This is a genomic window from Variovorax sp. GW531-E2, assembly GCF_059423125.1.
The window spans coordinates 171,767-220,498 of record NZ_JBWKXQ010000001.1 but is presented as its reverse complement, the minus strand read 5'-3'; the positions used below and the strand labels follow the sequence as shown (position 1 = coordinate 220,498).

Annotated in this window: 51 protein-coding genes and 1 pseudogene (1 of these 52 running past the window's edge); 14 read left to right on the top strand and 38 right to left on the bottom strand. The window is 67.3% G+C overall.

Annotated elements, in window-relative coordinates; genetic code table 11:
- Both AC07XP_RS00910 and AC07XP_RS00905 read right to left on the bottom strand, forming a co-directional pair.
- Positions 1-1,008 (bottom strand): annotated as a pseudogene (locus tag AC07XP_RS00910) (hypothetical protein); the annotation flags it as partial.
- Positions 1,009-1,039: 31 nt separating this feature from the next.
- Positions 1,040-1,744, bottom strand: coding sequence for a DUF3348 domain-containing protein (locus AC07XP_RS00905; protein ID WP_495263506.1), 705 nt, complete (start codon positions 1,742-1,744; stop codon positions 1,040-1,042).
- A gap of 596 nt (positions 1,745-2,340) precedes the next feature.
- Here AC07XP_RS00905 and AC07XP_RS00900 point away from each other — a divergent pair.
- The 5 genes from AC07XP_RS00900 (at position 2,341) to AC07XP_RS00880 (ending at position 6,641) form a co-directional block, all read left to right on the top strand.
- Positions 2,341-2,538, top strand: coding sequence for a hypothetical protein (locus AC07XP_RS00900; RefSeq protein ID WP_495263505.1), 198 nt, complete (start codon positions 2,341-2,343; stop codon positions 2,536-2,538).
- The gene (locus AC07XP_RS00895; protein WP_095745833.1) at positions 2,535-2,717 is read left to right on the top strand and encodes a hypothetical protein; all 183 of its coding nucleotides are present in this window, start codon (positions 2,535-2,537) and stop codon (positions 2,715-2,717) included. The genes AC07XP_RS00900 and AC07XP_RS00895 overlap by 4 nt, the downstream gene beginning before the upstream one ends.
- An 8-nt stretch (positions 2,718-2,725) precedes the next feature.
- Complete coding sequence (locus tag AC07XP_RS00890) at positions 2,726-3,877, top strand: calcium:cation antiporter (protein WP_495263504.1); 1,152 nt, start codon at positions 2,726-2,728, stop codon at positions 3,875-3,877.
- A gap of 347 nt (positions 3,878-4,224) precedes the next feature.
- On the top strand, positions 4,225-5,913 hold the full coding sequence (locus tag AC07XP_RS00885) for a sensor histidine kinase (protein WP_495263503.1): 1,689 nt from the start codon (positions 4,225-4,227) through the stop codon (positions 5,911-5,913).
- Positions 5,914-5,945: 32 nt separating this feature from the next.
- Complete coding sequence (locus AC07XP_RS00880) at positions 5,946-6,641, top strand: response regulator (protein WP_095745836.1); 696 nt, start codon at positions 5,946-5,948, stop codon at positions 6,639-6,641.
- Between the two features lie 42 nt (positions 6,642-6,683).
- Here AC07XP_RS00880 and AC07XP_RS00875 read toward each other — a convergent pair whose 3' ends face one another.
- From AC07XP_RS00875 to AC07XP_RS00790, 18 genes are all read right to left on the bottom strand, one after another.
- Positions 6,684-7,601, bottom strand: a complete 918-nt coding sequence (locus AC07XP_RS00875) for a type II secretion system F family protein (RefSeq protein WP_495263502.1) — start codon at positions 7,599-7,601, stop codon at positions 6,684-6,686.
- A gap of 12 nt (positions 7,602-7,613) precedes the next feature.
- Positions 7,614-8,603: a type II secretion system F family protein gene (locus tag AC07XP_RS00870; protein ID WP_095947067.1), complete on the bottom strand. Its 990-nt coding sequence runs from the start codon at positions 8,601-8,603 to the stop codon at positions 7,614-7,616.
- Positions 8,604-8,612: 9 nt separating this feature from the next.
- On the bottom strand, positions 8,613-9,992 hold the full coding sequence (locus tag AC07XP_RS00865; RefSeq protein ID WP_495263501.1) for a TadA family conjugal transfer-associated ATPase: 1,380 nt from the start codon (positions 9,990-9,992) through the stop codon (positions 8,613-8,615).
- Positions 9,993-10,034: 42 nt separating this feature from the next.
- The gene (locus AC07XP_RS00860) at positions 10,035-11,186 is read right to left on the bottom strand and encodes a CpaE/TadZ family protein (RefSeq protein ID WP_495263500.1); all 1,152 of its coding nucleotides are present in this window, start codon (positions 11,184-11,186) and stop codon (positions 10,035-10,037) included.
- A gap of 19 nt (positions 11,187-11,205) precedes the next feature.
- On the bottom strand, positions 11,206-11,634 hold the full coding sequence (locus tag AC07XP_RS00855) for a TadE/TadG family type IV pilus assembly protein (protein ID WP_095947064.1): 429 nt from the start codon (positions 11,632-11,634) through the stop codon (positions 11,206-11,208).
- Entirely contained in the window at positions 11,631-12,089 is a 459-nt protein-coding gene (locus AC07XP_RS00850) for a TadE/TadG family type IV pilus assembly protein (protein ID WP_495263499.1), read from the bottom strand. The genes AC07XP_RS00855 and AC07XP_RS00850 overlap by 4 nt, the downstream gene beginning before the upstream one ends.
- A 5-nt stretch (positions 12,090-12,094) precedes the next feature.
- Complete coding sequence (locus tag AC07XP_RS00845; protein ID WP_495263498.1) at positions 12,095-13,366, bottom strand: pilus assembly protein TadG-related protein; 1,272 nt, start codon at positions 13,364-13,366, stop codon at positions 12,095-12,097.
- A gap of 41 nt (positions 13,367-13,407) precedes the next feature.
- Complete coding sequence (locus tag AC07XP_RS00840; RefSeq protein WP_495263497.1) at positions 13,408-13,584, bottom strand: Flp family type IVb pilin; 177 nt, start codon at positions 13,582-13,584, stop codon at positions 13,408-13,410.
- Between the two features lie 106 nt (positions 13,585-13,690).
- Entirely contained in the window at positions 13,691-13,900 is a 210-nt protein-coding gene (locus AC07XP_RS00835) for a Flp family type IVb pilin (protein WP_095947061.1), read from the bottom strand.
- Positions 13,901-14,038: 138 nt separating this feature from the next.
- Positions 14,039-14,332, bottom strand: coding sequence for a hypothetical protein (locus tag AC07XP_RS00830; RefSeq protein ID WP_095947060.1), 294 nt, complete (start codon positions 14,330-14,332; stop codon positions 14,039-14,041).
- Positions 14,333-14,343: 11 nt separating this feature from the next.
- A complete protein-coding gene (locus AC07XP_RS00825; protein WP_095947059.1) occupies positions 14,344-15,804 on the bottom strand; it encodes a type II and III secretion system protein family protein in 1,461 nt (486 codons plus the stop codon).
- Positions 15,805-15,893: 89 nt separating this feature from the next.
- On the bottom strand, positions 15,894-16,733 hold the full coding sequence (cpaB, locus tag AC07XP_RS00820) for a Flp pilus assembly protein CpaB (RefSeq protein WP_492696767.1): 840 nt from the start codon (positions 16,731-16,733) through the stop codon (positions 15,894-15,896).
- Between the two features lie 33 nt (positions 16,734-16,766).
- Entirely contained in the window at positions 16,767-17,351 is a 585-nt protein-coding gene (locus tag AC07XP_RS00815) for an A24 family peptidase (protein WP_492696766.1), read from the bottom strand.
- Positions 17,352-17,367: 16 nt separating this feature from the next.
- On the bottom strand, positions 17,368-17,514 hold the full coding sequence (locus AC07XP_RS00810) for a hypothetical protein (RefSeq protein ID WP_167395048.1): 147 nt from the start codon (positions 17,512-17,514) through the stop codon (positions 17,368-17,370).
- Positions 17,515-17,724: 210 nt separating this feature from the next.
- Positions 17,725-18,942 carry a CaiB/BaiF CoA transferase family protein gene (locus tag AC07XP_RS00805; protein WP_495263496.1) on the bottom strand — a complete coding sequence of 406 codons (1,218 nt, stop codon included), beginning with the start codon at positions 18,940-18,942 and terminating at the stop codon, positions 17,725-17,727.
- Entirely contained in the window at positions 18,942-19,910 is a 969-nt protein-coding gene (locus AC07XP_RS00800) for a Bug family tripartite tricarboxylate transporter substrate binding protein (RefSeq protein WP_495263495.1), read from the bottom strand. Before AC07XP_RS00800 ends, AC07XP_RS00805 begins: the two co-directional genes overlap by 1 nt.
- A gap of 34 nt (positions 19,911-19,944) precedes the next feature.
- Positions 19,945-21,084 (bottom strand): acyl-CoA dehydrogenase family protein, encoded by a 1,140-nt coding sequence (locus AC07XP_RS00795; RefSeq protein ID WP_495263494.1) that lies wholly within the window; start codon positions 21,082-21,084, stop codon positions 19,945-19,947.
- On the bottom strand, positions 21,081-22,238 hold the full coding sequence (locus AC07XP_RS00790) for an acyl-CoA dehydrogenase family protein (RefSeq protein ID WP_495263493.1): 1,158 nt from the start codon (positions 22,236-22,238) through the stop codon (positions 21,081-21,083). Before AC07XP_RS00790 ends, AC07XP_RS00795 begins: the two co-directional genes overlap by 4 nt.
- A gap of 109 nt (positions 22,239-22,347) precedes the next feature.
- Between AC07XP_RS00790 and AC07XP_RS00785 the strand changes: the two genes are divergently transcribed.
- The 4 genes from AC07XP_RS00785 to AC07XP_RS00770 all read left to right on the top strand — a co-directional run bounded on the left by AC07XP_RS00785 (position 22,348) and on the right by AC07XP_RS00770 (position 27,386).
- Entirely contained in the window at positions 22,348-23,145 is a 798-nt protein-coding gene (locus tag AC07XP_RS00785; protein ID WP_240531139.1) for an IclR family transcriptional regulator, read from the top strand.
- Positions 23,146-23,289: 144 nt separating this feature from the next.
- Positions 23,290-23,790 carry a sigma-70 family RNA polymerase sigma factor gene (locus AC07XP_RS00780; RefSeq protein ID WP_307693269.1) on the top strand — a complete coding sequence of 167 codons (501 nt, stop codon included), beginning with the start codon at positions 23,290-23,292 and terminating at the stop codon, positions 23,788-23,790.
- Complete coding sequence (locus tag AC07XP_RS00775; RefSeq protein WP_495263492.1) at positions 23,787-24,767, top strand: FecR domain-containing protein; 981 nt, start codon at positions 23,787-23,789, stop codon at positions 24,765-24,767. The genes AC07XP_RS00780 and AC07XP_RS00775 overlap by 4 nt, the downstream gene beginning before the upstream one ends.
- A gap of 183 nt (positions 24,768-24,950) precedes the next feature.
- Positions 24,951-27,386, top strand: coding sequence for a TonB-dependent siderophore receptor (locus AC07XP_RS00770; RefSeq protein ID WP_495263491.1), 2,436 nt, complete (start codon positions 24,951-24,953; stop codon positions 27,384-27,386).
- Between the two features lie 45 nt (positions 27,387-27,431).
- Here AC07XP_RS00770 and AC07XP_RS00765 read toward each other — a convergent pair whose 3' ends face one another.
- Entirely contained in the window at positions 27,432-28,319 is an 888-nt protein-coding gene (locus AC07XP_RS00765; RefSeq protein ID WP_447745344.1) for a hypothetical protein, read from the bottom strand.
- Positions 28,320-28,623: 304 nt separating this feature from the next.
- Between AC07XP_RS00765 and AC07XP_RS00760 the strand changes: the two genes are divergently transcribed.
- On the top strand, positions 28,624-28,923 hold the full coding sequence (locus tag AC07XP_RS00760) for a hypothetical protein (protein ID WP_495263490.1): 300 nt from the start codon (positions 28,624-28,626) through the stop codon (positions 28,921-28,923).
- 89 nt (positions 28,924-29,012) lie between these two features.
- On the opposite strand, the gene AC07XP_RS00755 is transcribed toward AC07XP_RS00760, so the two are convergent.
- The 8 genes from AC07XP_RS00755 to AC07XP_RS00720 all read right to left on the bottom strand — a co-directional run bounded on the left by AC07XP_RS00755 (position 29,013) and on the right by AC07XP_RS00720 (position 36,633).
- On the bottom strand, positions 29,013-30,884 hold the full coding sequence (locus AC07XP_RS00755; protein WP_495263489.1) for an ATP-binding response regulator: 1,872 nt from the start codon (positions 30,882-30,884) through the stop codon (positions 29,013-29,015).
- Between the two features lie 56 nt (positions 30,885-30,940).
- Positions 30,941-31,618 (bottom strand): response regulator transcription factor, encoded by a 678-nt coding sequence (locus AC07XP_RS00750; protein ID WP_495263488.1) that lies wholly within the window; start codon positions 31,616-31,618, stop codon positions 30,941-30,943.
- 65 nt (positions 31,619-31,683) lie between these two features.
- Positions 31,684-32,670, bottom strand: coding sequence for a Bug family tripartite tricarboxylate transporter substrate binding protein (locus tag AC07XP_RS00745; RefSeq protein WP_495263487.1), 987 nt, complete (start codon positions 32,668-32,670; stop codon positions 31,684-31,686).
- On the bottom strand, positions 32,667-33,116 hold the full coding sequence (locus AC07XP_RS00740; RefSeq protein ID WP_495263486.1) for a GAF domain-containing protein: 450 nt from the start codon (positions 33,114-33,116) through the stop codon (positions 32,667-32,669). The genes AC07XP_RS00745 and AC07XP_RS00740 overlap by 4 nt, the downstream gene beginning before the upstream one ends.
- 5 nt (positions 33,117-33,121) lie before the next feature.
- A complete protein-coding gene (locus AC07XP_RS00735; protein WP_495263485.1) occupies positions 33,122-33,328 on the bottom strand; it encodes a hypothetical protein in 207 nt (68 codons plus the stop codon).
- Between the two features lie 6 nt (positions 33,329-33,334).
- A complete protein-coding gene (locus AC07XP_RS00730; RefSeq protein WP_495263484.1) occupies positions 33,335-34,096 on the bottom strand; it encodes a Bug family tripartite tricarboxylate transporter substrate binding protein in 762 nt (253 codons plus the stop codon).
- 41 nt (positions 34,097-34,137) lie between these two features.
- Positions 34,138-35,328: a M24 family metallopeptidase gene (locus tag AC07XP_RS00725; RefSeq protein WP_495263483.1), complete on the bottom strand. Its 1,191-nt coding sequence runs from the start codon at positions 35,326-35,328 to the stop codon at positions 34,138-34,140.
- Between the two features lie 63 nt (positions 35,329-35,391).
- A complete protein-coding gene (locus AC07XP_RS00720) occupies positions 35,392-36,633 on the bottom strand; it encodes a metal-dependent hydrolase family protein (RefSeq protein WP_495263482.1) in 1,242 nt (413 codons plus the stop codon).
- Positions 36,634-36,767: 134 nt separating this feature from the next.
- On the opposite strand from AC07XP_RS00720, the gene AC07XP_RS00715 reads away from it, so the two are divergent.
- Positions 36,768-37,724 (top strand): LysR family transcriptional regulator, encoded by a 957-nt coding sequence (locus tag AC07XP_RS00715; protein WP_495263481.1) that lies wholly within the window; start codon positions 36,768-36,770, stop codon positions 37,722-37,724.
- On the opposite strand, the gene AC07XP_RS00710 is transcribed toward AC07XP_RS00715, so the two are convergent.
- Positions 37,702-38,058: a hypothetical protein gene (locus AC07XP_RS00710; protein WP_495263480.1), complete on the bottom strand. Its 357-nt coding sequence runs from the start codon at positions 38,056-38,058 to the stop codon at positions 37,702-37,704. The two genes, AC07XP_RS00715 and AC07XP_RS00710, sit on opposite strands and share 23 nt — an antisense overlap.
- 86 nt (positions 38,059-38,144) lie before the next feature.
- On the bottom strand, positions 38,145-41,753 hold the full coding sequence (locus AC07XP_RS00705) for an indolepyruvate ferredoxin oxidoreductase family protein (protein WP_495263479.1): 3,609 nt from the start codon (positions 41,751-41,753) through the stop codon (positions 38,145-38,147).
- Between the two features lie 92 nt (positions 41,754-41,845).
- Between AC07XP_RS00705 and AC07XP_RS00700 the strand changes: the two genes are divergently transcribed.
- Positions 41,846-42,370, top strand: coding sequence for an Lrp/AsnC family transcriptional regulator (locus AC07XP_RS00700; protein ID WP_062474115.1), 525 nt, complete (start codon positions 41,846-41,848; stop codon positions 42,368-42,370).
- A gap of 19 nt (positions 42,371-42,389) precedes the next feature.
- Here AC07XP_RS00700 and AC07XP_RS00695 read toward each other — a convergent pair whose 3' ends face one another.
- A complete protein-coding gene (locus AC07XP_RS00695) occupies positions 42,390-42,797 on the bottom strand; it encodes a GNAT family N-acetyltransferase (RefSeq protein ID WP_492740922.1) in 408 nt (135 codons plus the stop codon).
- A 29-nt stretch (positions 42,798-42,826) separates the two neighbouring features.
- Entirely contained in the window at positions 42,827-44,236 is a 1,410-nt protein-coding gene (locus AC07XP_RS00690) for a DUF2130 domain-containing protein (RefSeq protein WP_495263478.1), read from the bottom strand.
- 410 nt (positions 44,237-44,646) lie between these two features.
- On the opposite strand from AC07XP_RS00690, the gene AC07XP_RS00685 reads away from it, so the two are divergent.
- Positions 44,647-45,846, top strand: a complete 1,200-nt coding sequence (locus tag AC07XP_RS00685) for an MFS transporter (RefSeq protein WP_495263477.1) — start codon at positions 44,647-44,649, stop codon at positions 45,844-45,846.
- A gap of 51 nt (positions 45,847-45,897) precedes the next feature.
- On the opposite strand, the gene AC07XP_RS00680 is transcribed toward AC07XP_RS00685, so the two are convergent.
- From AC07XP_RS00680 to AC07XP_RS00665, 4 genes are all read right to left on the bottom strand, one after another.
- Positions 45,898-46,434 (bottom strand): shikimate kinase, encoded by a 537-nt coding sequence (locus tag AC07XP_RS00680; RefSeq protein WP_495263476.1) that lies wholly within the window; start codon positions 46,432-46,434, stop codon positions 45,898-45,900.
- A gap of 19 nt (positions 46,435-46,453) precedes the next feature.
- The gene (locus AC07XP_RS00675) at positions 46,454-46,909 is read right to left on the bottom strand and encodes a GNAT family N-acetyltransferase (RefSeq protein WP_495263475.1); all 456 of its coding nucleotides are present in this window, start codon (positions 46,907-46,909) and stop codon (positions 46,454-46,456) included.
- Positions 46,910-46,969: 60 nt separating this feature from the next.
- Positions 46,970-47,215, bottom strand: a complete 246-nt coding sequence (locus tag AC07XP_RS00670; protein ID WP_369646550.1) for a cytoplasmic protein — start codon at positions 47,213-47,215, stop codon at positions 46,970-46,972.
- Between the two features lie 401 nt (positions 47,216-47,616).
- Positions 47,617-47,919 (bottom strand): DUF3658 domain-containing protein, encoded by a 303-nt coding sequence (locus tag AC07XP_RS00665; protein WP_185993528.1) that lies wholly within the window; start codon positions 47,917-47,919, stop codon positions 47,617-47,619.
- A gap of 108 nt (positions 47,920-48,027) precedes the next feature.
- On the opposite strand from AC07XP_RS00665, the gene AC07XP_RS00660 reads away from it, so the two are divergent.
- The gene (locus tag AC07XP_RS00660; RefSeq protein WP_495263474.1) at positions 48,028-48,711 is read left to right on the top strand and encodes a class I SAM-dependent methyltransferase; all 684 of its coding nucleotides are present in this window, start codon (positions 48,028-48,030) and stop codon (positions 48,709-48,711) included.
- Positions 48,712-48,723: 12 nt separating this feature from the next.
- Here the strand turns inward: AC07XP_RS00660 and AC07XP_RS00655 are convergent, their stop codons facing one another.
- A protein-coding gene (locus AC07XP_RS00655; protein WP_493191929.1) for a DUF4124 domain-containing protein crosses the window boundary here: on the bottom strand, positions 48,724-48,732 show its 3' portion. It continues 450 nt past the right edge of the window; 9 of the gene's 459 nt are visible here — the last part of the coding sequence; its start codon lies off the right edge, out of view; its stop codon occupies positions 48,724-48,726.

Sequence of the window (48,732 nt, the reverse complement as noted above, 5' to 3'; positions counted from 1 at the left end):
CCCGGTGTAGGCGGCTTCGGTCTTCTGGTGGAAGGTGTCCTGGCTGGCGACGAGGCGTTCGTTGATCGACTGGCTCTGGCGCTCCATCGCGGCCATCATGGTCTGCAGCTGGCCGACCAGTTCGGGCATCACCTTCGCCACCGGCTGGATGGTTTCGCCGGCGATGCGCGCGCTGTCGGCCAGGCTGTCCTTGAGCGAGCGGTCGACCGAGGCGGCGAGCCCCGTGTAGGCGGCTTCGGTCTTCTGGTGGAAGGTGTCCTGGCTGGCGACGAGGCGTTCGTTGATCGACTGGCTCTGGCGGTCCATCGCGGCCACCATGGCCTGCAGCTGGTCGACCAGCGCGGGCATCGCGTGGGCCTGTTGCTGCATCAGCTTGAACGACTCTTCGCGGCGGTGCGCCAGCGAATGGCCGCGCAGCGACGTGGCGATGAGCGTGTCGAGCGACTGCCCGGCCAGCAGGCGTTCGCGCCGGCACAGTGCCGAGGCCAGGCCCAGCATGGCCGATGCGGCCACGCCCGCCACCGAGGTGCCGAAGGCCAGGCCCAGGCCGCGCACGGGCGCCGACAGCGAGTTGCGGATGGCCTGCACGTCGGTCGCGCTTTCGAGCGCCAGCCCCGTGCCGTTGAGCGTGACCACCATGCCCAGGAAGGTGCCCAGCATGCCCAGCAGCACCAGCAGGCCCGCGAGGTACGGCGTGAGCGCCGGGCCCGGCAGGCCGACGCGCTCGCCCTCGATGCGCAGGCGCACCGCGTTTCGCAGCGAGGGATGCAGGCCGGCGAGCCAGTCGCCGAGGCTCGTCGGCGGCGCCGACAGGTCGTTCACCGCATGCGACAGCGTGCCGGTGGCCTGGTGGAAGCGGTGCAGCTCCAGCGCACCCATCAGGTAGAACGCGCCGATCAGCGCCGTGATCACCAGGGCCAGCGGGTTGTGGCCGACATAGCTGGCACCGACCCAGCACACGACGGCCAGGCCCACGAGGAAGACGGCGTAATGGAAAAATCTGTTCATGGAAGCTTGTTGTCTCTTGTAGGGCGGCACGCTAGCGGTCGCGAAGGGCCTCGAGCAGGCCTTCGACCGGTTGCATGCGAATGTCCAGCTCGGCCCGCAGCACGCTTTGCATGTCACGGCCGAACACGTCCAGCCAGCCGGCGGCGGCGGTCGCTGGCGGCTGGGGGTTGTCGGGATTGGCGTCCTGCGCGGCCTGATGGGCCTCACGCAAACGCTTGAAATGTTTCTCCAGCAGCGTGGGCACGCTCGCCAGCAGGCTGCGTTCGCGCGCGCCCACCACCTGTTCCAGGATGGCGTCCACCGCGGCCAGCCGGGCCAACTCGGGCGAGCGGGTGGCGAGCCGGGCCCGCAGGCGCGCGCGCAGCGGTTCGATGGCTGTTTCCATGGCCTGTTGCCGCGCGAAGTAGCGGCGGCGGTACGGCGGAAAGTCGTCGTTCGCGCCCGGCAGCACCGAGGCCACGCCGCCGTCTGCATTGCCCTTGGCCAGCGCGGCCTTCAGGCGCGCGCACTCCTGCGCCTCCTCGGCGCCCTCGGACGCCCGGGCGCCGGACACGGCGACGCCCAGATCGGAATCCAAAGCTGCAGACAAGGAGATGGCGTCGGTCCAACTGAACCACTGACTCAAACGATCCGCGAGGGCTTGCCTGGATTCGGGAACGTCGATGTCGCTCAATTGAGCGAGCAAGCGAGTGAGCGCCGAGCCGGTGAAGCCTGTGCGCCGTGACACTTGCACCATACCGCGAGAGAGGGAGAAAACCGGGCAGTTTACACCGGTCAACTGGCGGCTTTCCCTCTGTGAACTGGTGCACAGGAAGCGCGGGAGAAGTGAAACGGGGTGTGACCGAAACCGAGAAAAACGGGGCGCGAATACCTAAATCAGGTGAGTGTGCTTGTTTACATTTGTCGTAAGAATGAATACTTTCAATTCCCAGTAGCCGAAGAGCCGCAGAGCTTGGTCAGGGTGGGATCTGGACAGCATGGTCACTCTGACAAATGTCGTCGACTCATTCGGTTTCCGCCTGCCCCTGCCATCTTCAGGACATGGACCGCCAGCCGCGCAGAGGGTGGATGCGCCTGCTGCCCTGGCTGCGCCTGTACCGCTGCTCGAGTTGCAGCAAGATGCGGCTCCTGTCCAAGCAGAAGGTAGACAGCGCCCGCCTCCTGCATGCGGCCCAGGTGCGCGCACGCGGGGGCTGAGGGCGTCGGTTCCGATTTCCCTGCTATCATTTTTTCGTTCGCGCGCCCTGCGCGAACCGGGCCGAGGACGACCTCGGTCTTGCACCTCCACCTTGCAAGGGACGGCCCTTTCCTGACTTCTCGCGAAGTTTCGACATGGCCGCACTGCTCCCTTCCTGGCGCTTCGCTGCGCAACGCTTCTTCTCCCGTTTCCGTCTTCCTCACGCTCCCGGACCGGAGGCCTTCCGGTTGACGATCGGCGCCGTGCGCCTGCACGTGCGCACGGGCGCGACCCGGCTGTCCTACCGCGCCGAATGCCCGCGCGCGCCCACCGCATCGGGGGCCGCGCGATGAACGGTCTTGATCTGCACTGGCCCGCGCTGACCATGGCGGTGGCGCTGGCCTACGCTGCCTGGCATGCGCGCCGCGAAGGCTGCGAACCGCGCGACGTGAAGGCCCTGTGGGCCGCCAGCGGGCTGAGCCTGGCCGGCAGCGGCCTCTTGGCCCTGGCTTCCCTCTTGATGTCGGAGTGACAACGCCCATGACAACAACACCCTCCCCCGCCCGCCTCGTGCCGCCCGCCACCTGGGCCCTGATCGCCGCCGCCTGGCTCGTGGTCGGGCTCTTCGTGGCCTTCGGCGACCGCTGGCTGGCCGCGCCGATCAGCCCCGTGGTGGCCGGCTGCGTCTTCCTGGCGCTGTTCGTCACCATCCTGGCCGCCTCGTTCGGCGTGGTGCGCGAGGCAGACCACCTGGCGCACCAGCTGGGCGAGCCGTACGGCACGCTGATCCTGACGCTCTCGATCGTGTCGATCGAGGTGATCCTCATCGCCTCGGTGCTGCTCGGCCCCGGCGAGTTTCCGACCATCGGGCGCGACTCGATCTTCGCCGTGATGATGATCATCCTGAACCTCGTCATCGGCATCTGCCTGATCGCGGGCGCGGCACGCCACGGCGACCAGGAATACAACGCGCAGGGCGCCGGTGCCTACCTGTCGATGATCGTGCTGCTGACCGGCACGGCGCTGGTGCTGCCCAACCACACCTCGGGCGCGGGCGAGTTCACGCCGGTGCAGGCGATCGGCATGTCGGTGCTCACAGCCGTGCTGTACGGCGCCTTTCTCTGGATGCAGATGCGCAGCCACCAGCGCTTCTTCATCCAGCCGGCGCCGGGGCAGATGTCGGTGCGGACGATCGCGCCCTCGCCTGCGGTACAGGCCAGTCACGGCGCCCTGGACAAGCGCGCCGTGGTCGTTCGCTCGCTGCTGTTGCTCGCGATGATCCTGCCCATCGTGCTGCTCGCGCACTACCTCGCCGTGGTCACCGACTACGGCATTGCCGCGGCCGGCGTGCCCGCGGCCGTGGGCGGCGTGCTCATCGCCATCATCGTGTTCACGCCCGAGTCGATCACCGCCGTGCGCGCCGCGATGAACAACGAGATGCAGCGCGCCATCAACCTGTGCCTGGGCGCCTTCGTCTCCACCGTGGGGCTCACGGTGCCTGCCGTGCTGGTCATCGGACTGGTCACGGGCAAGCAGGTGCTCATGGGCATCTCGGGCGCGGAAACCCTGCTGTTCGCGGTGACGGCGGTGCTGAGCCTGCTGAGCTTCAACGGGCAGCGCACCTCGCCGATCCAGGGGCTCATGCACCTGATGCTGTTTGCGGTGTACGGGATGCTGCTTTTCCTGCCCTGAGGCCGCGCAACGGGGTTACCCCGCGGCCTGCGCCTTCGCAAAGGCAGGCGGACGCCCCGTTGAGGTACCTCGCCCTCTCCGAGGCCTCCCCAACCGGCACCACGCCCTCTCGCCGCCCTGTGCAGCGGCCTCATTTATCCGCATGCAATCCAATGCAAATATAGTTACCAAACGTTAATGGAACGAGATTTCAATTGCATCTGAACACCAAAGTAGTAATGTGAACTCGTCACACGTTGTGGTCTCTGGCAAGAAAAATGTATTCCAAACTGTCACTGCCGAGCGCTCCCGTCCGTACCGCGATCTCCCGCGGTGCCTGACATGGTCCATGCACCGGATGCATCCCCATGCGAGCGCACGGCTCCGCCCCCAGCCTCGACGCCAGCCTGGCGGCGGATGCGCTCATGGTGGGACGCATGCGGCTCGTGCTGTCGATCTCGGCCCTGCTGGCGATCACGGTCGACGCCGCCGATAGCCGGCAGCAGGTCCCCCCGGCGGTCTGGCTGGCCTTCTTTGGTTACATCCTTCACAGCCTGCTGATCCACGTCTGCACGGCGGTGGGGCGGCCCTACTTCCAGGGCCGAACCATCCACTGGTCCGACGTGCTGTGGTTCACGCTGATCATGGCAGTGACCGACGGCACCCACAGCCTGTTCTTCCTTTTCTACTTCTTCGCCATCCTCACCTCGTCGTTCCGCTGGGGCTTCGAGGAAGGCGCCCGCGTGACGATCGCCTCGGTCGCCTCGTTCGCCGCCTGCGGACTGGCCACGGGCACGGACGACACGCCGCAGCTGCTGATGCGCACCGCCTTCCTGCTGGCGCTCGGGCACATGATCGTGTACTGGGGCGGCTCCAAGCTGGCGCTGCAACGGCGCCTTGCGCTGCTGGGCGAGGTGAGCCAGCTGTCGAACCCGCGCTTCGGCGCCGGACGCACCATCGCCCGCACGATGGAGCGCACGCTGGCCTTCTTCAGGGCCAGCCACTGCATCCTGCTGACGCGCGACCGCGCCACCGGCACCTGGCTGCTGCGCACGCTGCGCGAGGACGACACCTGCGAGCAGGTGAGCATCGAGACCATCGGCCGCCTCGCGGAATCGCCGCTCATGGCCCTGACGCCCGACAGCGTCGTGCTCAGCAACCGCCTGCCCTGGCCGCTGAACCACCTGCGCGCGCAGCACCGTGTCTTCGAAGCGGGCACCACCGCCTGGCGCAGCGCCGACGAAGCCGGTGCGCAGCACTGCACCACCATCGCCGCCCTGCTGGAGGCGCGGGCCTTCATCAGCGCGCCGCTGCCGATGCGCCTGGGCGAAGGCCGGGTGTTCATCTCGTCGCGCGACGGGCGGCTGGGCAAGTCCGACGCGCTGTTCCTCGCCCACCTCATGGAACAGATCTTCCCGGTCATCGAGACCATCGAGGTGCTCGACCGCATGGCCTCCGAAGCCGCATCGACGGAGCGCCTGAAGATCGCGCTCGACCTGCACGACACGGCCATCCAGCCCTACATCGGCTTGCGCATGGGCCTGTGCGCGCTGCGCAAGCGGGCCGCCGCCGACAACCCGCTGCGCGAAGACCTGGACAAGCTCGCGGACGTGGCCGACGGCGTGATCGCCGACCTGCGCCGCTACGCGGGCGAAGTCAGGCACGGTGCGAACGACGACCCCGGTGGGCTCGTGCGGCCCCACCTGGAACGCCAGGCCGCGCGGATCAAGGGCCTGTACGGCATCGACATCGACATCGTGATGGCCGTCGACGGCCCGCTGCACCTGGACGACCGCGTGACCGCGGAGCTGCTGCAGATGGTGAGCGAAGGGCTGAACAACATCTGCAAGCACACCCATGCGCGCCACGGCAGCGTGCGCATCGACTGCAAGAACGGCCAGCTGGCGTTGTGCATCGAGAACGACGCCTGCCAGGAAAGCTTCACCGCCTTCCACCCCCGCTCTCTCACCGAGCGCGCCGCGGCCCTGGGCGGCCAGGCGCATGTCGACCGATGCGCGAATGGCGGCACGGCGGTACGGATCGAAATCCCGATCTGACCGCCCGCCGCAGACACAGGAAGGAGTCCGTCATGCAAACCCTCGACCATCCCGACCATCCCATTGCCGTGCTGCTCGTGGACGACCACAAGACCATGCTGTGGGGCCTGTCGAAGCTGATCGACGGCGAACAGCCGCGCATGAAGGTGGTCGGCACGGCCAGCTGTTGCGACGAAGCGGTGGCCACGGCGCAAAGCCTCGCGCCCGATGTCATCGTGCTCGACCTCGACCTGGACGGCCACAGCGCGCTGGACATCCTGCCCCGGCTGCTGACCAACGAGGTGTCGCGCGTGATGGTGCTGACGGCCGAGAAAGAGCAGCGCACGCTCGACCTGGCCATACTGCGCGGCGCGCGCGGCGTGGTGGGCAAGGACGCCTCGGCGCAGCAGCTGCTCGACGCCATCGAGCGCGTGTTCCGCGGCGAGCTGTGCGTCGACGCGCAGACCATGGGCCGCGTCTTCTCCGAACTCACGTCGGCCAGGAAGCCGCCGAAGGCCGACCCCGACACGGCGCGCCAGGCCACGCTGACGCACAAGGAGCGCGAGATCATCCGGATCGTCGCGACGGGCTGCGGCGCCTCCAACAAGGCGCTCGCCGAGCGCGCCTTCGTCACCGAGCACACGCTGCGCAATCACCTGTGCGCGATCTACCAGAAGCTGGGCGTCACGAACCGGCTCGAGCTGTACATCTACGCGATCAAGCACCAGCTCGACACGCTGGCGGCCTGATCCGCTGCAGCGGCGCACGCGGTGCGCCGCGTGCGCGCCCTCTCAAAGCTGCCCGCCGCTCAGCATCGGCCCGATCATCCGGACCACGCGGATCACCGCCGGCGTGAGGATCACGAGCGAGATGCACGGGAAGATGCACAGCACCAGCGGCAGCAGCATCTTGGTCGGCACCTTCGCCGCCAGCTCCTCGGCGCGCACCTGGCGCTTGTGGCGCAGGTCGTCCGAAAACACGCGCAGCGACTCTCCGATGCTGGTGCCGAAGCGGTCCGCCTGGGTCAGCATGGTGGCGAAGGTGCCTATTTCTTCCACGCCGGTGCGCAGCGCCAGGTTGCGCAGCGACTTCTCGCGCGTGCCGCCGGCGCGCATTTCCAGGTTGGTCCAGTGCAGTTCCTGCGCGAGCGCCTGGCTCTTGATCTTGATTTCCTCGGTGACCTTGGCCAGCCCGGCGTCCAGCCCGAGCCCCGCCTCCACACACACCAGCATGAGGTCGGCGGCGTCGGGAAAGTTCTCGAAGATCTCGCGGCGCCGAGCGCGGATGCGCAGGCGCAGCACCAGGTTGGGCAGGTAGCAGCCGGCCAGCGCGGCCAGCGCAAGCCACAGCAGCATCGTCATGCCGCCCTCCGACCCCGTCGCTTGCAACATGAGGAACGCGACGGCCGCAAAGCCCAGCGGCAGCAGCGTCTTCAGGCCGAAGTACATGAGGTACGCATCCGGATGGCGGATGCCGGCGTTCAGGAAGCGCACGCGCAGCGGCGACAGGTCGGCGTCGCCGGTCGGGGACGACAACTGCGCGAACGGGCCTACGAGCTTGACGGCCGTCTCGGTCCAGGCCGACTTGCCGGACGACGGCGCCACCGCCTGCAGCCGCTGCGCGGTGCGCGTCGGGGACAGCCACGCCGCCAGGCCGATGACCGCCAGCGACACGGACAGAAAAACCAGGATGGGAAACAGCATGGCCATGGCGCTTCTCCTTCAGACGTGGATCTTCACGATCTTGCGCAGGAGCACGATGCCCACCAGCATCAGCACCAGCATGTAGCGCAGCACCGTCTGGCCGATCGGGTCGGTCCACAGCGGCGCCATGAATTCGGGATTGAAGATGTTCATGAGCCCCGCCAGGGCGAACGGCATGAGGCCCAGGATCCAGGCCGACAGCCGCCCTTCGGACGACAGCACCCGCACCCGCGCGAGCAGCTTGAAGCGCGCGCGGATGAGCCGGCTCAGGTTGCCCAGCACCTCCGTCAGGTTGCCGCCCGAATCGCGCTGGATCAGCACCGACACCACGAAGTAGCGCAGGTCGGTGAGCGGCACGCGCTCGCTGAGGTTGGTCAGCGCCTGCTGCAGCGAGACGCCGAAATTCACCTCGTCGGCCACCAGGCGGAACTCGCTGGCGATCGGCTCGGGCATTTCCTCGCCGATCATCTGCACGCCGCTGGCAAAGGAATGGCCCGCGCGCAGCGCGCGCGTCACGAGATCCAGCGCGTCCGGCAGCTGCTTCTCGAGGCGCTCCAGCCGGCGGCTGCGCTGATGCTGCAGGTACAGCACGGGAAGCACCGCCGCCACGGCCCCGGCCAGCAGCGCCAGCCACACGGGCTGGTGTGCGAGCCACACGGCGAAGAACGCGAACACGCCGAGCGCACCGCAGGCCAGCAAAAAGCTGGACACCGTCCAGTCCAGCCCTGCCTGCAGGATGAAGCGGTCCAGCCGGTGCGCCCGCGGCAGCGCCAGCAACTGGCGCTGCATCCAGGGCACGTCGCTGAGCATGCGTTCCTTGGCGAGATGGGCCTGCGGCGTGCGGTCGACCGCGGCGGACATCGCCTGCAGCCGCTTCTCGATCTTGCGCGCGTCGGGCCCCTTGTAGGACCGCCACAGCAGGTAGAGCCCCTCGATCATGAGCAGCGCGGTCACGAAGACCAGCACCGTGACCGTGATCAGCGTGTCACCACCCAGGTTGTCGAACATGGCGAGCTCCTATTCGTAGTGCTTTTCAGGATCGAAGATGCTGTCGGGCAGCTCCACGCCGTACGCGTGCAGCCGCTCCATGAACTTCGGCCGGACACCGGTCGCCTGGAAATGGCCGCGCACCTGGCCGTCGGGACCCATGCCCGTCTGGTGGAAGGTGAAGATCTCCTGCATGGTGACGATCTCGCCCTCCATGCCGGTAATCTCCTGGATGCTGGTGACCTTGCGCCGCCCGTCGACCAGCCGCAACACCTGGACCACCACCGTGATCGCCGAGGCGATCTGCTGGCGCACGGTGCGGTGCGGCAGGTTCAGGTTCGCCATGCCGATCATGTTTTCCAACCGCGCCAGCGCATCGCGCGGCGAATTGGCGTGGATGGTGGTCAGCGAGCCTTCGTGGCCCGTGTTCATGGCCTGCAGCATGTCGACCGCCTCGGCGCCGCGCACCTCGCCGATCACGATGCGGTCGGGCCGCATGCGCAGCGCGTTGCGCACCAGCGCGCGCTGCGTGATCTCTCCCTTGCCTTCGATGTTCATCGGCCGCGTCTCCATGCGCGCGACGTGCGGCTGCTGCAGCTGGAGTTCGGCCGCATCTTCGATGGTGATGATGCGTTCGGTCTCCGGAATGAAGCCCGAGAGAATGTTCAGCAGCGTGGTCTTCCCTGCCCCGGTGCCGCCCGAAATCAGCATGTTGACCTTGGCCTGGGCCAGGCCCTCGAGCATCTGCGCCATCGGCGGCGTGAGCGACTTGAGATCGCCCACTAGGTTGGCCATGCGCAGCGGGATCTTTGCGAAGCGACGGATCGACATCATCGGCCCGTCGAGCGCTACCGGCGCGATGACGGCGTTGACCCGCGAGCCGTCGGGAAGCCGCGCATCGACCATCGGGCTGGACTCGTCGATGCGCCGCCCCACCAGCGAGACGATCTTGTCGATGATGCGCAGCAGGTGCTTCTCGTCGGTGAAGCTCACGTTGGTCAGCTCCAGCCGGCCCCGGCGCTCCACGTAGATCTGGTCCGGCGAGTTGACCAGGATGTCCGAGACGGTCGGGTCGGCCATCAGCAGCTCGATCGGTCCGAAGCCCAGCATCTCGTGCTGGATGTCGCGGATCAGCGTGCGCCGCTCGATGTCGTTGAGCGCCTCGGGCTCTTCCTGCAGCAGCCGCCCGACCATGGTCGAGATTTCCTGGCGCAGGGCGTCGGGCTGGAGGGTTTCGAGCGCCGCCAGGTCGAAGCGGTCCAGCAGCTTCAGGTGCATGCGCTCCTTCAGCAGCTTGTAGGTGTCCGAGGCGAAAGGCGACGTGGTCAGCTCGAGGACCGGCCCTGCTGGCCCCGCCGGCCGCGCGCCCGCATCGCTGTCGATCGCATTGAGTTGGTCCCTGAATGACATGTTGGCACCTCCGCCTGGGTATTGATGGGAATCCGCCCTGTCTCAGGCACGGCGGAACAGCCGCCCCATGAAGCCGGGCGTCGCCTCCGGCCGCGGGCTGAGCGTGTGGGCGATCTCGTCCAGGCGCTTGGCGAGTGCGCTGCCGCGCGACATCTCCGCCAGCGGCACGCCGCGGTTGATGGAGGCGTCGACGTCCTTGCCGCCGTCCGGCACCGTTGTGAACGTCGCGCCGGGCAACGACCGGCGCATGTCCGACAGCCCGATCTCGCCGCCGCCGGTGCTGCGGTTCACCAGCAGCTCGACCTTGCCGGTGGCGTAGCCGAGCGACTTGAACACCTGCATCAGGCGCGTCACGTTGCGGATGTGGGGCAGGCTGGTCTGCATCACGGGAAAGATGCGCTCCGCGCGGTCGAGCACGCGCAGCGTGAGCGTGTCGATGCGCGTGCCGAGGTCGAAGATCACGAAGTCGTACTGCGCGAGCGCCACCTGCAGGATGGCGTCGATGTGTTCGGCCTTGACGTCCATCGCGCGCGCCAGGTCCTCGGGCGCGGGCAGGATGCTGTAGCTCGGCGACACGCGCACCACGCTCGCCGCCAGCAGCGAGGCGTCGAGGCGCCCGATGTCTCGCGCCACGTCAGCCATCGTCGCGGTCGGGCGCAGGTCGCTCACATACGACAGCGCATCGCCGAATTGCAGGTTCAGGTCGATCAGCAGCACCGAGCGCTCGCGCGACAGCTGGTGCGCGATGTTGGTCGCGAGAAAGGTCGCGCCGCTGCCGCCCTTGCAGGGCATGAACGCAACCACCCGCCCGGGGCTGCGCGCCTGCGAACCGGCCATCTTGAGCGCGATGCGATCGACGGTGGCCTCGAGCGCGGTGGTGTCGGCGGGCGATGGCAGCACCTCGCGCACGCCCGCGCGCATCGCGTGAATCAGGAACTCGGGCGTCTGCATCGCGCACAGCAGCACCACCGCCACCGCCGGATGCCGAAGCGTCAGGGCCTCCACCAGCGAGAGCTCCTGCGGGTCGCAGCACATGCCGTCGACCAGCAGCAGGTCGGGTGCGACCTTGTCGACGACCGCCTGCATCCGGCTCTTGCCGCCTTCGAAGAGCGACACGGCATGGCCGCGCGGCTCCAGCACCTTGCGCATGTCCTGCAGGTGGTTCGGATTGGGGGAAACGATGGCGATCTTCATGGTCGTGTCCGGTGTGCTGTTAGGAACAGATGGCCGCGCTGTTCGGATCCCTGCGCATGACCTCGCGCGGCAGATACGTGGAGAACCCAGGCATGGGGATCAGCGGCGCCGCGGCGCCCACGATGGGAGAAATCCACTGGTAGTTCAGGCCGGTGATGCCGACCGTGACACCCTGGCACGTGGCCGCCGTGCAGCCCGAAGGCTCCCACGTCACCGACACCGTGTTGATCTGTGGCAGCAGCGCCTGCATCCGAGCGAGCACCTGGGCCTGGTAGGCGGTGTCGTCGCACACCACCGCATACCGGGCTCCCGCGCGCGTTGCCTCCTGGGCTGCGCTCCACATGAACAGCATGCGCGAGAAGTCGACGATACCGAGCACGAGCATCAGGAAGATGAGCAGACCCAAGGCGAATTCGACGGTGGTCGCGCCCTTGACGTGGTGTCTCATGACGGAGCCCTCATGGTGGCGGTGATGTCGCTGAAGACGATGTTGCCGTTCGCTCCGGTGAGAACGACGCCCATCACCGAAGGGAACAGCGAATGAAAGGCGTAGCTGCTGACGCGCACCGTGACCGTGGTGATGATCGGGTTGGCTCCTGCTGCCTGCCAGGTGCAGCAGCTTCCGGCGGGCACGTTCGAAAGGCTCAGCCCGCGTGCCAGCGGTGTTCCGGTGCCGGCGATGTTGCCGTACACGATCAGGTTGCGCGCCTCGGCGATGTGCGTGCCGGGCGTCTGCACCGACAGGTAGCGCACCGCATCGCGGGTCGACTTGACGACCGTGTTGTACTCGTACACCGCACGGCCGAACTCTGTGGTGATAAAGGTCAGCAGCAGCAGCAGCGGCGTGATGAGCGCCAGCTCGATCAGCGCGGCGCCATGCTGGGTGCGATGGGAATTTCTCATGATGGTCACCTCACCAGGACCGGAACCAGCGGGCCTGCCGATCCACCGGCCAGCCCGCTGGTGGTGCAGGGGCTTGCGGCGGCTCCCGCGTTGCCGAGGAATTCCAGTTGCGTGTCGGTCATCGGAATGCTCAGCGGCTGCAGCATCAGCATGCAGAGGTAGTCGATCACGTGGTTGCCGCCGTCGATGACCGGCACCGTGACGAAGCGGCGGTCCATGCCGTACTGCATGTGGCCTCCGGCCACGTTGCCGGGCGTGGCCAGCTTCTGGAAGCTGTTGAGCGACAACCCGGTGATCGACTCGCAGCTGTTCGCACCCTTCACCTTGGTGCCGGTGTCCGCGCAGGACGCGAAAGCGGCTCGCTTGGTCACGAAGTTCTGGGCGGTGGGGTCTGCGCCACCGCCTGGCGCGCCGGTATAGGCATTGAACTGCGCGGGCCAGTTGAGCGAGGTGTAGGCATAGCCGGTGTAGTCGGGCCGATCCACGCTCGGATCGCCGCTGTTCTTGTAGATGCCGAAGCGCTGGTTCCAGGTGTCGGCCACCGAGGTCTGCACGCCAGGGGTGCCGATCGTGTCGCCCACCCTGGCGCCACAACGGCCGTTGAGCTCGGCTTCGGTTTCCGAGGCGCTGTTGCTGCCGTCGAGGTTGGCCCAGCCGATCTGGCCGCCCGTGGCCGCGTTCTGCGCCATGATGAGCGTCACCCATTCGCCGACGGCAAAGCCGTAGTTCGGCGCCGTGCCGCCCGGCTTCGGCTTCGCCGCGACCGGAATGGGGCATGCGGTCTGTGCGCTCGCGCGGGTGGCGACGGCGCTCGCCGCCACGCTGCGTGTCGCGGGGTTGCCGGCGGTGTCGCCCGAGAAGGCGCCGATGGCCTGCATCAGCCACATTCTGATGTTGGGCTGGCTGTGCGCGCACTGTGCGTAGACGGCCGCGGTGGGAACGCTCGTGGGCACATAGGAAGCGTCGCGGAACGTGACTTCGGTGGCCAGAATCTGGCCCTGCCCGCCCCAGGTGGCCGACTGCATGTTCACCCGGTTCGCGTTGCCGGCCGTCTGGCCGGCGCTCTTGCCCCGCGTGATCGCCGAGCTCGTCTTGTCGAGCTCGCGCGCCGCGGCCAGCGCGCAGCTGTCCACCGCTGTCTGCAGCTCGGTCCTGACGACGAACAAATGGCCGAAATCGAGCGCAATGCCCATGAAGCCGAGCAGGAACAACAGGAACAGCGCGGCCGTGACGATCATCGCGCCGCGCTGGCGGCGAGGGGTGCGGCGGGCTTTCATGATCGGACCTCTTGTTGGACGATGGAGAAGACGTTTCTGCCCTACACGCAGCCGGAGCCGCTCAGGCAGACGACGATCCGGGCGACGAGGGTTCCCAAATCCGCTGCGGTCACCAACGGCTGCAGCGCGAGCACCAATGCAATGGAGACGATGGCGATGATCAGCGCGTACTCCACGACCTGAGCACCGCTTTCGTCTTTCAGGAATCTTTTGAACATGGTGATGACCTCGGCTCTTGTGAAGAAACAGTCGCGTGGAAACGGGTGAGAAGGTGGAGCGAAGCGAGCCGGAGGGGCCCTCCCCGCTCCCCTCCCTGAACGCCACTTAGACGCAGGGGCCCGGCCCGTTCAGGCACGTGTTGACGCGACCGATGAAGTTCGTGAAGGTGGCCCCTGTGGTGAGCAACCTCAACGCGATGACCAGCGCGATCGAGACGACCGCGATGATCAGCGCGTACTCGACGACCTGTGCGCCTTCTTCCTCGAGCATGAAGCCGCGTGTCGATTGGCCGATGGCCTTAAGAAAGTTTTTCATGGTTCTTTCCTTTCAAGGTTTGAACAGTTGGAAATCGGGTTTGAAAAAGAGTGGTGGTGGAAAAATGTCATTGCAATTCGTCGCGTTCTCCTTTCCATGTGAAGACTCGAGTGGAATGAACCCGCCTCACGCGGCCTGTCACTTTCCCGAGCCGCCGCTCTGGCTGCCGATGCCGCCGCCGATGTTGATGACGTTGGTCACCGGCGGTGGCGTCTTGTAGGACTCCTGGTACTGCACCATCGCCTCGCGCGACGCGCGGCCGTCCATGCCCGTGACGGGGTCGCCGTTCTTGCCGGCGTTCGGGTTCAGCGTCATCTTCTTTCTGGCGTCGCGCACGGCTTCGCCGAAGCGCGCGTCGTAGTGGGGCGTGACGCTCGAGCAGCCTGCAGCCAGGAGGCATGCGAGCACGAGGGGGGTCGATCGGATGAACATGGCGGGGCTCCTCACGGGGTTTCGCTGGCCGGGGCGGCCGGGGCCGGGGTGCTGCTTTCGAGGGCGCCGTTGAGGTAGATCTCGGCGCGGCTGGGAAGCACGTGGTTATCGGTCGGCACACGCGGCGACTCGGCCAGCGGGCGCACCAGGCGCGGCGTGATGACGAACATCAGCTCGGTCTGCTCGTTCTGGAACTCGGTGCTGCGGAACAGCGCGCCCATCACCGGCACTTCGCCCAGGCCCGGATAGCGCTTGATCGCCTCCGTCGCGTTGCTCTTGATGAGCCCGGCAATGACGAAGCTCTGTCCGTCGTTGAGCTGCACCGTGGTGTCGGCGCGCCGCACCGTGAGCGACGGCACGACGGACGTCACGCCCCCGACCGTGGTGAAGGGCGAGCCGGTCTGCGACAGGTCCGACACCTCCGACACCATCTTGAGATTGATGCGGTCGCCGTTGAGCACCGTCGGCATGAACTTGACGCCGATGCCGAACTCTTTTTCTTCCAGCGTGATGGTGCTCCCGATGCCGCTGCCACCGCTTTGCGCCACGGGGATGAAGATCTTTCCGCCCGACAGGAAGCTGGCCTGCTGGCCGCTGATGGCCATGATGTTGGGCTCGGCCAGGATGCGCACCAGGCCGTCGTCCTTCTGGCCGTCGATGGTCACCACGCCGCGGCCGATGCGCAGCGCCTCAACCAGGCCGCCTCCCGTGCTCAGGAAATTGGAGATCAGCGAGTAGTTGTGCAGGCCGCCGCCGCTCGTGCGCGAGTAGCCCACGCGCGAACCCAGCCGGTCGAGCAGCGTCTTGCTGACCTCGGCGATCTTCACCTCGAGCATCACCTGCTGAGGTGTCCCCACGCGCAGCAGGTTCACCACCTTCTTGCCGTCGGCACCATAGGCCGCGGCCAGGCTCATCACGTCGTCCAGCTTCAGCGCGTCGCTGATCTCGCCGGTGAGCACGATGGAGCGCTCGGCGCTGCGCACGCGGATGCGGCGCTCTTCGGGCATCAGCTCGGCCAGCTTGGCCTGCAGCGCCCCGGGATCGATGGTGACGATCACGTCCTTGATGTAGCAGGTGCCGTCGGCGCTTTGCAGCACTACGTTCATCGAGCCGGCCTGGCGGCCGCGGAAGAACAGGTCGGTCGGGCTCAGCAGCGTGACCTCGATGTCACCGACGCCATCGCTGCGGGGCTGGGGGGGCGCCGCCATGGCTGGGGCACCCTGCGCCGCCGCCGGCGCGGCCGCCTGGTTTTGGGGCTGGCCGCTGACCACGATGCGCACCACGCGCGCCTTCAACGGAATGACCACCGACTTACCGAGCACGGCATAGGTCGGGTCGGAGTCCGGAATGATGGCGGTGCAGCGCCGGCTGGCCGGGGCCGCGGGTGCTGCCGCAACCGTTGCAGCTGCCGCAGCAGGCGCAGGCATGGCGGCGGCCGTGGTGGGGGCGGCTGCCACGACCTCCGCGGCCATGGCGGGGGTCGCCACTGTCGCGAGGGTCGCCAGCAGACGGGCGATGGTTGTTGTGAGTGGGCGCACTTGGTGTTCCTCCTGATGGACGATCAGAAACAGGTGAGCGAGCGGCCTGTGTGCTGGATCACTTCCACGCACTCGGAGGCTCGCGGCGTGGCGGGACCTGCCAGCCGCACCCGCGGGCGGGCCGGAGCCGCCGCGGTGGAGACCGGCACGATGTCCTTCTTCTCGCCGAACAGCTGCCCCTTGGTGATGCCCAGGGTGGCGACCGTGGTCTTGTCCATCTGGTTGCGCAGCACGAGCGACAGGGTGCCCACGCTGCGTGCCAGGTCGAGCTTCTCGGAGTCTTCGAGCGAAAGCTCGAGCGTCACCGCGCTCACGACCTTCGGCTTGGTGTCGTCGCGGTTGGCCTCCTGGGCCACCGCCAGCACCAGCACCTTCTCGAGCACGGTCTTGCTGATCTGCAGCGCGTCTTCGCCGCGCCCTTTGTCCTGCTGGGCGTTGACCATCACGTCGACGTAGTTGCCCGGCAGCGCGAAGCCCGCCACGCCGACGACGTCATTGACGCGCACCGTCATGGCCCGCTTGCCGCTGGCGATCACTGCCGACAGCCCGCCCTGCGTGCCCACCGGCGCCAGCTTGCCCTCGATGAGCGCTTCGCCGCGCAGCACGCCGACCTTCACCACGCGGTCGTTCAGCGCCTTGATGTCGCTGAAAGAGCCGTTCGGCACCGAGCCGCTGGGCCAGTCGACCGTGGACAGCATCTGCGCGTTGACGCGGCTGCCCAGGTCGATGTCGACGGCGGCCACCACGACCTTGTTGGACGCGATGCCGCCTTGTCGCGAGATCCAGCCGGTCGCGTAGACCGCGGCCGCCAGCCCGAACAGCAGGGCCAGAAAGATCAGCCCGATCGCCTTGATGTTCTTCATACGAACCTCCGCCAGGGGTGAAACATGTAGGAGCTAGACAAAGCCCAGCTGGTGCGCCAGCACTTGGACCACCGTGCCCGCCGCAATGCAGACGCCGTAGGGCAACTTGCCCACAGACTGGCCCGCCTGCAGGCGCCCGTCGGGCCGCATGCCCGCGATGCTGGAAATGACCATGCCCTGCGCCGTGGCCTTGACGTTGCCAAGCATGTGGACCAGGCGGCGGCGATGGATCGCGAAGGCCAGCGCCGCGACGCCGCCCGCGATGAAAGTGAAGAGCAAGGCCATCAGCGTCTGCTGGGGCCCCAGGAAGGCCCCGGTCATCGCCATCAGCTTGACGTCGCCGGCGCCCATGATCCCGAGCGCATAGAACGGCAGCATCGCGGCGAAGCCCACGGCCAGGCCACCGAATGCACTCGCCGCGCCCGACGCCGGCGTGCGTGCCGCCATCGTTCCGTAGATGAGGGCGAAGCACGCGCCGCCGAAGGTCAGCCAGTTGGGAATGCGATAAGAGCGCCAGTCGCTGACAGCCGCCACGCCGAGCAGCGCGAAGAGCGCCAGCATGCGGATGTCGGTGGCCAGCATCGCGAGCAGTTCGAGAACAGCGTTGAATTCCTGCATGGCGGGCTCCCCGTGTTCAGGCACTGCGCCGCAGGGCGAGCACCAGCAAAATGGCCACGACCATCACCAGCGCACCGATCAGCGCAACCTCCATGAACGACATGCCGGCGTCTTCGCGCAGCAGGCTCAGGGCGGTTCTCGGCAGAACTTCGAGCGGTTCCATGCGGTGTCCCCGGTGATCGTGGCCGGCCGAAGCCGCTGGCCTTCCCGGCGTGGGAAGAAGCGTTCGGCATGGGGATGACTGTAGGAATCGCACCGCTTTCGCACATGAGCGGAGCGCCCTTTTCTGGGGGAGTCAGGTGTCCCGCGACGGCACGGGGGCAGGCATGACAAAACGCCTACCCGGCAGGGCAGGCGAAAGCGCAGGCGCGCTTCAGATCACCTGCGCGTCGCGCAGCGCTGCGAGCTGTGCCTCGCCCAGGCCCAGTGCGCGATACACCTCGGCGTTGTGCTGCCCCGTGCGCGGCCCCGTGGCGGCCGGGCGAACGCCGTCGCGCCCCACGAAGCGCGGCACGGCCGCCGGTGCCGGCACGGTGCCGAACTGCTCGTCGGGCACGTCGATGAAGGCGCCGCGTGCCTGCATGTGCGGGTCGGCCCGCAGGTCGGCGATCGAATACACCTTGCTGTAGGGCACGTCTTCGCGGTCCAGCCGCGCGGCCAGCTCCGCGAACGGCAGGCTGGCGCACCAGTCAGCCAGGATGCGGTCCAGCGCCTCGAGGTGGCGGATGCGCGCGGCGTTGTCGGCAAAGCGTGCGTCGGTGAGCAGGTCGTCGCGACCGATGGCGCGGCAGATGCGCGCGAAGATCGGCCCGCCCGTGCCCACCAGCGTGAACCACACGCCGTCGAACGCGCGGAACACGTTGGATGGCGCGGTGTAGGTGGCGCGCGAGCCCGTGCGCTCGCGCACGACCCCGCCGATGCGGTGCTCGGCCGCCAGCGGATCGAGCAGGCGCGACATCGCCTCGGTGGCCGACAGGTCGATCTCGGCGCCCCGCTGCTGCGCGCGCGGCAGCGCGTTGCGCTCTGCCAATGCAGTGCTGATGGCAAAGGCGCCGAAGAGGCCCGCCACCACGTCGCCCAGCGGATAGTTCATGTGCTGCGGCGGACCATCGGGCTCGCCGGTCAGGTGCGTGAAGCCGCTCATCGCTTCGAAGATGCGGGCAAAGCCCGGCCGGCGCGCATACGGGCCGGTCTGGCCGAAGCCCGTGAGGCGCAGCACGATGAGGCGCGGGTTGGCCGCGTGCAGCGTGGCGATGTCCAGGCCCCACGCATCGAGCGTGCCGGTGCGGAAGTTTTCCACCAGCACGTCGAAGCCGGCGATGAGCCGCAGGAACAGCGCGCGGCCCTCGGGCTTGCGCACGTCCAGCGAGATGCCCTTCTTGCCGCGGTTCGCGGTCTTCCAGAACAGCGGATGGCCCTCGTGCACCGGCGTGAGCCCGCGCAGCGGATCGCCGCCGCCCGGCAGTTCGAGCTTGACGACGTCGGCGCCCATGTCGCCGCACAGCGTGGCCGAGAACGGCGCGGCGAGCACGGTCGCCATGTCGAGGATGCGCACCCCGTGCAGGGGCGCGTGGTCAGACGGCTGGCCCATCAGTTGCCCTTCAGGTCGACGCGCTTGAGCACCGGGTCCCACAGCTTGCGGTCGGCGGCGATGCGCTGGCCGTAGGCGGGCAGCGACGGATCGAGCGCGGCCGCGCCCAGCTTGGCCAGCTTGTCCTTCACCGCGGGCAAGGCCTTGGCCAATGCCGCGCGCAGCGGACGCATCACGGCATCGGGCGTGCCCTTGGGCGCGACGATGCCGACCCACAGGCCGCTGTCGAAGCCCTGCAGGCCCAGCTCGGCGAAGGTGGGCACGTCGGGCGCCGAGGGCGAGCGCGTGCGGCCGGTCTGCGCCAGGATGCGGATCTGCCCGCTGCTCATGTAGGGCAGCGTGCCGCCGAGGTTGTTGCACATCACCGGGATGTGGCCGGCGATCAGGTCGTTCACCGCCGGCGCGTTCCCCTTGTAGGGCACGTGCTGCATCTTGATGCCGGCCTGGTGGTTGATCATTTCGCACACCAGGTGCGAGGGCGTGCTCGGGCCCGCGGAGCCAAAGGCGAGTTGGCCGGGCTTGGCCTTGTCGGCGGCAATGAGCTCGGGCAGCTTCTGGTACGGCGTCTTCGCGTTGACCGCGATCACGTTGGGCAAGTCGGCCACCAGGCCCACGGGCACGAAGTCGTCCACCGGGTTCCAGGTGAGGCCCTTGTGCACGTAGGGCAGGAAGATGTTGGTCAGGCCCGCCATGAGCAGCGTGTAGCCGTCGGGCGCGGACTTCGCCACGAGCTCCGAGCCGATGAGGCTGCCGGCGCCGGGCTTGTTCTCCACGATGACCGGCTGGCCCAGCGCATGGCCCAGCTCCAGCGCCACCTCGCGCGCCACCAGGTCGGTGCTGCCGCCGGCGGGGAAAGGCACGACCAGTTTCACGGGGCGGTCGGGGAAGGCAGCCAGCGCCAGCGAACCGGCCAGGCTGAGTACGAAGCCTGCGGTCAGGTGCGAAAGTTTCTTGATCAAGGACGTCATCGTCAGTCTCCAGTTTCTCTGTGTGTTCAGCGTGTCAGTGCGTGAGGAAGCGGCGCCCGAGCGTGGCGCGGTGCAGCTCGGAGGCGCCGTCGTAGATACGGAAAGGCCGCAGCTCGCGCACGATGAGGGCGATGGGTGCGTCTTCCGACATGCCCAGCGCACCGCACATCTGCGCCGCGCGGTCGGCCACGCGGTTCAGGGCTTCGGACACGAAGACCTTCGTCATCGCCGACTCGGTCTTCACCGACAGGCCCTCGTCCATGCGGCGCGCGCAATCCAGGCTCATGAGCCGGCTGGCATGCAGGTCGATGTGGCAGTCGGCCACCATCGCCTGGACCTGCTGCAGGTCGGCCAGCCGATCGCCGAAGGACGTGCGCTCGCACACGTAGGCCTGCGCGATCTCGAGCGCGCGCCGCGCACGGCCCATGAGCCGCAGGCAGTGCGACAGGCGCGCGGGCTCCAGCCGCTGCTGCGCCGCCACGAAGCCCGAGCCCACCTCGCCCAACACCGCGTCGGCGCCCACGCGGCAGGCAGTGAAGCGCAGCTCGCCATGGCCGCCCACGGCGAAGGGGTCGATGGCGCGGATGGCGCGCACCAGCGAAAGGCCCGGGTGGTCCATGTCCACGATGAACTGGGTGGGCCCTTCGTCCGTCTGCGCCAGCACGATGCAGAAGGCCGCGCCCACCGCACCGGTGATGAACCACTTGTGGCCGTCGATGACCCAGCCGTCACCCTCGCGCCGCGCGGTGGTGCGCAGCATCGACGGGTCGGAGCCTGCGCCGGGCGCCGGCTCGGTCATCGCGAAGCACGAGCGGATGCGGCCCTCGGCCAAGGGCCGCAGGTAGCGCTGCTGTTGCGCGGGCGTGCCCTGGCGCAGCAGGCTGATCATGTTGGGCTGATCGGGCGCGGCGCAGTTCAGCGCGGCCGGGCCCAGGTAGCTGCGACCGGCCTCCTCGAACACCGCCGCGCGCTCGACCCACGACAGGCCCAGCCCGCCCTCCTCCACCGGCATCTGCGGCAGGTACAGGCCCAGCTCGCGCGCGACCGGACGCAACTGCGACAGCGCCGCATCCATCGCCCGCGGGTCGTGCACATGGGCATTCGATTCGAGCGGGATGCAATGCCGCTCGACGAAGTCGCGCACCCGTGCCGCGAGGTCGGTGCGCAGGTTCATCGCGCGCCCGCCTCGCGCAGCGCCAGCTTGGCGATGTTGAGCTGGTGGATCTGGCTCGTGCCCTCGTACAGGCGGAACAGGCGCACGTCGCGGTAGTAGCGCTCGATGGGGCTGAAGTCGGCCACGTAGCCCGAGCCACCGAACATCTGCACCGCGCGGTCGGCCACGCGGCCGCACATCTCCGACGCGAAGTACTTGCACATCGAGGCCGACAGGGCCACGTCCTCGCCGCGATCGCGTGCACGCGCCGCCTCGAGGATCATCGAACGCGCCGCGTAGATCTCGGTGCGGCTGTCGGCGATCATGGCCTGCACCAGCTGGAAGTCGGCCACCGCCTGGCCGAACTGGTTGCGGCTGCTGGTGTGCGCCATGGCCAGGTCCAGCATGCGGATCGCCGGGCCCGTGCACAGCGCCGCCAGGTGCAGGCGCTGCTTGTTGAGCACCTTCATCACCGTCTGGAAGCCCATGCCCTCGCGCCCGCCGATGAGCTGGTCGGCGTGCACGCGGCATTCATTGAAATGCACGTCCGACACGAAGGAGCCGGCCTGGCCCATCATGCGGTAGGGCTCGCCCGTCGTGAGGCCCGGCCCGCGCTCGACCAGGAACGCCGACACGCCCTTGCTGCCCTTCGAGCCGTCTTCGGTGCGGGCGATGACGGTGAACACATCGGCCACCGGTGCGTTGGTGATGAAGCGCTTGCTGCCGTTGAGCACGTAGTGGTCGCCCTCGCGGCGCGCGGTGGTCTGCACGTTGCTCGCCTCCGAGCCCGCCTCGGGCTCCGTGAGCGCCAGGCAGCCGGTGAGCTCGCCCGTGGCCATGCGCGGCAGCCAGCGCTGCTTCTGCGCCTCGGTGCCATCGGCCACCAGCGCTTCGGAGCCGATTCCCGTGTTGGTGCCCACGCGGGCGCGCAGCGCCACCGACGACTGCGACAGCTCCATCGCGCACAGCACCAGCTCCTCGGTCGTGAGGCCCAGGCCGCCGTACGCCTCGGGAATGCTCCAGCCGAAGTAGCCCTTGCGCCGCAGCTCGTCGACCACGTCGGGCGGGATGTCGTTGTCGCGGCTGACCTGGTCTTCCAGCGGATGCCAGCGTTCGCGAACGAACGCGCGGATGTCGGCCCGCAGGGCCTCGAAGTGGGGGATATCTCGGATCATGGTGGCCGCGACTGTAGGAAGCAGGTCCACAATTGCTGGCACTGAATTTCAATCATTGAAACTGCAATTCACTCCCATGCCCCGCCCTGTCCAGAATCGCCGCCAGCCCATGAAGCATTCCGACGACCTGCGCCGGGTGCGGGACGAAGACCCGTACATCGCCGGCACCCTGGCCAAGGGCCTGCTCATCCTGCAGACCTTTGTCGGCGACCCGCGCGCGCACGCCAACAGCGAGTTCGCGGCCAAGCTCGGCCTGTCGCGCCCCACCGTCTCGCGCCTGTGCCGCACCTTGCTGACCATGGGTTTCCTGGACCACGACGAACGCCTGGACCGCTACTTCATCGGCCCCGCCGCCGTGGCGCTGTGCTACCCCTACGTCATCAACACGCCCATGCTGGCCCTGCTGCGCCCGGCCATGCAGCAGCTGGCCGACCGCGTCGAGGGCGCGGTGTCGGTCGGCGTGACCAGCGACCTCGACGTGGTCTACCTGGAAACCTGCGCCCACGAGGGCGGCACCCTCAAGCGCCCCGGCGTGGGCGCCGTGCGCGGCATCGTCGAAACCGCCATGGGGCGTGCGTGGCTCGCGCAGTTGCCCGCGGGTGAGCGCCAGGAGTTCCTGGCCCGCGTGAAGCACGAGCGGCCCGACGAGCACGCGCGTTGCCTCGAAGGCGTGCGCGAGAGCGTGGCGCACTACGGCAAGCGCGGCTTCGCGATCAATCTTGGGGATTCAGGTTTTGGCGTGCTTGCCGCGGGCGCCGCGGCGCGCATCCGCTATGGGCCGCGCCGGCTCCTGTTCAATTGCGCGGTGCCGGGATTCCGCTGGAAGAAGGCGCAGCTGCTGGACACCATCGGGCCGGGGTTGATGCAGCTGGTGGAGGCGGCGGATCGGCAGTCGGGGTTGCGGTGAGGGGGTGCGGATTGCGGGATTCGTGATCCGCACCGGGACGGCGTCTGGCTGCATTGCGCAGCAACGCCGAACGCTCGCGCAGCGCGCCAGGCCGCGATGCTCTTAAAATGAGAGTAATTCTCAATTGCATCGCCTTCCCTCTTCATGCCTTCCGCCGACACCCACACCGTGCACGCGCTCTACACCGAGCATCACGGCTGGCTCAGCACGTGGCTGCGCCGGCGCCTGGGCTGTGCGCACAGCGCCGCCGACCTGGCGCAGGACACCTTCGTTCGCGTCCTGCTGCGACCGCAGGTGCTGCCCACGTTGCGGGAGCCGCGCGCCTACCTGACGACGCTGGCCAAGGGCGTGGTCAGCGAACACTGGCGCCGGCAGGCCCTGGAGCGCGCGTACATCGATGCGCTCGCGCAGGTGCCCGAGGCGCTGGCGCTGTCGCCCGAAGACCGCCTGCAGCTGCTGCAGACGCTGGACGCCATCGACGCGATGCTGGACGGCCTGCCGCCCAAGGCGCGCGAGGCTTTCGTGCTGTCGCAGCTCGAAGGCCTGACCTACGCGCAGATCGCCCAGCGGCTGGCGATCAGCGAACGCACCGTCAAGCGCCACATGGCCCTGGGCTTCGCGCATTGCCTGGCGCTGGTGGAATGAGCGCACGGCCACCCGCATCCGCACCCGACAGCGCCGCGCTGGGCGAGGCCGCGCAATGGCTGGTGCGGCTGCACTCCGGCCGGGCAGGCGAAGCGGACCACGCGGCCTGCGCGGCCTGGCGCCATGCGGACCCGGCGCACGAGCGTGCATGGCAGCGTGCCGAGCGCCTGTCGCAACAGTTCGGCGCCGTGCCGGCGAACATCGGCGTGCCGGTGCTGGCGCGCCAGGCACGCGGCAACCGAAGGGCCGCGCTGCGCACGCTGGCCGTCCTGGCGACTGCCGCGCCGGCCGCCTGGCTCGCCTGGCGCCTGGCGCCGTGGGACAGCTGGACCGCCGACCACGCCACCGCCACCGGTGAACGGCGCGACGTGCGGCTGGCCGACGGCAGCCGCGTGCTGCTCGACACCGGCAGCGCGATCGACGTGCGCATCGACGGCACGCAACGCACGGTACGGCTGCGCGCGGGCGCCATCCGGGTCACGACCGCGGCCGACGCGCGCCCCTTCATCGTGGAAACGGTGCAGGGCCGGCTGCGCGCGCTCGGCACGCGCTTCACCGTGCGCCTGGGCGACGACGCGCACGAGACCGCATCGCCCGATGTGCGTCTGGCGGTCACCGAGGGCGCGGTCGAGGTCACCTTGCGCGGCGCGTCGTCGCCTGCGGGGATCGTTGCGGCCGGCCGGCAGACCGTGTTGAACGCCCAGGGCGCCTCGGCCCTCACCGCCGTCTCGCCCGAGAGCCAGGCGTGGACACAGGGCGTGCTCTACGCCGAGAACATGCGCCTGGCCGACTTCTGCGCCGAGCTGTCGCGCTACCGGCCAGGCCTGCTGCACTGCAGCCCGGAGGTGGCGAACCTGCGCCTGTCCGGTGCGTTCCAGCTGCGCGATACCGACTACGTGCTGTCGATGGTGGCCACCACACTGCCCGTACAGGTGCTCACGCGCACCCGGTGGTGGGTGACGGTGGTGCCGGCCTGAGATGAAAAATTTTTCGCCGATCCCTGTCCCTTTTTGAAGCCTGGTCGGGCAAGCCATGGAGCCGTGCTGCGAGTACGGCAAGAACAGGACCACCGAACCATGGCATTGCCCTCCTCCCGCACCGCGCCCATGCGGCCACTTTCCCTTTGCATGCCCGCGCGCCCGAGCGCCGTGACCCACGGCGTGAGAACCCTCTGCCTGGCCTTCGCGCTCGCCGCTTCAGGCGCCGCGACCGCACAGGCGAACCCGCCGGCAGCCGCCACCGCGGCCTACGACATCCCCGCAGGCGCACTGGGCCCGGCGCTGTCTCGCTTCGCCGCACAGGCCGGCGTCACGCTGTCCTTCGAACCCTCGCTGACAGAAGGCCGCCGCACCGGTGGATTGCGCGGCACCCATGCGGTCGGCGACGGCTTTTCGCGACTGCTCGCGGGCACCGGCCTCGAAGCGGTCGCACGCGCGGGCGGCGGCTACACGCTGCGTCATCCGGCACCCGGCGCGACCCCATCGGCCGCACCCGCGGACGCGCAGAGCAACCTGCTCAGTGAAGTGCGCGTCACGGCGCAGGCCGAGCGCAGCGCGATCACCGAGGGCTCGGGGTCGTATGCCAGCCGCATCGTCACCGTCGGCAAGGGCGAGCAGACACTCAAGGAGATCCCCCAGTCGGTCACGGTGGTCACGCGCCAAAAGATGGACGACCAGAACCTGCACACCATCGACGACGTGCTGGCCCAGACCACGGGCATCACGATGTACGACAGCCCGATGGGCGGGCGCTATGTCTACTCCCGGGGCTTCCGCGTGGACAGCTACCAGTACGACGGGGTGAACCGCGCCTTCTACTATCCCCAGGCCAACAGCTTCACGAGCAGTGCCGCCACGCTGGATCGCGTGGAGGTGGTGCGCGGCGCCACGGGCCTGCTGCAAGGGGCCGGCTCGCCCAGCGCCACGATCAACATGGTGCGCAAGCGTCCGACGGCCGACAAGCAGTTGCAGTTCTCGGCCAGCGCGGGTTCATGGAACAACTACCGCGCGGAGGTCGACGCCAGCGGCCCCCTGAACGAAGCCGGCACGCTGCGCGGCCGCGTCGTCGCGAGCGGCAACGACCGCGACTACTTCTACGACACCGCGAAGAGCCGCACTGGCGTGCTGTACGGCGTGCTCGCCGCCGACATCGGGCCGCAGACCGTGCTCACCCTCGGCGTCAGCCACGAAAAACTGCGCGCCACCCCGTTCTTCCAGGGCTTGCCGAGCTACAGCAACGGTGCCGACCTGCACCTGCGCCGGTCGACCTACCTGGCGGCCGACTGGAACCGCTGGAAAAGCGCACAGACCTCGGCGTTCGCCGAACTCGCGCACCGCTTCGATGCCGACTGGTCGCTCAAGGTCACCGCCGGCTACGTGCGCGAGCAGCAGGACATCAAGTACGCCTTCCCGCTGGGTGCCGTGAATCCGGTGACCCTGGCGGGCAACGTGATGTACGGCGGCCTGTTCGATTTCAAGACCGACAACAAGACACTCGACCTCGCCGTCGACGGCAAATTCGACGCCTTCGGCAGAAGGCACTCGGTGAGCTTCGGCGCCAACACCGGACGCATGTTCAACCACAGCGACTTCTCGCTGATGCAATTGGCGGGCGTTGCCAACAACGTCTTCGCACCGGTCTCGGCGATTGCCGAGCCGAGCGACGCGACCTTCGTCGCCAGGCGCTACCGCGGCGGCGACACCGAGACACGCATCACCCAATCGGGCGCCTACGGTGTCGCACGCCTGAGCCTCAGCGATCCGTTGACGCTGGTCGCCGGCGCCCGCGTCACGCGTTACCGGGCCAGCGATCGCGACCGCATCACCGGCGACCCGGCGACCGCGCCCTATCGCGAAAACGGCGTTCTGACGCCCTATGGCGGACTCATCTACGCCCTGACTCCGCAATGGTCGGCGTACGTGAGCTATGCCGACATCTTCCAGCCACAGAACGCGATGACCGCCGCCGGCGACATGCTGCCTCCCGTCAAGGGCCGCAACTACGAGGCGGGCCTGAAGGGCGAGCTGCTCGACGGCAAGGTCAACGCTTCGCTGGCGCTGTTCCGACTCGACCAGAACAACCGGGCGCAGGAAGACCTGGTCAATGTCTGCACGAGGAGCACCTACTGCTCCGTGTCCACCGGCAAGGTGCGCAGCGAGGGACTCGACGCGGAGATCAGCGGCGAAGTGGCGCGCGGGTGGCAGGTGTTCGCGGGCTACACGTTCAACCACTTCAAGTACCTGAACGACACGGCCAATGCCGGCATCGATTTCGCCAGCACGTATTCGCCCAAGCACATGGTGCGCGTGTGGACCGAGTACCGCCTGCCCGGCGCGCTGAACGCCTGGACGCTGGGCGGCGGCGTGAACTTCCAGACCGCGAGTTCACGCACCACGGGCGCGATCAAGCTGGAGCAGGCCTCGTATGCGGTCTGGAGCGCGCGCGTTGCCTACCAGATCAACCGCAACTGGTCGGCCGCACTGAACGTGAACAACCTGTTCGACAAGACCTACTACCAGACCGTCGGCGCGCCGGCCTGGGGCAATGTCTACGGCGAACCGCGCAGCGCCATGGTGACCTTGCGCGGCAACTTCTAGACAGGATGGCCGCCTGCCCAGGCAGGCGGCCCCCATGCCAGATGTCTAGGGGAAAAGAACGGCGCCTCCGCGATTGAGGTCCGCCAGCAATGCGCCCTGAACATAGACCGCATAGTCGGCGAAGAACATCGCGGCGCCCCCGCTCGCTCCGGTAGGAACACTCAGGCCGGCGTAGAAAAATCCTTGGCTCGCCTGGTCATTGAGTCGCGCGAGTCCTTCGGTCGTATTGATATCGACCGGGCCTCCAGGCATTTCATCCGAGAAGCGATAGGCCACCGCCGCGGGCTTGCTGCTGTCGAGTTCGTAGGTATTGAAAACGCCTCGGACGGGCTGTCCGCTGCGGTTCGCAAAGTACTCGAAATAGCCCCTGTAGCGGAATCCGCTTTGACCGCGGCTGGTGAGTTGCGGCTTGGGATCGGAGACGATGGGTTCGAACGCGTAACTGTAGGTCGCCCCTGCGGCTGCAGAGCTTTTGACGACGATCGCATTCACGCTCGGGCTGAGACCCAGTTCCGTATTCAGGAAGCGATAGCCTTCCTGTCCCCACGCATTCAACTGTGCAATGAAGTCTGCCGGCATCATCAGATCGAAGCTGAACTTCCGATAGGTGTAGGTGACGGGCTGACTTTCGTTCTTGACCAGGATGAAGCTGGCCTTGCGGATGGCGTTGAGGGAATCGTCCAGGGTGTGCGTCTCCCCCACCAGGTGGTGCAGCACATAGCCTTTGGCGCCCTCGTCTTCCAACCGCTGCAGCAGCGCGTTGCTGGCCCCGTCCCAGCCATCGCGACCGGAGAAGGTGAGCGTGAATTCCTTGTAGCTGTATTTGTCGTTGGCGGCTTGCGGATTGACATACAGCGAATTGCTTCCCACGGGACGCATGCGGACACTGCCCTTGGCGCCCTGGTCGTTCAGTTGCTGCACGACGGCCGGCACGGATGCAATGTAGGAATCCTTGTCCCCGTCCCAGGCGGACGGGAGCGTCTCATATTGCGCGGGTGCGGGTGTTCCGGGTTCCTGGGTTCCAGGTTCCTGCGTTCCTGGGCCTGGCGTTCCAGGCCCCTGCGTCCCGGGCCCTTGCGTTCCAGGACCTTGTGTTCCGGGGTCGTCCGTTCCAGGCCCGATAAGCCCCACGGGGAAGCCACCTCCACCTCCGCCCCCGCTGCCACCCCCACATGCCGCAAGCATCAAGGCGACTGCCGTTGCAGCAGCCACTGCAGATTTTCTGAATTTCATTCCCTTGCCTTTCAATTTTGTCGAAGCCAATGCTGCCGAGATGGCAACGTTGTCCATGGCGATCGGGCCTCCCAGCGTGGCCCGTCATATCGCCGTCGACGTTTGTATGGCTGGCGGGAGAAATTCCCCCATGCCGAAAGTCACACAACCTGAAAGCTATTGGAAATTGATATTTGGTTTTGAGGCAGTTATGACTAATGCGAACCATGAGATCGGAAGAGAGACGGCGTCTTCTTTTTCCAATATCGAGAGGATGCACGTGACGATTCTGGATTCTCCTTCCCGATCTATTCTTCTCACCTGACTTTGAAAAGGAACGTCTTGGCAAGGCGTCTCTGAAACTGGAATCGACCCACCAGGCGAACAGCTCCGTGGCAATGACACGGCAGACAATCAGGTCACCGGCGACGGGTCTCTGAAGTAGCGGGTCGCCGGAGAAAAAATCCGCGTCTTCCCCGTGACGGATGTCAGTTCCGCCATCGCCTGCAGGAGCGCAGCGGCGCTCACCGGCTTGAACAGCATCGGCACCCCCGATGACTGTGCACGCCGCAGTTGCTGCGGGGCCGTCTCGCCAGTTATCAGCAGAAGGGGAATGTCGAGCTGAAAGCGCTCGAGCAAGCGCAGGCCGACCTCGAGTCCATCTCCCCCGTCGGCCAGCCGGTAGTCGCACAAGAGCATCGAGAACGGAAGGCTTTTCGCATCCGGGTGCGTCAATGCTTCGACCGCATGCGATTCGTCCGTCACAGCCACCACATCGACGGCGTGCGCGCGCAGCAGTGCCGCCATGGCCAGGCGAATCTCCGCTTCATCGTCGATCAGCAGCACCGGCCCGGGCAGGTTCGGTGCAGAAAGGCTGCGATGCGCGGGCATCTCCAGTTCATCGAGCAGCAGTTCGGCCGGCGCGGTGATCGCTGCCTCGGCTTGCGGCAGGACCACGCGGAAATGCGTGCCACGTCCCGGTCGCGAGTGCACCTCGATCGGGTGAGACATCAGGTGCGACAGGCGCTGGACGATCGACAGCCCGATTCCGAGTCCGCGCGCCCGGTCGCGGCCCGGGTTGTCGACCTGATAGAACTCCTCGAAGATGCGGCTCAACTGCTCAGGCGCAATGCCGACGCCGGTGTCGCGAACCTCCAGCCACACCTTGTCGCCTCGCCGCCGCGCGACCACGCTCACACCGCCCTCGTGGGTGTACTTCAAGGCGTTGTCGACCAGATTCGAAAGCAGGCGGAACAGCAGCTGGATGTCGCTGCGCACCCACATGCCACTGGCACGGATGCGCAATTGCAGACCCTTCTGCTCAGCGTAGGGGGTGAAGGTCTGGTTGAGGACAAGAAGCAGCGCATCGAGTTCCAGTGCCTGCGGTTCAGACACGACGACGCCTGCATCGAGATGCGACACGTCGAGCATGGTGTCCAGTGACGCGCCGAGCGCGTCGACGGCGCGCATCAGGCGTTTGGCATTCGTTCTTTCAGGATGGTCGTGCAGTGCGGTTTCCATGGCCGCGCCGAACAGTGCAATGGCATGCATCGGCTGGCGCAGGTCGTGACTGGCCGCGGCAAGAAAGCGGGTCTTTTCCGCGCTGGCGCGCTCCACGGCGGCGATGCGTTCGCGCAACTGTGCCGCCAGCATCTCGTTCTCGAACTGCAACATCAAGGAGGCTGTCAGCCGCTTGTTCTGCTTCACCCCTTCGTGCAGTGTCAGTACCAGATTGGCGAAACTGAAGAGCGCCAGAAACCAGTGCAGCGTGCCACCGTGCCAGATCAAGGCAAGAATCAGCCCGCCCATCACGGGGATGCCGCAGCCGAACATGGCCCCCTTGATCGGCCAACGGGCCTGAATGGCCCGGGTCCAACTGACCATGATCACGACGATCACAACGGTCGTCATTGCCGGGCTCTGGATGAGCACGAGGAACAAGGCGCATGGCAGCGCCGTGGTCACGCTGACCAGCGTGACGATCCACGTGTAGCGGCGCGCCCAATGGTGGCTTTCGGACAAGGGGACATCCGGCGTCCACCGCGGCGCAAGCAAGGCATACAGATTCATCGACACGACGGCGGCGACCATACCGATCACCAGCAGGTGGTGGGTCGAATCGATGTTGAAGTAGCCGAAGATGCCAATGGCAATGGCGAAGCCGATGTGCGCACAGGTGGCCGTCGTGTGCGCGGCATACACCGAGGCCAGGTGTTCGCGGAGCACCCGATGGTCCAGATCGGCGGCCGCCGGGGCCTGATGCATCGACCGGGCAGCGTCATTCATGAATTGGCCCTTCGTTCTTGTTTCTTCGACGATCGCGTTGCACCTCCTGCGGTGAATCAACGCAGGCTGCTGATCAGTTCCGCGCGCGATTGCACACCGAACAGCAAGAGGATCGTCGAAACATAGTTCTTCACCGTGCCTTCGCGCAACTCGGCCAACAGTGCGATCTCCTTGTTGGACTTGCCTTCGAGAATCATCTGCAGCACACGCGCCTGGCTTCCTGTCAGCGAACTCAGGGCGCCACCGGCGCAACGGCGGGGTGCCCGCGCAACCCACCTGGACGTACCTGGCAGGCCATCGACAACGTCCCGCCCGAGCAGGCCGCAGGCACGGATGAAGCTCACCACCTCCTTGAGGTTGGCCGACTTCGGCAAGAATGCGCTGGCGCCCTGAGCCAACGCACTTTGCGCAATGGCGTTCTGGGCCAGCGCGGTGGCGCCGGCGCCCGACAACGCGACCACGCGGGCCTGCGGATAACGCTGGAGAAAAACGGACACGCCGCTCAAGCCTCGTGTGTCAGGAAGTGCCAGATCGAGCAACACCAGCCCGATGCTCGCCTGAGAGCGCTCGTACACAGCCAGTGCCTGCGCCATGCTGTTGGCTTCGAAGACCTCGACCGCCGGCCCGTCGGGCGAGGCCTGCGCCTGGAGCAAGGCACGCACGCCCAGGCGCACCAGGTCGTGGTCGTCCACGATCAGGATGGCGGACGCCCGGGTCGACGCAGGAATGCTCATGGCGCGCATGTTAGGGTCATGCGCCGCCGGCCGAAAGTGACGAAAGTCAACTCGTCAGCAGACCTTTACTCCTTTTTCAGCCCGATCTGCAGCGCAATCTGCCCAAACCGCGCAAGGTCTGACCGGGCCCGCGCCGCTGCCTCAGAGGGCGAACTGCCAACCGGCATCCACCCCGCGTCAATCAACCTCTTCCGCGTCTCAGGCCGCGCCATGCCCTGAACGATCACCGCGTTGAGCCTGTCGACGATGGCCTGCGGCGTACCCTTGGGCGCGGCCAGTCCGAACCATCCCGAGGTCACGAAGCCGGGCAAGCCGGCCTCCTGCGCCGTGGGCACGCCGGGCAGCGATTCGCTGCGCTCGCGCGTCGTGACGAACAGCGCGCGCACCTTGCCGGCCTGCACGTTCGCAACCTGCGCGGCGGCGTTGTCGATCATGGCGTCGATGTGGCCGCCCAGCAGGTCGGCGATGGCGCCCGTGCCGCCCTTGTAGGGAACGACGTTGGCCGAGATGCCGGCCTCCTTCATGAACATCATCTGCGTCAGGTGGGCCTGCGTGCCCACGCCTGCATTCGCGAACGAGATCTTTCCCGGATTCGCCTTGGCATGCGCGATGAATTCCTTGAGGGTGCGTGCGGGAAAGTCCGGCCTTGTCACGACCACGAAGGGAATGTCGACCAGGATCGTGATGGGCGCCAGGTCTTCCACCGGCTTGTACTTCAGGTCGTACAGGTAGGGATTGACGGCCATCGTTCCGCTGGCCACGAGCACCAGCGTGTGCCCGTCCGGGTTGGCGCGCACGGCCTGCTGCAGCGCCATCGATCCACCGGCGCCCGGCTTCGCGTCGACGATGACCGGCTGGCCGAGCGCCTTGGCCATGAGGTCCGCGATCTGCCGTGTCATGGCGTCGGTGGCACCGCCTGCCGCATAGGGAAACACGATGGTGATCGGCTTGCTAGGGTAGCCCGGGCCGGCTGCACGCGCCGCGGTGGCGAGCGATGCCGCACACAGGGACACGGCAGCATTCAGCACGAAGGTTCGGCGATGGATCGTCATGCGGGCATCTCAACGTATCGGAGCGAAAGAAGCAAGGGCGCAGCCTGTTCGGCGAAGCGCATCAGCGCGGGCACCATGTCGGGCTGGTACCAGTGTTCCTGATGCAGGAGGTTCAGGGAACCGACAGTGCAGCCGTCGTGCCGGATCGGCACATTGATGGCAGACCGGCAGCCGAGCGCGTCGATCAGCGCATGGTCCGGGAACGCGCGGCGGCAGGCTTCCTGATCAACGCAGATGCGCGCCCGGCCGCCCTGCACCACCTCGCGAAAGAAGTCGTTGTCATGGTGCAGTGGCTTGGTACCGCCGCACGGATACGCCACCGGGTCGCTCGTGTACAGGCGCCGGGACGCCGCAAGGCCGGGGTCGACCACCAGCACGGTGAACAGCCGATACCCCGGAAACCGCCGCAGCGCGTGGTCCAGCGCCTCGAAAGAAACCTGCGCCATGTCACTCACTGCGCGATGCCCAGCCGATCGATGATGGGCCCCCAGGCCGCCGACTCGCGCTGCGTGAACTTCAGGACATCTGCTGGCGTCGACTTGACGCCGATCAGCATCTGGCCGGCCAGGCGCTCCTTCATCTCGGGCGTGTCCAGCGCCTTGTTGATCTCGGTGTTGAGCCGCGCGACCGCGTCGCCGGGTGCGCCTGCGCGCGCCACCAGGGACTACCAGCCGGGCACTTCCATGTCGATGCCCAGCTCCTTGAACGTGGGCACGTCGGGCAGTTGCGGCAGTCGCCGCTCGCCGGTCACCGCCAGCGGCACCAGCTTGCCGCTCTTGACCAGCGGCACGACGCCGACGGGGACGGTCGTCATGACCGGCGTGTCGCCCGCCATCACGCTGGTCAGCGCGTTGGGGCCGCCGGCACCGCTGATGGGCACGTGCTGCATCTGGATGCCGGTGCGCGATTTCAGCAGCTCGCTCGCCAGATGGGTGGAGTTGCCGATGCCGGCGGATGCAAAGCTGAGCCGCTGCGGCTCTGCCTTGGCCATCTTGATGAGCTCTGGCAGCGTCTTCACGCCCAGGCTCGGCGACACGACCGTCACGAACGGGGTGTTCGCGATGACAGCGACGCCGGTGAAGTCGCGCGCCGGCTGGTGCCCCAGCGACTTGTACAGGTGCGGGTTCCACGACATGTTCGAGACGCCGGCCAGGAACAGCGTGTAGCCGTCCGCGGGTTGCGAGAGCACATAGGCCGCAGCCAGCGTGCCGTTGGCGCCGGGCCGGTTCTCCACCACGACGCTCTGCCCGATGCTCTTGGCGAGCACATCGGCCAGCGTGCGCGCCAGCGTGTCCGGCCCCGAGCCGGCCGGCTGCGGAACCACCACCTTGATCGGTTTGGAAGGAAAGCCCTGCGCGAAGGCGGGTGCAGCGAGCAGCGAGGCGGCAACGGCCAACGCGGAAAGCATGGTGCGACGGGTGGTCATGATGAAGTCAAGGTCGGTGGTTGCGAAAGGTGTGAGCGGTATCAACCGACGGTGGCGTAGTCGAGCGACTTGGGCGTGGCGGTGAGCACGCGCGGCGTCGCGCCCACCACGACCGTGTCGTCGATGCGAAAGCCCCCCACGCCGTAGACGTACAGGCCGGGCTCGGCCGAATAGACCTCGTTGTCGCGCAGCGGACGCTGGCTGAAAGCCATGTCCTCCGGGTACTCGTGGTGCACGATGCCGATGGCGTGGCCCGTGCGGTGGCGGATGCAGTCGGCAAAGCCGGCGCGCTCGATCACGGCCTGCGCCGCGGCGTCGATCGCGCACACGGGCCGGCCTGTCACGGCCGCGCCGATGGCCGCATCGGTCGCGTCGCGCGCGGCCGTCCACAGCGCCTTCTTCTGGTCGTCGGGGCGCCCGCAGAACCAGGTGCGCTCGTTCTCGATCGTCAGGCCGTTGAGCCGGGGAATCACGATGTTGACCAGCACGTCGCCTTCGCGGATGCGCGCGCCGCAGGAGGCACCGTCGCCGTGCGGCGAGGCCGATGCCGGGCCGCTGAGCGTCCAGCAGCGCACGACCTCGAACTGCTCGCTGGGGAAGCGCTCGGCGGCCTCCTGCACGAACAGGCTGGCCATGGCGCAGTCCATCTCCTGCACCAGGCGGCCCGGCTTGATCGCTTCGCGGTAGCGGTCCTGCAGCCAGTCCGTCAGCCCGGCCATGGCCTGCATGACGGCCAGTTCCTCGGCGTGCTTCTGCCAGCGCAGGCTGCGCACCTCCGCGGTGGCGACGCGCACGTTCAGGTCGGGCAGCAGGCGCTGCACGGCCGCCATCACGCCGCTGCCGGCATCCAGCGCGATGCGCGAGCGGCGCAGGCCGGCGCGGCTCAGGCGCTCGGCGAGGATCTCGGGGAGCTGCGACACGAGCGGCAGGCGGTTGCTCACCATCGGATGCTCGGCATAGAACGTCACGTCCGTGATCCACACCTTGTACGCTTCCATCGAGAAGCGCATGTGGTTCGTGGACAGCTCGTTCATGACCAGGAAGCCCTCGCCCTGGCGCGGCACGACCGCGAAGATCGGCCGCTCCCAGGGCTGCACGTCGGTGTGGAAGTTGGTCGCGAACTGAAAGAAATCCGCGGTGGTGAACACCAGCGCATCGACGGCGAGTTCGTCCATCAACCGGACCATCTGGTCGTGGCGGTACCGCCAGACGGCTTGCGTCAGCTTGGGCATGTGTCGTTTCCTTGAAAGAGCCGGAGGCATCCGGCGGGTTGTCTGAACAGCTCGGGGTGCGGGCTACAGCGCGTCGAACTCGACCACGCCGGCTTTCATCACCAGGGGAATGCGCTCGCCCTGCCCCAGCAGGCAATCGAGATTGCGCATCGGGTCGCCATCGACCAGCAACAGGTCGGCCAGCGCGCCCGGGATCAGCCGGCCGAGCCGGTCGCTCATGCCCAGCACCTCGGCGCCGATCAGCGTGGCGCTGGCGATGATCTCGGCCGGCGACAGCACCTGGGCGCGCAGGCGGAACTCGTCGCTCTGCAGGCGGTGCGACTCGCCCAGCAGGTCGGTGCCGAAGCCCATCTTCACGCCGGCCGACTTGTAGATCTCGAGCGAGCGCAGCCCGGCGCCGCGCACGTCTTCCACCTTGGCCACGCTGGCCGGCGGCAGCCCCAGGGCCGCGCCTTCGTTGGCGAGGGCGTCGTAGGTCACCAGCGTGGGCACCACATAGGCGCCGTGCGCGGCCATGAGCGCGGCGGTGGGTGCATCGACCAGGTTGCCGTGCTCGATCGTGCGCACGCCGCAGCGCACCACGCGCTGGATTGCGGCCGGGGTGTAGGCGTGGGCCAGCACGTAGGTGTTGCGGGCCGCGGCCTCCCCGACGATGGCGCGGATCTCGTCCTCGCTGTAGCCCAGGGCATCGACCGGGTCGGTGGGCGACGCCACGCCGCCGCCGGCCATGATCTTGATCTGGTCTGCGCCCATCTGCAGTTCTTCGCGCACGGCCTTGCGCACGGCGTCCACGCCGTCGGCCACGCGGGCCAGCATGCCCACGCGGGCGCAATTGGGGCACACGGCGTTGGCCACCAGGTAGTCGGAGCGCGCGCGGCCGTCGCCATGGCCGCCGGTCTGGCTCAGTGCGCGACCCGAGACGAACAGGCGCGGCCCCTGCGCCAGCCCCGACTGCACCGCCTGCTTGAACGCATCGCCCGCGCCGGCGGCGTCGCGCACGGTGGTGAAGCCGCGGCGCAGCATGCCGCGCAGGATCGGCAGACTGCGCAGCGTCGCCAGCACGTTGGGCATCAGCGCCTGGCGCTGCAGGTTCAGGTCGACGGCCACCACGTGCACATGCAGGTCGATCAGGCCGGGCATCACGGTCTTGCCTGCGGCGTCGATGACCCGCGCATCGCGCGCCACGATCGGCCGGTCGGACACCTCGCGGATGGTGTCGCCCTCGATCAGGATGTCGTGGCGGTCCTGCAGCTCGGGCTTCAGCGGATCGAGCAGGCGGGCGTTCTTGACGAGGATCTGAGTCATGGGTCTGTTTGCCGGGTTCCGAGGGCATGGGCGGTGAGGAATGACGGGATCGTAGGATCGCGTCACAATTCCGAAAAATTTATATGATGAATCCGCTCCATTGACCGTATGAATGGTTTCAGCCTCCCCTGCCCATGAACTACCGCAACGCCGATCTGAACCTGCTGAAGGTCTTCGAAGCCCTCATGAACGAAGGCAACGTGACGCGCGCCGCGTCCAAGCTGTCGCTGACGCAGCCCACGGTCAGCAACGCGTTGCGCCGGCTGCGCGAGACCTACGGCGACCCTTTGTTCGTGCGCAACGGCGCGGGCATCCGCCCGACGCGGCGCGCCACGGAGTTGTGGGCGCCGCTGGCGCGCTCGCTGCGCACCATCCGGGGCACGCTCGAGGGCGAGAGCTTCGATGCCTCGCAAAGCGACGCACGCCTGACGGTCTCGATGACCGACTACGTGGCCTGCATCGTCGCCCCCCGCCTGCTCGAGCGGCTCGGCGAACTTGCGCCGGGCATGCGCTTGCACACCCACCCCGGCACGGTGGTGGACTTCGGGCAGTCGCTGGACGACAACCGGGCCGACTTCGCCATTGGCGCCTACAACGACGACGTGCAACGCCCCGGCTTCATGCGCTCACGCCGGCTGTGGTCGGTGGACTTCGCCTGCTTCATGCGCAACGACCACCCGCTGGCGAAGCTGGACAAGATTCCGCTGAAGAAATTCCTGGCCGCACGCCACCTCGACGTGAGCCTGGCGGGCCGTGTCGGCGGCGTCTACGACCGCGTGCTGCAAAGCCGCGGCCTGCAGCGCAACCTGGTCAGCACGGTGAGTCACTACTCCGCCGCCTACGAGGCCGTGCGCCGCTCCGACCTGATCGCCGTGCTGCCCTGGTCCGAGGGCCTGGAGACGATGCGCATGACGGGCCTGAAGCGCGTGGCACCACCGCTGGCGGCGCCGGCGCGCACGGTCGAACTGGTCTGGCACGAGCGGCACGAGACCTCGGCACTGCACCAGTGGTTCATTGCTTTGGTCGTCGAGATGCTGGCGCGGGAGCCGGCTGCGCGCACTGCGCGGGCTAAGCCCGGAACCAGATCCTGAGCGTCACGTACATCGCGTAGCCCAAGCCCAGGACGCACCACGCAATGAAAAACATGTTGGCCCAGTACTCACCCGCATGCGCCGCCAGCGTATAGACCTGCCCCACGCACCCCTTGCCGACGCAAGGCACTTCGCCGCGAACCAAGGCGCGCAGCATGGCGAAGAAGAGGTAGCAGGTCACGCCAGCGGTCAGCAGGAATCCGACGGGCCCTACGAGCCCCTGGGTGAGTTCGCCCTTCTCATCGCGATAGCCCTTGCGCAGCAGGTTCTGTCCGTACCGGTACCAGGCATATCCGAGCAGGAGCATCAGGGCGTAGTAGAGGAAGGCGCGCATGGGTCCTGTGATCGTCGGGGTGTGGCGGGCGTGAGTGCTTCGGCAATGATCGTAGCCGAGCAACTCACGCGCGCCACCCGCGCCCGCTACCGCGCGCTGGCCACGATGGCGATGCCCCGAATCTGCCCGGCGCTGGGCGCGTCCACCGGCTTCGCGTAGCGCGACGGCGCAAAGCGGTGCAGCAGTTCGGCCTCGCGCAGGCGCGCCGAATCCAGGTTCGCCAGCTTCACATGGCCGAAGCCGCGCACCGACAGCGGCAGTGCCGCGATGCGTGCGGCGGTCGGCTGGTTGTCGGGGGTCAGCGCGGTGGCCATCTCCTGCAGCAGGCGATCGAAGTGATCGATCAACGCGCGCTCGGTGCGGCGCTCCGCCGTGTAGCCGAACAGGTCGAAGGGCGTGCCGCGCAGGCGCTTGCCGTGGGCCAGCCACTTCATGGCCGGCAGCATCCATCCACCGAGGCGCACCTTGGCGGGCGCCTGCCCGTGCGCGGGGCGCGAGAGCAGCGGCGGCGCCATGTGGAACTCGAGCTTCAGGTCGCCTTCGAACTGGTCCTTCAGCTTCTGCAGGAACGCGCCGTCGGTGTACAGGCGCGCGACCTCGTACTCGTCCTTGTAGCTCATGAGCTTCAAGAGGCCGCGCGCCGCGTTGCGCGTAAACGGCAGGCTCGCATCGCCGCCCTGCAAGGCGGACTCGACCGCCTGCAGTGCGCGAATGCGCTGCTCGAAGCGCGCGGCCCACGCAGCGTTCTGGTAGCCGGTGAGATGGCGGCGCGCATCGGCGATCAGCGTTTCCAGTGGGCGGTCGTCGACCTGGTGCGCCGCCGCCTCGACCGGTGCCGCACGCAACTGGTCAAGCGCCGCAGGGTCGCCCGCCGCGAGCCGCCCGAGCGAGAACGCTGACTGGTTGGCCGCCACGGCCACGCCGTTGAGTTCGATCGCATGCATGAGCGCCTCGAGGCTCAGCGGCACCAGGCCGCGCTGCCACGCATAGCCGGTGGCCACGATGTTCGCGGCCAGCGTGTCGCCCAGGAATTCCTCGGCCAGGCTCTGCGCATCGAAGGTCTCGACCTGCTCCTCGCCCGCGACGAAGCGCATCTTCTCCAGCAGCAGGTCGACATGCAGGTCGGCATCGGGGTTGCGCAGCGACTCGGCCACGGGAATCTCATGGATGTTCGCGAGCACGCGCGTGCGCCCGTGCCGCACGGTCTGCAGCGCGTCGGCCGAGGCGCCCACCACCACGTCGCACGCGAGGATGGCGTCGGCCTGCTGCGTGTCGATGCGCACCTGGTTCAGCCGCTCGGGCGTGTCGGCCAGCCGCACGAAGCTCAGCACCGAGCCGCCCTTCTGCGCGAAGCCCATGAAGTCGAGCACGCTGGCCGACTTGGCCTCGAGGTGCGCCGCCATCGCGACGACCGCGCCCACCGTCACCACGCCGGTGCCGCCCACGCCGGTCACCAGCAGGTCGTAGGGGCCGGTCCACGCGTGCGGCGCGGGATGCGCGAGCGCGCCCACGCGGTGCAGGAAGGCATCGCGCCCGGCCGCGAGCGCCCCGCTCTTGCGGCGCAGCTTGCCGCCCGTGACGCCCACGAAGCTGGGGCAGAAGCCCTTGGCGCAGGAATAGTCCTTGTTGCAGCTGGTCTGGTCGATCTTGCGCTTGCGGCCCATCGGCGTTTCGTGCGGCAGCACGGCCACGCAGTTGCTCTGCACGGTGCAGTCGCCGCAGCCTTCGCACACGGCCTCGTTGATGAACAGGCGCTTGGGCGGATCGGCCAGCTCGCCCTTCTTGCGGCGGCGGCGCTTCTCGGCGGCGCAGGTCTGCTCGTAGATGAGCACGGTCACGCCGGGCATCTCGCGCAGGCGGCGCTGCACCTCGTCGAGCGCGGCGCGGTCGTGGAACTCGGTGCCCACCGGAAACTTGTTCTTGATGGCGTCGTAGTGATGGATGGCATCGCTCACGACCACCACCTTGGTGACGCCTTCCGACTCCACCTGCCGCGCAATGGCGTCCACGCTGATGACGCCGTCGACCGGCTGGCCGCCCGTCATCGCAACCGCGTCGTTGAACAGGATCTTGTAGGTGAGCGTGGCCTTGGCCGCGACGGCCTGGCGGATCGCGAGGTAGCCCGAGTGGTAGTAGGTGCCGTCGCCCAGGTTCTGGAACACGTGCGGCGTCTTGGTGAACATCGCGTGCGAGATCCAGTCGACGCCCTCGCCGCCCATCTGGATCAGGCCCGCCGTGCTGCGGTCCATCCAGTTGGCCATGAAGTGGCAGCCGATGCCCGCGCGCGCTGTCGAGCCTTCGGGCACCTTGGTGCTGGTGTTGTGCGGGCAGCCGGCGCAGAAGTACGGCAGGCGCTTGACCGCATCGCTCGCGTTGGCCAGCAGCTCGGGCGGCGTGAAGTCGCGCACATGCTGCAGGTGATCGCCCAGGTCGTGGTTCTCGGGAAAGTGCGCGGCCAGCCAGTGCGCGACCAGCTCGATGAGGCGCGAAGGCCGCAGCTCGCCGAGCGCCGACACCAGCGGCTGGCCCGCATGGTCGTGCTTGCCCACGAGCACGGGGCGCGCCTCGGGCGGCGCGTTGTAGAAGATGTCGCGCAGCTGCGTCTCGACCACCGCGCCCTTCTCTTCCACGATGAGGATCTCGCTGAGCCCGCGCGCGAATTCCTTGAGGCGCGTCTGCTCGACCGGAAAGCTCAGGCCCACCTTGTACAGCCGCACACCGGCGCGCGCGAGCTGATCGGGCGAAAGCTCGAGCCGGCGCAGCACCTCCATCAGGTCGTGGTGCGCCTTGCCGCAGGTGACGATGCCGACCTTGGCATGCGGGCTCACGATGACGTGGCGGTCGATGCTGTTGCGTTGAGTGAAGGCGGCCACGGCCGCGAGCTTGTCTTCCAGCCGCGACTCGATGCGCAGCGACGGCAGGTCGGGCCAGCGGTAGTGCAGACCGTCGGGCGGCGCGGCGTGGCCGGTGGCGGCGCGCACGGCATCGGCGTCCTCCCAGGCGGCCACGCGCGTGTTCACCGCATCGAGGTCCACCGTGCCCGCGCTCTCCACGATCTCGGACAGCGCCGCCATGCCGACCCACGCGCCCGAATAGCGCGACAGCTCGTAGCCGTACAGGCCGAACTCCAGGTACTCGGCCACGCTCGCGGGCTGCATCACGGGCATGCGCCAGGCCATGAAGGCGTGGTCGCTCTGGTGCGGCATCGACGACGACACGCAGCCGTGGTCGTCGCCCGCCACCACCAGCACGCCGCCGTGCGGCGACGAGCCATACGCATTGCCGTGCTTGAGCGCATCGCCCGCGCGGTCCACGCCCGGGCCCTTGCCGTACCACATGGCGTACACGCCATCGACGGTCCGCTCGGGGTCGGATTCGACGCGCTGCGTGCCCAGCACCTGCGTGGCCGCGAGTTCCTCGTTCACGGCGGGCACGAAGCGGATGCCGGTCTTCTTGAAGCGCTCGCCGGCCTTCCAGATGGCCTGGTCGACCATGCCCAGCGGCGAGCCGCGGTAGCCGCTGACGAAGCCCTGCGTGTGCAGGCCGCGCGCCGCGTCGCGCTGTTTCTGCATCACCAGGATGCGGATCAGCGCCTGCGTGCCGGTGATGAAGACCGAGCCGGCATCGGCCCAGAGGTTGTCGGAAAGCTGGTAGTCGGGCCGTCGGAGTGCGGTCGCTTCAAGTGGGGCGTTCATGCCCGGAATTGTTCTGCGCTCCCCCAAGTAAGTGTTTCTTCAATACACTGGCGCAGACCCTTGTTTGAAGAAGAATTCACTCGAAAATCACGATGAACGTCGGTTCCGTTTCTCTTGACGAGCATTGTCTCAAGATTCTTTCTGCACTGCAGCATGACGGCCGGCAGACCGTGCAGCAGATTTCCGAGGCCGTGGGCCTGTCGCCCACGCCCTGCTGGAAGCGCATCAAGGACATGGAGGCGGCCGGTGTCATCCGCGGCTACACCGCGCTCGTCGACCCCGAGCACGTGGGCCTGCACGTGTCGGCCGTGGCCGAGGTGAACCTCGACCGCCACAGCGAGGCGATGGTGCAGCGCTTCGAAGAAGCCGTGGCCGCGAGCCCGCAGATCATCCGCTGCGTGTCGGCCACCGGGCCCGCGGACTACATCCTCAACGTGACCGTGCCCGACATGAAGCACTACGAGCGCTTCCTGCACGAGGTGCTGTTCAGCCTGCCCGGCGTGACGCACGTGCGCTCGAGCATCGTGCTGCGCGAGATCAAGTCGGAGACAGCGCTGCCGCTCGGACACCTGCTGGATGCGAAGGCCGGGCTGGCGGGGTCACGGCGGTCGCCGTGAGGCGTGGAGTAGCGCGTCTTTAGCGTTTGCGCCGGATGACGTACGCGTTCTGCGCCAGCTCGAAGCCAAGCGTCGGGTAGTAAGACATCGCGTCAGGTGCAGACAGCAGGATCAGCGACACCTCGTCGCCGATGATCGCCTGCGTGCGCTGGACGAGTTCCCGGCCGATGCCATGGCCCTGGTACTTCTTGTCCACCGCCAGGTCCGACAGGTAGCAGCAGTACGCATGGTCGGTCAGCGACCGCGACAGCCCGACAAGTTCGTTGTCGACCCATGCCGACAGCAGAAGGCTGGGCGCGGCGAACATCCGCGCGATGCGGGCGAGGTCGTTCGTGGGGCGCTTGATGCCGGAGCGGTCGAAGACGCGGGCGACGTCGGCCGGGTCCAGGGGCACGTCCTGGCGGTAGTCGATGGTGATGTTGTTCATGTATTTCCTGGGTAGCGCCTGCGCCAGCGTCATTCCGTCTCGGAAGACCCGAGCTTCTTCAGTTCGGCGAACTTGGCCGCCATCGTCGGGTTGCCGCGGGTCAGTTTCTTGATCGTCACGTCCTGCGCCTTGTCGTTCGCAAGGCGCAGGTTGCGGTCGGTGCCGAGCAGCGCTTCCTTCGTCTTCTGCAGGTGGTCGATCGACTTGTCGATCTCCGCGATCGCCTTCTGGAAGTGGCCGTGGGCCAGGTCGTAGTTCCTGCCGAAGGCGGCCTTGAAGGTTTCCAGCTCGGTCTCGAACTTCGTGATGTCGATGTTCTGCGCCTTGACGAGCGCCAGCTCCGACTTGTACTTGAGCGAGTTCATCGCCGCATTGCGCAGCAGCGTGATGATGGGCAGGAAGAACTGCGGGCGCACGACATACATCTTCGGGTAGCGATGGAACACATCGACGATCCCGGTGTTGTAGAGCTCGTTGTCGGGCTCGAGCAGCGACACCAGCACCGCGTACTCGCAGCCCTTCTCGGTGCGGTCCTTGTCGAGTTCCTTCAGGAAGTCTTCGTTCCGGTTTTTCGTAGCCGTGCGGTCGTTCTCGTTCTTCATCTCGAACATGATCGAGACGATCTCGGTGCCCGCCTCGTCCGCGTCGCGGAAGATGTAGTCGCCCTTGCTGCCCGTGCGCGCGTCGTTGTCCTTCTCGAAGTAGGCGCGGGGAAACGCCATCGACCGGATGCGGTTGAACTCGGTCTCGCAATGCTGCTCCAGGGTCTCGCCCACCATCTTGGTCGACAGGCGCGCCTTCATGTCGCGCAGCCGCTCGATCGCGTCGTCGCGGTCCTTGATCTGCGTTTCGTACTTGTCCTTGAGCGACTTCTCGGCGAGCTGCTTCTCGAGCTCCGCCCGCTCGAGGCCGCTCTTCCACTGATCCCGCTCCTTCTCGACCACGCTGACGGCCTCGCTGATCGCGAGCTTCTTCGCCACCTCGATGGCGTCGAGCCGAGCCTTCAGTTCCTGGATTTCCACGTCCTTCGCGGCCGCGCTCTTCTGCAGTTCGCCCACGTGCCGTGCCTCGGCGAGCGCGGTGGCGGCCAGCTTGTCCTGCTTGGCCTTTTCAAGCTCGTTGGCGAGCGCATCGCGCTCCCGCTCCACGGCGCCCAGGGCTTCGCTCACGGCCAGCTTGCGCGCGACGTCGCCGGCGTCGAGCTTCGCCTTGAGTTCCTGGATCTCGCCGTCCTTGGCGGCGGCGGCCTTCTGCAGTTCGCCGGCGGCCCGGGTCTGGGCGAGTTCGACGGCGGCGCGCTTGTCCCGCTCGGCCAGTTCCAGCCGCTCGTGCAGCTGCTTCTCGAAATCGCCGTCGCGCACCTGCTTCAGGATGTCCGCGTAGCCGGCTTCGTCGATCTTGAATGCCTTGCTGCAATGGGGGCAGATGATTTCGTGCATGGCTATGTGCGCTCCACTGTCAAAGTGGGCGTCGACAGGAGAGGGAGTGCAGCGAAGCGCCGCGCCGTTCGGGCGGGATCGCAGGGAGTGATGCTGTTCATAGGGTCAGGGACATGGAGCCATCCGACTGTAGCCGGACAGGGAGCGCCGGCGAGTGGGAGGCGCGTGAAGACCGGGCCGACGTCTGCGAGCGAGTGATGCGTTCTCGATCACGTTGCTAGAATCGCCGCTGCAAAAATCGACTCTGACCTGTTCAGAGTTCCATCCCGCCGTAAGCGTTTACGTCAACCAACGCATCACCAGTGGCACCCGCATGCCGACTGGCGGTGCGCGTGGGTCGCTTCGGTGCTCATCGTCCCGCCCATTCGACCGGCTGGTGCCGCCTTTGAAAACTCAAGGAGCGGCGCTCGATGACGAACGTCCAAACAAATTCTTCTTCCCTGCGCACGTTGGTCTGGATGACCCTCGCGCTTTTCCTCGCTTACCTGTCTGTCGCCATGTCGATGCCGGCCGTGACGCTCCATGTGTCGCAGACGCTGGGCATGGGCAATGTCGCGTCCGGCCTGGGCGTCGGCATTGCTTTCCTGTCCACCATCCTCAGTCGCGGCTGGGCGGGTCGGCTGGCTGACGAACGCGGCGGCAAGGTCGCCATGTTCCGGGGCCTTGTCCTTTATGCGGCGGCTTCGCTCCTGTGCTGGGCCTCCTCGCTGCCCATGCTGGGCCATGGCGTCGGCGCGTACCTGGTTCTTCTGGTGGGGCGTCTCGTGCTGGGCCTCGGCGAAAGCTTCGCGCTCGTCGGCATGCTGGGCTGGGCCATGGCGGCGATGGGCCCCGCGCGTTCGGGGCAGGTCATGGCGCTCGTCGGCACCGGCATGTATGGCGCTTTCGCGGTGGGCGGCCCGCTGGGCCTCTGGCTGCTGGAGCGGCTCGGTTTCGCCGGCCTGATGGCGGGCAGCATCGCCTTGCCGCTGGTCAGCGGCGCAATGCTGTGGTCCATTGCGCCCGCCATGTCGGCTCAGGGGCGCCGCGCGCCGTTCTCCGATGTGCTGGGACTCATCTGGAAGCAAGGCGCGGTCGTGGGCCTGCAAGGCGTCGGCTTTGCGGCCTTGGGTGCGTTCTTTCCCCTGTACTTCCTGGCCCATGGCTGGCAGGGTGCCGGCTATGGACTGACGTGCTTCGGCCTGGGCTTCGTCCTGGTACGACTGCTGGCGGGTCGCTTGCCCGACCGCATCGGTGGCACCAGGGTGGCGCTGGTCTCCCTGGCGATCGAGGCCGTGGGTCAAGCGCTGCTGTGGCTGGCGCCCCATCCCGTCGTGGCGATGGTGGGCGCACTGCTGACCGGCATGGGGTGCTCGATGGTCTTCCCTGCCATGGGACTGGAGGCCGTCAAGCGCGTGCCCGCCCACCTGCGCGGAACGGCCATCGGCGGCTTCGCGGCGTTCCAGGATCTGGCGTACGGCGTCACAGGCCCGATGGCGGGGCTGATTGCCGACCACTACGGTCACTCGAGTGTGTTCCTGGTGGGGCTGATCGCGACGGTTGTGGGGATCGGGATGACGTGGCGGCTTGCGAGGGTGTCTCGCGCTGAGCGCGTATCGACGCCAGCCTGAGGCGGCAAGAGAGAGAGAGCCTCTTGGCTCTCTCTTCGGCAGCGGCGTCCGTCACCTGCGCACGAGTCGTTCAATTTGCGACGCGACGTCGTCCGGCGCAGCGTCGCTGCGGAAACGGGCACACGGCATCGCCATGAACTTTGGGAATCGCTCCCGTATCCGCCGCTCCTCGCTCGCGCTGTCACCGCGCAAATACGGCCGCGAAAGCTGGCGTTGCACGATCGCCTCCACGCATGCCTCGAGTTCGAAGGCTGGCAGCAGCAGCGAGGTCAGCGCGTCGGTCTCGATGGCGCAACGCAACGTGGGATACCCCTCCTCCACGCCTTCCGGATACGTGAGAAATCCGGACGAAAGCGCGAGAACGGTGGGACTGGTCAACGCAGATCGAACCTCCCGATAGACGGCCACGTTCCGCCTTGCATAGTCCAAGTAGCCAGACGCCTCGATGACGGCGTCGATGTTCCTTTCGCGGGACACGAAGTGCTGGTCGAGATCAACGAACGCCCAGCCCAATCGGCGAGCCAGATACGGACCCACAGTGGTTTTCCCCGCCCCGCCGGGTCCGATGAGATGAAGGATCGTTGTCATGCGCCCCCGAGGTCGCTCTTCAAGCAAAGGACCGTCGATATTTGACGAGCCCACGCTTGATCGAGGCATCGAAGCCGCATCGCTCGAAGAACCGATGGGCATCCGTGCGATCCACCGAACTCAGCAACATGATCTTCGAGCAATCGCCCTCCGCGCAGAACGTCTCGACCTCCCGCATCAGCGCGGCCCCGACCCCTCGGTTGCGAGCGGCCAGGTCGACGACGATGTTCTCCACGACAGCGAACGGCTGTCGCCCGTACATCACGTCTTCGCACAGCGAGACCAGCACCGTGGCGCACACCTGGCCGTCGATCTCCGCAACAAGAAGCGCCGTCCGCGGGTCTTCGGACAACGCCTGCAGACGTTCGGGCAGCACGCAGCGCGCCGCGTCTGCGACCAGTTGGCCGTAGAGCGCATCGATGCGCGCGGCGTCCTCGAATGTCGCGCGTCGAACCTGGAGGGACGGGGCGGGCATGCCAGTTGTCTTCATGAATGAAGTCTGCTTCGGGAGAAGTCCGCTTCTGACCGAAATTGACTACGCGTCGAACCAATGGGCATGCATCTGCCGCAAGAACTCATCGGACAAGGGAACCCCCGACGCAGCGCCGATGACCGAGTCGATGGCGCATCTCGGGCACAGCGCGGTCGAACCTTGATCGGTCCATTCAACGATCTCCACTGGCGAGAACTTTGCGAAGCAATAGAAGCAGCCGCAGACCTCGCTCGTCTCGATCTGCTCTCTGTGGTTGCTGCCGAAAGCGTGCGCAGAAATGATGTCCACGGTTGGCTCCTGGCCCTATCGTTCGCCATGGGGCAACTTCGCCACACCGCGAACCTTCGTCCAGTACTCGTCCTGAACGTCTGCGTCTACGATGGGCCGAACATGCGTCGCGTAGAGGGCATCTCTCCCATCGCGTCGAGGCCCTGAAATCCAATAGTGCTCGCCGGTCTCAACGTCGAAATAGTTCGACTTGAAACCGTCCCCCTTCAGGCTGCGGAAGGACTTCCCTGCGTAGTACAGCGTGGCCCCGGACTTGGAGCACGTGACTCGCCCAATGCGAGCCGGCCCCGTCAGGCCGCCTGTCTTCGCTTCGATATACATGATGCGGCTTGCCATCAGCTCCTGCTCCCGTTGTGATGAAGGGGAAGTTGTTCCGGACCACTCTTGGCGGCATTCTGCCGTCAGGCCGATCTCCACCGCACCTCGCTGAACCGCATGCGTCGAAGGTCGCCCTGCGACTCCAATCGCCCGGACTCGACAAGCAGGGCAACCCGTCTCGCGAAGAACGCATCGGGAACGTCCTCCGTGTGATCAGGCATCGACAGCATCGCCATGCCAACCACGCGCGCCACCTTGCGCCATTGGCCGGTCACTTGCGAAAGAAGCGCCGCGTCGATGAGCGCCAGGTCCGACTCAGGCAGCCTGGCTACTTGCTCACGCTCGGCGGGTGAGAGTTCGGTGTCGAAAGTGTCGTTGTCAGTCATTGTTCTGAAACCCCATGAGGCGTGCCCCGGGTGGACATCCGCTTCCGGCCAGATTCTGCCGAATACCTTGCACCTGCGAGGCATGCAATGCCCACATAGACTGTCCCCATGCTCCAACCCACGCCCGCCTTCAGCACGTCGTCCACCACCAACAACTACGCCGAGAAGACCGCCCGCCTAGTGCCAGGCCTGCACGACCTGCAGACGATGGCAGCCCTGCTCGTCGCCGAGCGCGCGCCGGATGCGGCCAACGTGCTGGTCATCGGCGCCGGCGGTGGCATGGAGTTGAAGGTGCTCGCGCAGGCGCATCCCCGATGGCATTTCCTCGGCGTCGATCCGTCGCAGCCCATGCTCGAGCTCGCCGCGGAAACGCTCGGCCCGCTCGCCGACCGGGTCACGCTGCACCACGGCTACACCGACACGGCACCCGAAGGCCCGTTCGATGCGGCGACCTGCCTGCTGACGATGCACTTCCTGACGCTCGATGAACGCAGGTCGACGCTGATGGAAATTCGTCACCGCCTGAAGCCCGGTGCGCCGTTCGTCATGGCGCATCTCAGCTTTCCCCAGGCACATGGGGAGCGAGAGCTGTGGCTCTCACGCTACGTCGCTTTCGCGGCGGCTTCCGGCGTCGATCCGGACAACGCGCGCAAGGCGGCCTCCGCGATCGGCTCGACGTTGACACTGCTCAGCCCGGCGCAGGAAGAGGCACTGCTGGATGACACAGGCTTCACCAACGTCCGCTTGTTCTATGCGGGCATGGCGTTCAGAGGCTGGGTCGCCAACGCCTGAGCGACATCTCCATCAGCGCGC

Bases quoted from the DNA above. Each gene is read 5' to 3' on its own strand.
- AC07XP_RS00780 (WP_307693269.1), top strand. From the start codon at position 23,290: ATGCCTTCCGCCGACACCCACACCGTGCACGCGCTCTACACCGAGCAT.
- AC07XP_RS00700 (WP_062474115.1), top strand. From the start codon at position 41,846: ATGAACGTCGGTTCCGTTTCTCTTGACGAGCATTGTCTCAAGATTCTT.
- AC07XP_RS00675 (WP_495263475.1), bottom strand. From the start codon at position 46,909: ATGCCCGCCCCGTCCCTCCAGGTTCGACGCGCGACATTCGAGGACGCC.
- AC07XP_RS00730 (WP_495263484.1), bottom strand. From the start codon at position 34,096: ATGACCACCCGTCGCACCATGCTTTCCGCGTTGGCCGTTGCCGCCTCG.
- AC07XP_RS00810 (WP_167395048.1), bottom strand. From the start codon at position 17,514: ATGGAACCGCTCGAAGTTCTGCCGAGAACCGCCCTGAGCCTGCTGCGC.
- AC07XP_RS00805 (WP_495263496.1), bottom strand. From the start codon at position 18,942: ATGGGCCAGCCGTCTGACCACGCGCCCCTGCACGGGGTGCGCATCCTC.
- AC07XP_RS00835 (WP_095947061.1), bottom strand. From the start codon at position 13,900: ATGAAAAACTTTCTTAAGGCCATCGGCCAATCGACACGCGGCTTCATG.
- AC07XP_RS00790 (WP_495263493.1), bottom strand. From the start codon at position 22,238: ATGATCCGAGATATCCCCCACTTCGAGGCCCTGCGGGCCGACATCCGC.
- AC07XP_RS00845 (WP_495263498.1), bottom strand. From the start codon at position 13,366: ATGAAAGCCCGCCGCACCCCTCGCCGCCAGCGCGGCGCGATGATCGTC.
- AC07XP_RS00785 (WP_240531139.1), top strand. From the start codon at position 22,348: ATGAAGCATTCCGACGACCTGCGCCGGGTGCGGGACGAAGACCCGTAC.
- AC07XP_RS00815 (WP_492696766.1), bottom strand. From the start codon at position 17,351: ATGCAGGAATTCAACGCTGTTCTCGAACTGCTCGCGATGCTGGCCACC.
- AC07XP_RS00795 (WP_495263494.1), bottom strand. From the start codon at position 21,084: ATGAACCTGCGCACCGACCTCGCGGCACGGGTGCGCGACTTCGTCGAG.
- AC07XP_RS00885 (WP_495263503.1), top strand. From the start codon at position 4,225: ATGCGAGCGCACGGCTCCGCCCCCAGCCTCGACGCCAGCCTGGCGGCG.
- AC07XP_RS00690 (WP_495263478.1), bottom strand. From the start codon at position 44,236: ATGCACGAAATCATCTGCCCCCATTGCAGCAAGGCATTCAAGATCGAC.
- AC07XP_RS00905 (WP_495263506.1), bottom strand. From the start codon at position 1,744: ATGGTGCAAGTGTCACGGCGCACAGGCTTCACCGGCTCGGCGCTCACT.
- AC07XP_RS00750 (WP_495263488.1), bottom strand. From the start codon at position 31,618: ATGAGCATTCCTGCGTCGACCCGGGCGTCCGCCATCCTGATCGTGGAC.
- AC07XP_RS00775 (WP_495263492.1), top strand. From the start codon at position 23,787: ATGAGCGCACGGCCACCCGCATCCGCACCCGACAGCGCCGCGCTGGGC.
- AC07XP_RS00895 (WP_095745833.1), top strand. From the start codon at position 2,535: ATGAACGGTCTTGATCTGCACTGGCCCGCGCTGACCATGGCGGTGGCG.
- AC07XP_RS00880 (WP_095745836.1), top strand. From the start codon at position 5,946: ATGCAAACCCTCGACCATCCCGACCATCCCATTGCCGTGCTGCTCGTG.
- cpaB (WP_492696767.1), bottom strand. From the start codon at position 16,733: ATGAAGAACATCAAGGCGATCGGGCTGATCTTTCTGGCCCTGCTGTTC.
- AC07XP_RS00680 (WP_495263476.1), bottom strand. From the start codon at position 46,434: ATGACAACGATCCTTCATCTCATCGGACCCGGCGGGGCGGGGAAAACC.
- AC07XP_RS00855 (WP_095947064.1), bottom strand. From the start codon at position 11,634: ATGAGACACCACGTCAAGGGCGCGACCACCGTCGAATTCGCCTTGGGT.
- AC07XP_RS00685 (WP_495263477.1), top strand. From the start codon at position 44,647: ATGACGAACGTCCAAACAAATTCTTCTTCCCTGCGCACGTTGGTCTGG.
- AC07XP_RS00740 (WP_495263486.1), bottom strand. From the start codon at position 33,116: ATGGCGCAGGTTTCTTTCGAGGCGCTGGACCACGCGCTGCGGCGGTTT.
- AC07XP_RS00720 (WP_495263482.1), bottom strand. From the start codon at position 36,633: ATGACTCAGATCCTCGTCAAGAACGCCCGCCTGCTCGATCCGCTGAAG.
- AC07XP_RS00865 (WP_495263501.1), bottom strand. From the start codon at position 9,992: ATGTCATTCAGGGACCAACTCAATGCGATCGACAGCGATGCGGGCGCG.
- AC07XP_RS00850 (WP_495263499.1), bottom strand. From the start codon at position 12,089: ATGAGAAATTCCCATCGCACCCAGCATGGCGCCGCGCTGATCGAGCTG.
- AC07XP_RS00830 (WP_095947060.1), bottom strand. From the start codon at position 14,332: ATGTTCATCCGATCGACCCCCCTCGTGCTCGCATGCCTCCTGGCTGCA.
- AC07XP_RS00745 (WP_495263487.1), bottom strand. From the start codon at position 32,670: ATGACGATCCATCGCCGAACCTTCGTGCTGAATGCTGCCGTGTCCCTG.
- AC07XP_RS00755 (WP_495263489.1), bottom strand. From the start codon at position 30,884: ATGAATGACGCTGCCCGGTCGATGCATCAGGCCCCGGCGGCCGCCGAT.
- AC07XP_RS00705 (WP_495263479.1), bottom strand. From the start codon at position 41,753: ATGAACGCCCCACTTGAAGCGACCGCACTCCGACGGCCCGACTACCAG.
- AC07XP_RS00900 (WP_495263505.1), top strand. From the start codon at position 2,341: ATGGCCGCACTGCTCCCTTCCTGGCGCTTCGCTGCGCAACGCTTCTTC.
- AC07XP_RS00725 (WP_495263483.1), bottom strand. From the start codon at position 35,328: ATGCCCAAGCTGACGCAAGCCGTCTGGCGGTACCGCCACGACCAGATG.
- AC07XP_RS00840 (WP_495263497.1), bottom strand. From the start codon at position 13,584: ATGTTCAAAAGATTCCTGAAAGACGAAAGCGGTGCTCAGGTCGTGGAG.
- AC07XP_RS00660 (WP_495263474.1), top strand. From the start codon at position 48,028: ATGCTCCAACCCACGCCCGCCTTCAGCACGTCGTCCACCACCAACAAC.
- AC07XP_RS00860 (WP_495263500.1), bottom strand. From the start codon at position 11,186: ATGAAGATCGCCATCGTTTCCCCCAATCCGAACCACCTGCAGGACATG.
- AC07XP_RS00665 (WP_185993528.1), bottom strand. From the start codon at position 47,919: ATGACTGACAACGACACTTTCGACACCGAACTCTCACCCGCCGAGCGT.
- AC07XP_RS00800 (WP_495263495.1), bottom strand. From the start codon at position 19,910: ATGACGTCCTTGATCAAGAAACTTTCGCACCTGACCGCAGGCTTCGTA.
- AC07XP_RS00695 (WP_492740922.1), bottom strand. From the start codon at position 42,797: ATGAACAACATCACCATCGACTACCGCCAGGACGTGCCCCTGGACCCG.
- AC07XP_RS00825 (WP_095947059.1), bottom strand. From the start codon at position 15,804: ATGGCCGCGGAGGTCGTGGCAGCCGCCCCCACCACGGCCGCCGCCATG.
- AC07XP_RS00875 (WP_495263502.1), bottom strand. From the start codon at position 7,601: ATGGCCATGCTGTTTCCCATCCTGGTTTTTCTGTCCGTGTCGCTGGCG.
- AC07XP_RS00870 (WP_095947067.1), bottom strand. From the start codon at position 8,603: ATGTTCGACAACCTGGGTGGTGACACGCTGATCACGGTCACGGTGCTG.
- AC07XP_RS00715 (WP_495263481.1), top strand. From the start codon at position 36,768: ATGAACTACCGCAACGCCGATCTGAACCTGCTGAAGGTCTTCGAAGCC.
- AC07XP_RS00890 (WP_495263504.1), top strand. From the start codon at position 2,726: ATGACAACAACACCCTCCCCCGCCCGCCTCGTGCCGCCCGCCACCTGG.
- AC07XP_RS00710 (WP_495263480.1), bottom strand. From the start codon at position 38,058: ATGCGCGCCTTCCTCTACTACGCCCTGATGCTCCTGCTCGGATATGCC.